Below are 55,491 nucleotides of genomic sequence, written 5' to 3' on the forward strand. Positions count from 1 at the left end.
ATCAGGCTGCACAGTCACAATGGCTACCGAACTCCGGTGGACATGGAGGCCCTGGCGGCATGAAAAAGGGTAAAACCCTATAACCGTGTCCAGTATCGTTTGACCAGATCAGGTGAGGGGCTTCTGATTCTAGAAGGACACCTCCGCCGGCTGCGACAACCGCAGTACCGACAAATCCCCGGTAATACGCTTGTAAGCCAGTCGAATCGCTTCGATGCTGGCCCCATTTTTCGCACTGTTCTCATGCAGGATCACAATCACCTTGGTGCTCAAGCGCTCAGGCTCTTTCGCGCCCTTGTCCCGCCATTGCCCATACGCGTCGAACACACTGAAACCATCAGGAAACCGCGACGTCACCTCCTGATCAAGAAACTCACGCCAGCGCGCCGTGCTGACCGCACCGTCCTTGCCATCGATCGAACCCACGGAGAAGTACAACTCGGTGCGAATCCACTGCGCCTGCGCGGGCCGCGAGGCATCGCCTTGCAGGGTCGAACCGGCGGGATCATGGGTGTGAACGGACGCAGGAGGAGGGCTGGCACAACCGGCGACGGCGAGGAATAAAGCCGCCAGGAAAAGACGTTGAGGCATGGAACATCCTTATTGATCGTTAGGAGAACCCATCGAGTATAAGGTTGCGATTTGCTGGCCAATAAAGACCTAAAAAGCAGGTTTTTAGGCGCTTCGGGAATAACCCTCGGCGCCTGAAAATTCACTCGGCCTGTTCTATCTTGAACTGGCCGTAGCCGTCGACCTGGCCAAGGTCGACCGGGACAAACATCCCATAAGTCTGCAGGTACGCGTAGAGGGCTGTAATCTTGCCTAGATGGTAGTCGTCGCCGGTGCAATTGAGCACTTTTGCCATTCCCTTCAACGATGCAAAAAGCTCGCTTGCGGTTTGTTCCGACTCGACCTGGCAGTCAAATCTCCTGTCGAACCGCTTGGGGGATTGCTGGTATCTGGCACTTTCCCGCTGCGTTGTGAAACTCAAGTGTGCGCCGACCGGCATATTGGCCCAGTCGCCCTCGAAGCGTAGATCGGTAATGGTGTCGGTTTTCAGTTGAATGCCGTCCCGGTCATTGACGTAATCCACTTTCGCCAGCTCGGTCAGCCCACGAAAACTGAGCCTGACGGATTGGCGTTTTGCGTCGCTGTAGCGTTCGGTCAGTTGTGTCCCCGGCTCGTAGGGCAGATAAGTGGTATCACGACTCTGTCGTCCCACTGCCCGCCATCTCGCTTGGTTTTCATCAATATACGAGGCGTAGGGGGTCAGCAGGATCTTCTGCTTGTTGGCCTCGTTGAAATCTTTGAACGACAAGCGCAGTTGCTGGAGGCTTAGCTGCGGAGCAGGCAACTTCAACGCTTCGATGGATTTCAGAACCGAAGCCGGTAGAGCTGGAGCAGGTAAGACAAAAGGCGTTTGCTCACGTCCCAGGTAAGGCGGGTATTGCTCCAGTGTCTGTGGCGAACCACACGCCAGTTTCAGCAATTGGCGCTCTTCGGTGCCGAGGGCTGGCGAAGCAACGGGCTGCTGCGTAGTCAAGACCTGACCACCCATCACGCGACTTTGCTGATCAAGGTAGAAAGTACTCAAGGAGGTCAACTGTTGCTGCGTACAGTCGGCGCTCCAGCGCTGCCGGGTGTGGGAGTAAAGATTTTTTGCGCGTGGCATCAGTGCTTCAGCGGCCGGAACCCGGGCCGACCAGAAAAACAGCTGACCCTCCCTGCGATTGAGGCTGGCACGATCTATCAGTTGCCAATCCTGATGATCTGGCGCCGCAATGATTCGCCACTGAGGGATCGGCGTTTGCGCGCACACCTGCTTGAGCTGAGCACTTTTCAAATAGCGTTCTTTTTCTTCTGGAGGCAGTTGTCGAGCCTCTGGCGTTTTACCTCGAGGGTCAGCCGCGTAAGGGACCATTCCTACGGTGCTGAGATACGCCATTTGCGCATCGGGTAACTGACAATCAGCATCAAACCGCGCCATGGAGTGCATTTTTTCGCCCTCCACCGAAAGGACGATGTAGGTCACGTGATTGCCTTCACGTACGATGGAATTGATCTGCGGTGGAGCCAGCAAAGCGTTGTTGAAGACGCTCAGGCCTGGCAGCTCGGCCTTTGCTTCTGTCTGTTTTGCGGGTTGTGCTTGTGGCTGTTTGACTGGCGAGCTCTGGCATCCCGAAAGCCCGAGGGCAAGACCAAGCAATGGCAAACAACTGAAACGGCGAATCAAGGCATCCATGCGGGCACACACTAATGGCAAAAGTGATGGCACTTTAACATGTTCGCCGTTCTGGCAGCATTCGCGACAGTCTGTTGCAGGCAGATATCAGTCCTTTATAGCTGTAGTTTATTTCTCCACCGAAGCGACCTGCCGTATCTCGCGCTAAGCACTCGGCGATTTCGCCAATGCGATTTCGGCCGCTCCCAACCGCTTGAGTATCTCGAACAGCAAATCACTTTTGGTCACCCCGACAATCCTCGGACTGCCCACGTAACCGGTGACCGTCAAGGTAATCCCGTCCGGCGATAACTTGCTGAAGCGTACGAACGGGGCGGGTTTATCGAGGATGGTTTCGTTCTCCCTGTACGTGTTGAGCAACAGATCCTTGACCTCTTCGGGATCGATATCCAGCGGGAACACCAGTTCCAGTGACGCCACGCCTTGCGCGCTGCCGCCCAGCGTGACGTTGCGCAGGTTCTGCGAGATCAGTTGCGAGTTGGGCACGATGACGATCGAGCGGTCGCTGAGCTGGATTTCCGTGGCGCGCACATTGATGCGGCGGATATCGCCTTCGACACCGCTGATGCTGATCAAGTCGCCGACCTTCACCGGTCGTTCAGTCAACAGAATCAGGCCCGAAACGAAGTTCTTCACGATCTCCTGCAAACCAAAACCGATGCCTACCGACAGCGCACTGACGATCCACGCGAGATTGGTCCACTGCACGCCCAGCGACGACAGCGTCAGCAGAATCACGAACGCATAACCGATGTTGGAAAACAGCGTGCTCAGCGAAGCGCACATGCCCGGGTCCATGTCGGTCTTGGGCAGGAATTCGTTATCGAGCCAGCGACGCAGGGCGCGGATCAGCCAGATGCCGATCATCAGCGCCAGCACGGCATTGAGCAGATGGCCGGGGACGATGTTCAGCTTGCGCAACCCGGCGCCGCCAAGGATCGCCATGATGTTGCTCGCCAGTTGCCCGAGCGTGGTGCCGATGCCACCGACAAACAGGGCGATGACCGCCAGCAGCAACAGCGCGGCACGGCTGAAACCGGACAGCAGAATCGAGATCTGATCGAGTCGTCGATCACCGATACCCAATAACTGTTTGAGCGCCTTGCCGCTCGCGTGCCGTGGCGAAAACACGTGCTCGCAGACGTCCCTGATCAACTGGATCAGCAGGTAGAAACCTGACAAGACAATGTACGCCCACACCAGCTCATAACTGATGAACCTCGCCAGCGACACGTAGCCAGCCAGCAGTGCGATCGTCGAGACAAACATCGAGATGCTGGCAATGGTGTAAATCACCCCGGCAAACGTACTGTTCGCCGCCGCATCATTGGCCGCGACCAGCGCCTTGTGCACCTTGCCGACGCGCAGCAGCAGGACCGTCACGATCGCCAACACGACGATCGAAATGACCCCGCGTCCGGCGATCACGATCTGGCTGCTCATGCCGGTGGCGTTGCTGACCTGCACCAGCGTTACCAGCACCAGTAACGTGCAGGACAGGATGCGCGGGTAGGGCTTGAGCGCCAGCGCGACCTGATCGGCAATCGCCGGTAGGCGCCACGATGGGTGCTCGGTCGACAGCAACGCGCGGCTCAACCCGGTGAGCAGAACGCAGGCATACACGACCTTCTCGAACTCTTCGGAGAAAGTTTCCAGCACCGGCGGCAAAGGCTGGTGGCGGGTGCAGGCGTAGAACAGCAACTGCAAGGCAATGCCGGTGGTGGCGATGGTTGCCAGCGCCGAGGCGAACGCCAGTGCACTGCGGCGCAGACGTCCCTCGGGCATGCGGTAAATGCACACCCAGGTCAGACCGCGTTCCGCCAGCCTGCGGCCAAATGTCCAGATGATCAGCGCCAACGCCATCAGCACACTGGTGTAGAAACGTTCCCCTGGTGCCCACACGGTGGCCCAGGTGTCGCGCACTTGCGCGACGAAAAAGCGCAGACGCTGACGATCATCCTCGGACGGACTCACCACTGGCGACCAGAAGCTCGGGCTCAGCACGCTGTCAGTGCCCAGCGTCAGCTCACTTTCCAGCAGTGTGCGACGGATGCCGGCGATCTGCGTAATCAGATCAGCCGCACTCTGCTTCAGCGCTGCCAAGCTCTTCAACGTGCCATCGACCTTGCTCTTCTGCTCGGCCAGCGACGCCCGTTGCGCGACGATGTCTGCCTGCTCAGCCGCCAGATCGGCATCCGGCGCAGCCCCCAGCACCCCCAACTGCACCGCCAGTTGCGCCTGTTGCGGCAGCAACGCCGCCGACAACCGGTCGACATCCAGAATAAACGCCTGCACCCGATCCTGCGGGCCTTCGAGCTGGTTGTAGTTGTTTGCTGCGGAAATCTGTTGCTTGAGGCCGTCGAGGCGTTGTTGCAGCGCCTGCAGATCGCTTTGCGAAATCACCGGCAGCGGCGCGGCAGCGGCGGTGGTGGCCGGCGCCGGCAAATCGGCTGCCCATAGCGTCGGACTACCGCCAACCAGCAGCATGAATACGACAAAAAACAACGACTTCAATGTGTTGCGCATGGGAGGGGCGGCTCGAATGGATCGCACAGTCTATGAGGTTAGGTGATCGAGCCAATCGGGGAGGAAAACTTTCCGGCGGAGCAGGGCAGGTGCGCAGCGCTTCCAGACGAAAAAAGCCCGACGGATGAGGTCGGGCCTTTCTTCGGGGACTGCGCTGGAGCGCTGCATTCAGACAGCGCGACGTTCGAGCAAACGGTCTGAACCGCCTTCGGCCACTGCATCGCTGAACAGCGGATCGGTTTCGGTGGCAGCTACTGCATCGCTGAACAGTGGGTCTGTCTGGGTCGCGGCGGCGACTGCATCGCTGAACAGCGGATCTGTCTGGGTAGCAGGTTCAGCGGCGAATGCATTCAGGGCGAACAGCGAGAAAGCGATGCTGAGAAGGGCTTGGCGTTTCATGAGTATGTGCTCCGAGGTGTAGTGGGTTTGTCTGGAGCCGATCTTACGCCGCGCTGGTTATAAGAGAACTTCATTGAATTAATGGTTGTTATTGATGCAGTTAATGATCCTGTTTTTTGAATCCATTGGGGATTGAACCGGGATTCACCTGAGCACTGATCAACTCGGCCAACATCCGCACAGGTTCGGTGAAAGTCTTGCGAGACCGGTGCACTAGCCCAATATCACGGTGAAAGGTGTGCTGCCCGAGGTCGAGCACCCGGACACCGGCAGGCCATGCAAAGTCAGGCGCCGTTTGCGGCACCAGCGCCACCCCGACACCGTTCTCGACCAGTTTGATAATCGCCTCCAGCTCATCCAGCTCGCAGACCTCACGCAGGGTGAAGTGCATCTGCCGCAGAAAGCGGTCGACCTGCCTGCCGCCAAAGGAAGATCGGTCATATCGAATGAACGGCTGGCTGGCAAGCAACTGGGTCCAGTCATCTCCCGGCATATCACGCGGCACGATCAACCGGTAAGGCTCCAGTGCCAGCGTCGTCCAGCGCAGGTCACTCTGCAGAGAAAAGGGTGGGCGGATGATCACGGCCATGTCGATCTCGCCAGCATCCACCAGGTTGACCAGTTCCATCGATAAACCCGGCACTACCCGGGATCGGCACTGCGGGCAATGTTGGTGAAACTTTGCCAGCGCATCAGGCAAATAAGAGCGCTGCACCGAAGCAATCGCGCCAATGTTGACCAGCACGCTGGGCGGCAGTCCCACGGTCGTCGAACCGAGGCTGTCGTAGAGCCTGAGCAGTTCCTGCGCTTGCAGAAGGATCTGATGGCCCATTCTGTTGAGGTGCGCCGAGCGCCCCTTTCTGTCGAACAGCTCGAAGCCGAGTTCGGCTTCCAGGCGCTGGATCTGTGCGCTGACGGCGGCCTGCGTGAGGCCGATTTTGTTGCCGGCAGCAGCGAAAGTACCTTCGCGCGCGACGGCGATGAGTGTCTTCAGTTCTTTGATCATTCATAAATATTAATTGTGATTCTAAGAAATATATATTGATTTTTATGTTGGGTATTCCGCCCTAGGATGTTTTCCATCCCCGGCAGCGGCTGAACCCAAGGCGCCGATGACGGCAGGAATGTTCGCCAACCCATAAAAACATGATCGGAGTTCTGATGAGCCTCTCGCCTTTCCACCTCGCTATCCCCGTTTACGATCTGGCAGCAGCGCGCACCTTTTACGGTGAAGTCTTTGGACTTGAAGAAGGGCGCTCCAGTACTCAATGGGTCGACTTCGACTTTTATGGCCACCAACTGGTCATTCACGAACACCCGAAAACCGCGTCCCAGGAAAGTGTTCACAGCAACCCGGTCGACGGTCACGACGTTCCGGTTCCGCACTTCGGCATCATTTTGGGCTGGCAACAGTGGGAAGCATTGGCTGAACGGCTGAAGTCCTTTGGCACCGAGTTTGTGATCGAACCGTACATTCGCTTTCAGGGGCAGGTTGGCGAGCAAGCCACCATGTTTCTCTTTGATCCTTGCGGCAACGCTCTGGAATTCAAGGCTTTCAAGGATATGAGCCAGCTCTTCGCCAAGTGACAAACGTCATGGCACAACCCGGTTGTGCCATTCGGTCTCAAGTGAGCTGGAAGCTCATGACTCTAGCAACTGCCCTTAGCGCAGACCTTTCATTCCAACAAAAAGGCTAGACATGAAACGTATTCCCTTGGTGTGGCAAATCGTTGCCGGGCTGTTGCTTGGCGTGCTCGTCGGTTGGTATTTCAATACCCATCCGCAGTATCAAACATGGGTCAGCGCGGAGATCCTGAAGCCTCTGGGCGACATCTTTATCAAGATGATGAAGATGGTGGTGGTACCGATCGTGTTCTGCTGCATGATCCTGGGCATAGCCGGCGGTGGCGATAACAAGTCGTTTGGCCGCATGGGTATCAAATCGCTGGGGTATTTCTTTGCGATTACCGCGCTGGCGATTGTGGTCGGCCTGTGTTTCGCAAATATCTTCGAGCCGGGTACCGGCACCGATATTTCCGGCCTGTCCCACGGCACGGCATCGATCAACATGGAGCCATCAAAAGGCGCGCTGGTGATCTTGCAGAACATCGTGCCGGACAATGTTCTGGTGGCGATGTCGGAAGCGAAATTGCTCTCGGTGCTGTTCTTCGCCGTGCTGTTCGGCCTCGCCCTGAATGCGCTGCCGAGAGAAAAAAGTGCACCTGCCATTGCGCTGGTCCAGAGCATTTCCGATGCGATGTTCAGAGTTGTCTCAATCGTCATGGCCTACGCGCCGATTGGTGTCTTCGGCATGATCGGCGCGACTGTCGCAACGTTTGGTTTCGCCTCGCTGTTGCCGTTGCTCAAGTTGATCGGCGTGGTTTACCTGGCGCTGGTGGTCTTCGCCTTGGTGATACTCGGTGGCATTTGCTACTTGATTGGCGAGAACATTTTCAAGTTGATCCGCTACTTTCGCAGTGAACTGATTCTGGCGTTCTCGAGTGCCGCATCGGCCGCCGTCATGCCGCAGTTGATGACTCGGTTGGAGAGCTACGGTGTGCCGCGTCGGATCGTCAGTTTTGTGGTGCCGGTGGGTTATGCATTCAATCTGGACGGCGCTTCGATCTTCCTCGGGGTTGCGACGATTTTCGTCGCGCAGCTCTATGGCATCGACCTGTCGCTGTCTCAGCAGATCTTGCTGGTGGTGACGATGGTGCTCACCTCGAAAGGCGCGGCGGGGGTGCCCGGTTTTGCCATCATCATTCTTTCCGCGACGTTGGCTTCAGCCGGTCTGCCCTTGGAAGGCGTGGCATTGATCGCGGGTATTTTCAGGATCATCGACAGCGGTACGACCACGCTGAACGTATTGGGCAATGCCATCGCACCGCTGGTGATTGCCAAGTGGGAAAGAGCAACGCTTGAACCTGCACGCGTTCGTCCAGGGGCCGAGGTGTGAGTCTTTAACCGCGAGTCGGTACGACGCATATCTGCTGTTTATACCGCACTGATAACGAGTGCTCGCCCGCTAACAAAGGGGCGTTTTTTTCGGTCTTTTTACTAGACGACCGGTCTATTGATTTGGAGTGTTTATGATTGATAACGTTGTTGATACCGACCTTTTTTCACCCATGGACATGGGTGCGCTGCAGTTGGCCAATCGCATTGTCATGGCGCCCGTCACGCGCAGCCGGATGGCTGACGACGGCGTGCCTAACGAAATGCACGCGACGTATTACGCCCAACGCGCCAGTGCCGGTTTGATCATCGCCGAAGCGACAAACATTTCCGCTCAGGGGCGCGGCTATGCGATGACCCCGGGAATCTGGTCGCAAGAGCAAGTCGCCGGGTGGAAAAAGGTCACCGATGCCGTACATGCGGCCGGCGGAAAAATCGTCAGCCAGTTGTGGCACGTCGGGCGTTTCTCCAGTGTCGAGTTGCAGCCCAATGGCCAAGCACCGGTCGCGCCTTCGGCGATCAAGGCTGAGGGCAGCACGTACACCGAGAAAGGTTTTGTCGAAGTGTCGATGCCGCGTGCGCTTGAGACCTCGGAAATTCCGGGAATCATCGAGCAGTACAAACTGGCTGCCGAGAACGCCAAGCGCGCCGGTTTCGACGGTGTGGAAGTGCATTCTGCCAACAGTTATCTGCTTGACCAGTTTCTGCGCGATTCGACCAATCAGCGCACCGATCAGTACGGCGGCTCCATCGAGAACCGTGCGCGGCTGACGCTGGAAGTGACTGAAGCGGTGGTTTCGATCTGGGGCAGCGACCGCGTTGGTATCCGACTCTCGCCCGTAACGCCCGATGCCGGCAATACGCCGCCCGACAGCAACGTCATGGCGACTTATGGCTACCTGATCCAGCAACTCAATCGATTCAATCTGGCCTATCTGCATTTCGTCGAAGGCGCCACGGCCACTTCGCGCACCGTGCCTGCGGGCGTGGATCTGGACGCGTTGAGTGCGCAGTTCGAAGGCGCGTTCATTGGCAACAACAATTACGACCTGGCGATGGCGCTTGAGCGTCGGGCGCAGGGCCGTATCGACGCGGTGGCGTTTGGTCGCTTGTTCATTGCCAACCCCGATCTGGTGGAGCGTCTGCGGCGCGGTCTCGAACTGACCATTGCCCCGCGCGAGAGTTACTACGGCGGGGGCGCGAAAGGCTACATCGATTGGCCCACCGCCAACGCCTGAATGACTGCCCGGACGCAATCGCATTCACTGTAAATAGGAATGGAACATGAACTATCTGCACAACAAAGTCGCCATCGTCACCGGCGCATCTTCCGGTATCGGGGCGGCAACCACACGGGCGCTGGCGGCTCACGGCGTTCGCGTCGTGGCCGCCGCGCTGGATGAACACGGTCTGAATACGTTCGTCGCCGAGTTGCGTGAAGCCGGTCACGACGTGGCCGCTTTTACCACTGATGTGACCCGGCCGGATCAAACCCGGGCGCTCGCCAGATTTGCGCAGGACACCTATGGCGCTGTCGACATTCTGGTGAACAACGCCGGGCTGATGCTGTTCTCCAATTGGGTCGATCTGGCCGTGGCGGATTGGGACAAGATGATCGACGTGAACATCAAGGGCTATCTCAATGCCACAGCTGCCGTGCTGCCAATGATGCTGGAGCACAAGTCCGGGCAGATCCTCAATATGGACTCGGTGGCCGGCCATCAGGTCGGGCCAGCGGCGGGTGTTTACAGCGCCACCAAATTTTTTGTGCAAGCCATGACCGAGTCCATGCGCAAGGAGCTGGGCGTGCAGCACGGCATCCGCGTCAACACGGTCAGCCCCGGCGTTATCAATACCGGCTGGGCGGACAAGGTCAGTGATCCACAAGGACGCAAGGCCGCCCAGGAACTGAACCGCATCGCCATCGCACCCGACGATATCGCGCGTGCCGTGATCTACGCGCTCAACCAGCCGGACAACGTCACCGTCAACGATCTGATCATTTCGCCGACGCGCCAGGATTGGTAACCGTCGGCTGTTCCTGCTGTCGGGTGCCAATTCTGGCTCCCGGCAGCCTTTGTCACTCACCCCCAACGATAGGAAACAACCATGTCCAAGAACATCAAAGCCGTGCCGACGGCTGAATACAACGCTGTGATCGCCACCGCCAGTCAATACGTAGAAGGTCTTCGCATTGGCAGCGCGCAAGGCGTGGCTCAAGCCTTCCATAAAGAGGCAGTGATGTACGGGTTCACCAACGGCGAACTGCTCGGCGGCCCGATCAAGAACCTGTTCGATTTTGTCGAGAAGAACGGCGCTGCCCCCGAGATCAGCACACGCCTTGACGTGCTGGCGATTACCCCGACCACCGCCGTGGTGCGTGTGGATATGGAAACGGATGCAATTGGCGCCGACTACAACGACTACCTGACTTTGATCAAAATTGACGGCGTCTGGAAAGTCATTGCCAAGGTGTATCACCAGTTCGAGGGCTGAATACCAATCGGTCCCGGCAGCCGGCTGCCGGGATCGGCAAATGACCCACTTCAAGGATTCATGTTATGCCAATGGTCGAATTTTCCGCTGTCCTGGACGGCGATGCACATCGGGTCTGGAACGTGGTGAAGCAGTTTGGCGAAATCCAGCACTGGCATCCTGCGATTGTGAGTAGCCATATCGAAGGCGGGGGCGCTGAAAGGGTGGGTTGCATTCGCACGCTCGCGCTGACCGATGGGGCAGTTGTCAGAGAGCGTCTGTTGTCGGTTGATGACTCAGCGTTAATGCTGTCCTACCGCTTTGAAGAGGCACCTTTGCCGCTGGATAATTACGTGGCCGGCGTGAAGCTGGTGGCTTTGACCGGACAAGACAAAACGCTCCTCAGTTGGTCGGCGAGTTTCGATGTTCGAGAGCCGAATGACGCTGAGCACTATCAGGCACTGATCCGCAGCCTGATCGTCGACGGTCACAATGGGCTGCAGGCGTTGCTCGCCCAGCATTAACAACACACGGTTCACACGCCCTCATTCCCGCAAGGAATGCAGGGCATAAAATTAATGAATTTTTCTTATCTGGCGTCTCGGCGTAGTTTCCTCTGAAACAACAAGGAGCCTCGTCGTGAACCCAACGTCAGCAGAAAAATTCGACACTTCCCGCGCCAGCGAATACGCCCGACAAAGTCGCATCGCCCTGGCCGGCTATGACGCCTGTCACGATCTGGCGGCCTGCATGTTGGCGGCCAGTCTCGGTTCGCGGCCGGCCAACATACTGGTGGTCGGCGCGGGCGGTACGGCGCAGGAAATCATTGCGATGGCGGCGCTGGAGCCGCAGTGGCGTTTCATTGCAGTTGATCCTTCCGCGCCGATGCTTGAGGCCGCCGTGCAGCATTTGGAGGCCAACGACTTACTGCATCGGACGCAGGTTCATCTCGGGCACGTCGAGGACTTGCCAACCGATGCGCCATTCGACGCGGCGACATTGATCGGCGTGCTCCATCATCTGAACGGTGATGAACCCAAGCGCCAGATTCTGCAAGCGATTCAAGCGCGCCTCAAACCAGGCGCGCCGCTGATTGTCGCCGGCAATCATTACGCCTATGCCAGCCAACCGTTATTGCTGGAGGCGTGGGGGCAGCGTTGGCGGCAGCAGGGTGCAAGTGCGGAAGAGGTGAAGGCCAGGCTGGGCAAGATTTTGCAAGGCGCCGACCCGCCGCATTCCGAAGCGGCGGTTCAGGCGTTGTTGCATGAGGCCGGGTTTGGCGAGTCGACGCGGTTTTTCAGCAGTCTGTTCTGGGGCGCGTGGCTGACGTGCAAAACCAACGCCACTAAAAGTAGCGACTCGGCACTTCCCCCAACACTTGCTTGAATACCGTCGCAAACGCACTGGAACTGCTGTAGCCCAAGTCCATGGCGACCTGTGTGACCGACTGACCTTTGCCCAGCATGACAATTGCCGCCAGCAGGCAGGCTTGCTGCCGCCACTCGATATAGCTGATCCCGGTGTGCAATCGAAAATGTCGGGTAAAGGTGCGTCGACTCATGCCCGCACGTTGCGCCATGTCGTCGATACCGACCTGCAAAGAAGGCTGCTGCAGAAACGCGCGGCACACCGTCGCCAATCGAGGTTCCGCCGGCAACGGCGCATTGAGCGAAAGCGCGGGCATGCTGGCGATTTCGTGCAGCAGCAAGCCCATCAAATAGCCGTCATGGCCTTGAGTTGAATAGCGCGCGGGCACATCGATGGCTTTCATCAGCAGTAGACGCAATAGCGGCGACACATCGAGCACCTCGCATTGCCCCGGTAGTCCGAGGCGCTGCGCCGCTTGTTTGCGGATATAGGTGTTGTGCAGCGTGACAGGCCCGCGCATTTGCATGGAGTGGGGCAATTGCGCTGGCACCCAGATGCCGCGTTGCGGCGGCACGACCCAGTTGCCGTCATCGGTAAAAACGGTAATGACGCCGCTGGCGGCATAGGCGAATTGACCGCGCTGATGATCGTGCAGCGGGAACAGCGTGCCGTCCGCGTAATCAATGGCGGTCACGACGGCATCGCGCGGGGTGTTCTGGTAAGGATGGCGGCTGATTTCTCTCATGGCCCGATTCTAGTGAAAGTTGGCCTGTGACTGAAAGCAGGCCAGGACAATTACCGGCATATTTCTCCGCGCCCGAGTACTTCCGCTCGGCGCCGGGAAAGATTGACCATGCAAAAGAAGCATCTTGTACTCGCCGTTCTGGTGACAGCTGTCTGGGGATTGAACTTCCCCGTGACCAAACTCGGACTGGCCGCTATCGACCCGCTGTTGCTGACCGCACTGCGATTCACGCTGGCGGCATTGCCATGGGTGTTTTTCGTCGAGCGCCCACGCGTAGCGTTCCACTGGCTGGCTGCTTACGGACTGATTTTCGGCGTGGCGATGTGGGCGTTGATCAATCTGGGCATCGCGTGGGGTGTGCCACCTGGAACCGCATCGTTGCTGATCCAGTTCAGTGCATTTTTCACTTTGGGCTGGGGCGTGGTTTTTTTCGGCGAACGTCTGGGGCGGCTGCAATGGCTTGGCACTCTGTTGGCCGCCGCCGGCCTGATGGGCATCATACTGAGTCGCCCCGGCGACGCATCGACGGCGGGTTTGGCACTGGTCATTGGCAGCGCCCTGGCGTGGAGCATTGGCAACGTCGTGATCAAGGTCTCGAAGGTGCGTGAGATTTTTGCGTTTGTGGTGTGGGCGAGCGTGTTCCCTCCCATCCCGCTCATGCTGCTGACATGGCTGTTGCATGGCACCGCACCGTTCACCGCATTGCCGTCGCAGCTCAATGCGATAACCGTGTTTTCGCTCGCGTTTCAGGTCTATGCCGCGACGCACTTCAGTTATTGGGGATGGAACTTGCTGTTGCGCGAATACCCGATGTCGCGAGTGGCACCGTTGTCGCTGTTGATCCCGGTGTTCGGGATCTTCAGCTCGATGGCGATCTTCGGCCAGTATCCAAGCCTCTTTGACTGGCTTCCGATCTCGCTGGTATTAGTGGCGATCCCCTTGGGATCAGGGCACGTGCACGCCATGCTGCTGCGCCTTCGTGTTCGCCAGCCACAGTGCCTTGGATAACCCGTAGCACTTGCACAGGGCAGGTGCCCCGGAAAGGTTCAATTCGGCGTCATACAAGTGCCCGGCGCCGATTTTCAACAGCGCTTTTTGCGAACGAAGGTTGGCGGGGCCGATGTGGAAATAGACGGTGTCGTAGACCTTGAATGCATGCTCCAGCATCAATGCTTTCAATTCACGATTGGCATCACCACCCCATTTATCCCGTACCAGAAAGGTGTAGCCGATGGCGATACTCTCGGGTTGATCGGGCGGCGTGTAGTAACTGGACATTCCCACGATCTGACCTGACTCGAGACCGATGACGGCGAGTGCTTTTGCGCTGGCCAGTCGTGCGGCGAAGTACGCTTCAAACACTTGCCGTTCATAGCGATCGCTGGCGGGGTGGCCGGCCCAGATGAGCGAATCACTGGCGGCCAGGAACAACGCTTCAAAGTCACTGGCAGCCAATGCCCGGAGCTTCAGGGTGTTTCCATATAGAGCGGGCTGGCAGTCGAAGTCGCCTAAAGGCATGGTTTGCGTTCCTGGTCGAACTGGGGAGTGTGGCCAGTTTAGGGCGAGGAACGGTTAAGCAAAGATCCAATTCGAGGGGGATTCATGGGGCCACTCGGTCTGAGAACTCAGCCTGATGAGTCGGGGTTTTTATCCGGCAAATCATCTGCCTTATATCATTCTAAGCAACGCAGCTTTGATAATGGCTTCTGAACGTGTTGACGAATTCATCTTCCGGGTGAACTGTTGACGTCAACGCTGGTGACGAAGCGAGTGATGCAGCTTCGGCCGTTGCTGTTGTGAGCTTGCGGACCCGCGCCAATGTATCCATGACAATTTATTGATTGTCTTGATTCGTCGATTCTACGATGAGCCTCCGGTTATCTGGTTTGAGGCTCATCATGCACATCGCCATCCTGACGTTTGAAGGTTTCAACGAACTCGATTCGCTGATTGCGTTCGGCATTCTCAACCGGGTTCAACAGCCGGGTTGGCGCGTGTCTATCGCCAGCCCCACGGCAAAGGTGCAGTCGATGAACGGCTTGACGATTGAGGCGCAAGTATCTCTGGAAGAAGCTTGCGACGCCGATGCTGTGCTGGTGGGTAGTGGAAGATTGACCCGGGATGTCGTCGCCAATGCCGAATTGATGTCGCGTCTGCGCTTTGATCCTGCGCGCCAGCTCCTCGGCTCGCAGTGCTCTGGCACGCTTATCCTGGCCAGGCTGGGACTGCTGAACGACGTTCCCGCCTGCACCGATCTGATCACCAAACCGTGGGTCGAGGAGGCCGGCGTAGCGGTGCTGCATCAACCGTTTGCAGCCAGCGGCAATGTCGCCACCGCAGGCGGCTGTCTGGCCTCGCAGTATCTGGCGGCCTGGTTCATCGCCCGTCTTGTCAGTGTGGAGGCCGCGCGCAATGCACTGCATTACGTGGCGCCGGTGGCGGAGAAAGACCTCTACACCGAGCGGGCGCTGGCCAATATTTTGCCGTTCTTGTAAGGCTGCGATCAGCTCTCGCTGGTACCGACGGATTGCGCAGCGGCTTCAGCTTCCAGTTTCGCGCGGTCAGCCTTGCTGATGTATTTGGGCTTTTTCGGCGCGAGTTTGGCGCTGGCCTTTTTGGCCTTTTCCTTGAACAACTGCTTGAGTTTCTTTTGGCGATTCATGTTTTCTACCCGGTCTGCACGTTTGAATATCGGTTAGCGAAGGGCGTAAACGTACACATCAATGGACGAGCCACGAGATATGCACTTTGCCCTCAAAAAGGGGCGAATCCTGACGTAAGCCTCGGGCCAAGGCAATGCCCATTCCTCACATGGCGATAAAGTCGCGCACAGCCTTGATGGTTGGCGCCGGGGCTTCTTCCATCAACCAATGGCCCGCCGCCGGGATCACCACCTCGGTCACGTTATCTGCGGCATTGCGCATGACGATCGCTTCGTTGTTGCCGAAGGACTTTTCACCGCCCACGGCCAGCACCGGCATGCTCAAGTGTTTCTGCAGGACGGGAGCGTTGTCGAGAGCATCCTGACGAATGCTGCGAAACTGGGCGAACGCAGCGTGCATCGCGCCGGGGCGGGCGTAGAGTCTGGCGTAGTGCTGGCGAGTGCCTTCATCGACTTTGGCGGGGGTGCCGGCGAATTCGTTCCAGAAGCGGTCGAGGTAGATGCGTTCGCGCCCGGCAACCAGGCGCTCCATGTCCGCACCGCCGAAGTCGAAGTGCCAGAGCATCGGCGAACGAACGATGTCGTTCCACGGGGTGATGCCAGGCACGGGTGCATCCATCACCACCAGGCGCTCGGTCAGCTCGGGATAGCGCGCGGCGTAGGCGAATGCGACCATGGTGCCGATGTCGTGACCGATGACCACCGAATGCTTGATCTTCAATGCGCTCAACACTTGGCGAATGTCGCCGGCCTGAGTCTTCTTGTCGTAGCCGCCCTGTGGAATCGAAGACAAACCCATGCCGCGCAGATCCGGTACCACCACGGTGTGATCGCGGGCCAGATCCGCCGCCAGCGGCGCCCACATGTCGCCGGTATCACCGAAACCATGCAGCAGCACTACGGCGGGGCCTTTGCCACCAACTCGCACGTGCATCGTCGCGCCTTCGACTTTGATGTCTTGAGTATGGAAGGTCGGCGGGAAGGGGACGACGTCGGCATAAGCCTGGAAACTCAAGGCAATAAGGGCGAGGGTGGTCAGTAGCGGACGAGTCATAACGAAGTCTCCAGGTGTACGGGGGATGGAGACAGCGTAGACGTATCGATCAGGGCTGGTGGAGTTTCATCTGGAAGCAAACGCCGCCTCGATAAACGCCCCCAGCGCCCGCTCTTCAAGAATCTCGATCGAGAAATGTCCGAAGCGTTTCGGCAGCCAGATGATGCGCGTCCCGGACGGCGATTGCAGGTTCTCGCGAGTCAGCGGCTGGCCGTTTTCGTCCTCCGGCTGAACCCCGCTGGCGACCAGTTCGTCGTAGGCCAATTCGATATCAGGGGTCGTGTAGCAATGACGGTAAATCATGCCTTCGCCCACCGTATCCAACAGTTCCTTGAGATTCCCCGTCAGCGGCTGGACCAGCATGAAGCGTTCCTGACCGATCAACGCGACGGCATAGCGCACGTGCAGGCCCCCGCGATTCCAGATCTGCGTTGTGGAGATCCGCGCCTTCAGTATCTGCGCGTAATAGGCGCAGGCTTCTTCAAGGTCTTTGACCAGTACGTCGATGTGGCTGAACTTCAACTCCATGAAATAGCTCCTGTCGGGCGGTGTCGATGGGCTGGGCGGAATCGACGATCGGCCAGCCTGAATAAACTAAGCTGATGTGTAACGTCAAGAGAACACAGGAACATCCCACCATGAAGGCGCGCCGCAAGTCACGCACGTTGATTGCAACGATTTCTTCCCTGGCCCTGGTATTCAGTTCAGCGATGGCATTGGCTGATCCCGGTAATGGAAAGGGCCAGGGCAATGGCAATGGCAAGGGTAATTCGCAGAATGTGCAGGGCCACGGTAATCAGAAAGGTAACGGCAACAAGGGCAACAACTCGGGTGGTGACTGGAGTCATGGCCCAAGCATCGATCGCGGCAATGTGCTCGGGATTGTTGGCGGCTACCGCGACTACTGGAACCCGGGGCCTGCGCTGCCACCAGGCATTCAAAAGAATCTTGCACGCGGCAAGCCACTGCCGCCCGGTATCGCGAAAAAGCTCGATGGACGCCTGGTCGGTCATCTGCCGCATTACGATGGCTACGAATGGCAGCAGGTGGGCACGGATCTGATCCTGGTCGCGCTGGCAACCGGGCTGATTTATGAGGTGCTCAACGGTGCATTTGATTAAGCCGTATCGCTGAGAATGGCTCGAAGCGAAGTTCGCGCCCGCGCCGCCGTGGGCTTTTTGATAACAGGCACTGGTGCGTGCTGATGGCGCGAGTGGCAGCGGATTCCCTGTCTGCACCACTGCGCGCCACCACCGCGATCAGACGATTCTCAACGCGCTCAGCACGATCAGTGATTGTTCGGCGAAGGCCTGGGCCTGTTCGGTCAGTGCGGCGATGTTGGCCTCGGCGGTGGTCAGCGGTTTGCCGTCCTTGACCAACACTTCGTTTTGATCGGCGATGACGCTCCACGCCAGTTGCGCCCATTCTGCCGGGTGCTGTTTGCCTTGGCGGATCGCAATCAGGAACAGTTGCTGGAAGCGAGTGACCGTGACGCCACCACCGGTAACCGGACTGCTCAACACCTGAATGTTGGCGTTGAACAGCGCGCGCTTGCACAGTTGCAGGTTGAACGCGGCGCAGCGTTCGTACACCAGCGCCTCGGCGGCTTCGCTCTGGCAAGGGGCTACCGCGCCCATGCTGACCAGGATGGCGATGGCTTGTTCCAGATCGTCGTAGACCATTGGCGACACCGCATCGAGCAACTGCTGCATCGTTCTGGCTTCATACGTCTGGCCCGCGAGTGCATCGAGGACCGGGCCGTAAATTTCTGCTTGCAGTGACGCTTCGCCAGCGGGGCCGGTGACGCTGGACGCTACGGTTTCTGCCGGCTGCATCAGGACAAATCGCGTATTGAGCATGCGCGACCGGCGCTCGGCAGCGCTGAGTCGGTTGGCACCACGCACGTACAGATCACGACGGAAAGACTGATTGACGAAGTAGTCGCGTGCCTGCTCGCGCATCACCGGGTGCTCGATATCGTCGAGAAAGGCCAGGGCTTCGCCACTCAGATTGAGTACATCGACCCAATCCAGCGGCACCGCTGTCGTGACGTAATCGAGCTTGGCCGGGGCCAGCGCGTCGACCATGTCGGCGAAATACATGCAGTTCCAGTCGCGATTGAAATATTCGTGGGCGACGTATTGGCGGTCCTGACCTTTGATGGTCTGCAGCCGGGCGCCCAGACTTGGCGCAGCAATGGCGTACTTGGGGTTGGCCGCCAGCAGCGCTTCGGAAAACTGCAGCGCGGCATCGATGCGCTGATCCGCCCGCGTCGAGTGACTGGCAAAGCGGTCATGCAGGCTGAACAACTGGCGCAACGGCGCTGCTGGCGACCAGCCCGGGAATGCGTTGTAACTGACGTACAGATGACCACCCGGTTTGAGATGGCGGCGGGCGAATTCGACAATCAGTTTCTGGTTGTCGCGGCTGACCCAGGTCCAGATGCCATGCAGGCTGATGCTGTCGAGTTGCGGCAGATCATGGCGCGCCAGCAGTTGCTCGAAACTGTCGTCGTACAGCTTCGCACCGTTGTTGCCAAGTGATGCGAGTTCAATGGCATGGGCCGCCTGACCGGGGTGGAAGTCCGTACCGACGAAACCGGCAGGGCTGGCTGTGGCGTGAATATTGATTGACACACCCTGACCAAAACCGAGTTCGCAGTGGTAACCGTCGGGATTGTCCAGCCCGGCAAAGCCGCGCAACAACAGGCAGTAACGCTGGAAAACCGGATTGATTTCCCGGCTATAGCTGTAGGTGTAGCCTTCGTCGGTGAAATAACCTTCGTTCCAGGCATTGCTCATTGTTGCAGCCTCTTGAATCGTCATTGAAAGTAGCTTTATACGGGACGGACTTGCATCGTTGAAACCTCTCGCTGTCCACACAGGATGTTGTCGGCAGGATGGGACCATTCGATAGGGTTCATGCGGATATTTCGCAGGGGTTATTGATGATCGGACCTGGGCGCTCCTGACAAACGCACGCCCATCTCAAGGGTACGGGTCTCGAAGCCGAACTCGGCATATATGCGCACCGCGCGCTCGTTGAAAGGCCAGACCGTCAGGCGCAAGTCCTGTGCATTCTGTTCTATGGCCCAGTCTTTAACCCGTTGAATCAGCGCGCGGCCAATGCCTTTCCCCCAAAACGGCTCGGCCACACAGACCGAGCCGATGCGAACCACGCTCTGTGGCTGCATCAGCGGGCCGGAACTGGCGGACAGATTTGCTGTGATGAAGGCGGCGGGTTGATCACCAACACTGGCGATGAAGACAATCTGCCCGGGCTTCTCGAAAACACCGGACCAGTGCGGCAAGTCGCGGGCAAAATCTTCGGTCGCGGCCGCGTAGATATCGGGGCGGGCGGCGTGGTGTACCGAGTTGAGCAATTGACCCAGTTCGCACATCGCCAGAGCATCGGCGACAGTGGCTGTGCGGTAGCTGATGACTTCTTCCATGAGAAAAATTGTTCCTTGGGTGAGTTCATAAGCTTCGCATCCTGCGGTAAACAGCGAAATAAATCATCCCGGATCCTGCGGGCATTTCAACGAAGCCGGATGCGCCTGGGTCGCTTTTTCAGGCAAATCTGTGCATTGAATGTTTTTACGTCTGGCGAATAATCGAGCGCTCGAAACCTTTGGGATTGAGCACTGTATGGAAGATTTTCGCGTTGATTTCGACGACATTTATCGTTTACGGACGGCTGCCTCAAGGAGTCGCCCATGAGCCTGCATACCCGCACCAAACGCCTGACCGTGCCGCAACTGGTTGCCATGAAAGGCCAACAGAAAATCGTCTCGCTGACGGCGTATTCCAGCAGTATCGCCAAATTGATCGACCCCATCGTCGACTTCATTCTGGTCGGTGATTCGACGGCCATGGTCGGTTATGGCCGCGCCTCGACGCTGAGCATGCAGCTCGAAGAAATCATCGGCCATACGCGGGCCGTGGTCGATAGCTCGCGTTTGGCCTGTGTGGTGGCCGACATGCCATTTGGCAGTTATCAGGAATCCCACGAGCAAGCCTTTCGCAATTGCGCGCAGGTGCTGGCGCGGACCGGTTGCGACGCGGTCAAACTGGAAGCCAACAAGGCCTTGGCGCCGACGGTCGAGTTTCTCGTGGCGCGCGGGATTCCGGTCATGGCCCATGTCGGCTTGATGCCGCAGTTCGTCAATGTCATGGGCGGTTTCAAGGCTCAGGGCCTGACCGCTGAAACCGGTGCAGTGATTGCCGAAGATGCCCGGGCCAATCTCGACGCGGGCGCCTTCAGCCTGTTGCTCGAAGGTGTGGCGGAGGGCGTGGCGCGGCAGATTACGCTGGACTCGAAAATGCCCACCATCGGCATCGGCGCTTCACCGGCCTGCGACGGGCAGGTGCTGGTCACCGAAGATGTACTCGGCCTGGGCGGTGAGCATCTGCCGCGTTTCGTCAAACGCTACGCCGATGTCGGTGCGGTGATCAGCGAGGCTTGTGCGCAGTTTGCCGAGGATGTGCGCCATGGCCGGTTTCCTGAGGCGCGGCATTGCTATGGACTGTAGACGCGGTTTTCTTCGGTGATCGCCTGCGCCAATCGTTGCACCGCGTGGGCGATGTCCTTGTCCCAGTCGAGGCTGTAGCTGAGGCGCAGGTACTGTTTCCAGGCGCCTTGCTGGCTGAAGATTTCGCCGGGGGCGATGACGATTCGTTCGGCCAACAAGCGCTCGAACACAGGCTGCATGTCGATCGGGCGCACCGCTTTGAGCCAGAAGCTCGCGCCACCGTGCGGGACGACGACCTGCCACTGGCCGCTACCGTGCTCTTCCAGCAAGGTTTGCAGCTGTTGCATGCGCTTGAGCAACATCGCTCGCAGCGTTGTCAGGTGCAGGTCAATGCGCCTGGAGTTGTAGAGTCTGGCAATCGCTTTCTGCCGCATCGACGAGAGGCGAAATCCGCGCTGCATAAACAGTCGATGAAGTTGCGCGGCCTGCTGGCGACATAACACGTAGCCGTACGGCGCTTCGCCGCCAATGATCTTGTCGAATGTCGAGAACACCAGCAGCTTGTCCGGGTCGGCGAAGTCGCGATAACGCGCGGCTGACTCGGAGAAACTCAATTCGCCCCACGTATCGTTTTCAAACAACCAGATATCCCGCTCGGCCAGCCAGCGACAGATCTGCTGTTTATCCTGCGCTGGCATCAACTGGCCCTGAGGAATATTCACCGTGGAGGAGAGCACCGCCAGGCGCACCGGTTCGCGTGTGAACAGTTCGTTCAGCGCGGGCAGGTTGAAGCGGCCGTCATCGCCGAGGGGCATTTCGATGACGCGAATATTGGCCGCCTGCAACTGGCGCAGAATCGCCCACGAGCAGGGCGATTCCACCAGTGCCACGCTGCCGCCCAGATTCAAGGCACTGAGTGATAATTCCAGCACGCTGCGCAGGTCTGCGCCGATATAGACGTGCTCGGCCTGCCAGTGGTTGTGAGCGGAGCGGGTGTAGTGTTCCGCCAGGGCCGCGCGCAATTCCGGCTCGCCGAGGGGCTGATAGAGCGGCGCGTGCGAGCGCGGGTATTGGCGGGTCAGTTCGCGCTCCATCGTCAACAACGGACCTTGCAGCGACAGCAGCATCGCCGGCGCATCGCTGCTCAGGGCCAGCATGCCGGGCTGACGGGCGCTGGCGAAGACGTGGTCCAAAAGATCGCCGGCGTTGGCGGTCACTGGCGCCGCCGCTATTGACCGGGTGAAATAACCAAACCTGGCTCTGGCGTGGATCCGGCCTTCGTCCTCGAGCAGTGCGTAGGCGTATTTGGTTGTCGACACCGAAACGCCGAGGCGCAGGGCCTGTTGTCGCAGGGACGGCAGTTTCTGTTCAGTTGTGCCTCTGGCCGCCTCGATCAGGCCAAGGAGGTAGTGGTAAACCGCCTGATAGGCGAATGAAGCGTCCTTGCGTACCGTCAATGCTGTTCTCCTGTTTTGCCTCGATTTGCCAGTGCATGGAATGACGCTGCGTTGCGTGCAGATCCTTTGCTGCAAAACGTCGGCAAGTCTAAATCAAGTCTGAAAGAATCGCCCAGGGCGGCATGGCTCAAGAGCTGCGGATGACTGGCGATCCAGCAGCTCTTCACTGGCGAGGCGCCCGACGATTGCTGCGAGCGTCACACCGGGATGCATCGCGCAAACGTAAACTCCACTGATACCGGGCAAGTAACCGACCACGGGGATGCCATCAGCGGGCATGGGCCGGAATCCGACGGCAACGGTTTGCGGCGCAATGGACACCACCCCGTGAAGTGCTTTGCGTATGGCTTCGGCGGTTTGCCGGGCGATGTCTGGCGGCGAGTTGCCCGGCGCTTCTCCCAGATAATCTTCAGCGGCCAGCAACGTACCGCCGGCACTTTGCCGAATTTCCATTTCGGGGCTGGAAATGATGCCTTTGACGAGGTCCGGTTGGGTCTTGTAGCGGATGAAAATGGCGGGGGAGGCGTCGATGGGCAGGGCCACGTTGAGCATCTGCGCTAACTGGTGGGTGCCGGTTCCCGCGGCAAGCACAACAAGGTCGGCATCAAATGTGCCCGCTTTGGTTTCAACGCCGGTGACATCTGCGTTGCAGGTTTTGAAACCGGTCACTCGGGTTTGCGTGAGCAATTGCGCCCCGAGCGCCTGGGCGCCGGCCATCAAGGCGTGGGTGGCCAGCACGGCGTCGAGTGCGCCTTCTTCCGCGCGATACAACGCGCAGGGTGGGGGATTTTTCAGGTTGGGCTCGCAGGCAAGCACCTCGGCTGCCGATAGCAGCGTCGCCGCAGCAGGATGCCCTGCAGATTCGCTGTACGACAGCGCTCCGGTCCAGTGAATCTGCAAGTCCGGGAGCTCGGTTTCGAGTCGGTGGTAGGCTTCGATGGCCGCACCACGTAATTGCGCAATCGGATCAGCGCCGGTGTGTGTGGTATTGATCCAGGCGAAAGAGCTTGCCGTCACGCCGCTGGCGATCTCTCCGGCCTCAATTAAGGTGACCTGTGCACCTTTGCCGGACAGGTGATACGCAAGAGAGGCGCCGACGATGCCCGCACCCACCACCACAATTCGCCGATGTGTTGTCTGGTTCATTTCAACATTCCCTGTTGTCGACGGTTGATCCTGCAGCAGGGTGACAATGCGAGCAACCAGAAAAAAGCCCGGCCAAAGCCGGGCTCGTCAACTTGCAACGGATCAGGCAGCCATATTTCCCGCCGCCATCTCCTTCTTGCAGCTGGCCTTCATGGCCTCCATCTGCGCGCCCAGCTCTTCGAGTTTTTCCTTGCCCAGGAGCTTTTTCGCCTGAGGGAACATTTCCGTTTCTTCCTCTTCGATATGGTGCTCCAGCAGTTCCTTGACCACTTTCACCCGGCCGGAAAACTCCGGGGTGCCCGGGTCGGTCAGTTTCAGATCGGGCAGCACCAGTGAATCGACGGTGCGGTGTTCTTCTTTGGCTTCGAAGTACATGACGTCCTGTTCCTTGCTGCCGGCGGCCTTGAACGCGGGGTAGAGGATTTCCTCTTCGAGACGGGTATGGATGGAGATTTCCATTTCCAGTTTGCCCAACAACTCGACACGTTTTTTCAGTGCGCGCTCGGTTGAGTCGCTCAGTTGGCTGAGGATGTCTTTGACTTTTGCATGATCGGCTTTGAGAAGGTCGATGGCGTTCATGGCGTTGCCTCTGCTGTCACGGAGTGAACACAGGCCGTTGTTTCACGGTGCTGTGAATGCCCTGAATCAGTGGCATTTGGCGTGCCAATCCATGGCTGGTAATCGACCGCTACAGATCAAGGGCTTACGACGTCACAGGCAAAAAGCCTTCGTGCAGCCTGCATGAAAAAGGCATTGCAAGCATTGCAGATCACCGCTTTCTCAACTGGCCAGCACCGCGCGACGGCTAAGTAATCCGCTTACGACGCTGAATGCTGACGGACATGCTTGGGCCCCGCCAACGCCCAGGCAATCAACCCGAACAACGGCACAAACACGATCAGCACGATCCACACGCCTTTATTGCTCGATTTCCCCTCGCTCTTGCGCACCCGGTTGATGGCCCAGAGTTCGATTAGCAGAAGAACTGCCGCCAGTACGATCCACACGGTTTCGATTTGCATTGGCTACCTCCTGATGGTCTGTGCGTTAGGTGGCGTGGGGTGCGGCAGGTTCATTTATTTTTTGTTCAACGCATTGATCTGGCGGGCCAGGTCCAGCGCCACTCGACCGCTGTTGAGGGTTGGCAGCAGATGGGTGAAGGGAATGTCGATCAGGCGATTTTCGCGCACGGCGCGCAGTTGCGAGAGCACCGGGTCGCGGGTCAACAGATAGCGTTTGCGACTGGCCGGCGACCATTCGGCGTCGGCCAGCAGGATCACGTCGGGGTCGCTGGCCAGCAGGGTTTCGCTGTTGACGGTCACCCGATAAAGATCAATGTCGGCGAACACATTGCGTGCCCCGGCAGCCGCCAGCAGCGGAGTGACAAAGCCGCGTCGACCTTCACTGTCGAGGCCTTTGACCTCGCTGTCGAGATAGAACACCGACAGTGGTTTACCCGCACCGGCCAAGGCTTTGGTGCTGGCAATGTCCTTTTCCATGGAGTCGATCAATGCTTGGGCTTTTTGCTGCTGGTGCAGCAGCTTGCCCAGCGTCAGCAAGTCATTGCGTACATGCGCGAAATAATCCAGCGAGTGCCCGTTGCAGGCGGATTCCAGCAGATACGATCCCACGCCATTGCGCGCCAGCCCCGAGCGCGAGGTCACCCCGTCGCCGAACGCCGTGGCAAAACCACCGATCACCAGATCCGGTTTCAGTGCGTACAACACCTCGCTGGACGGGTACTGCCGTGCGATCACCGGCACGCCGAAATACTCCGAGGGCCGCTGCCCGGCTGCGGTGTCATCCAGATAGGCCACGCCGACCAACGATGGCCCCGCACCCAAGGCCAGCACGATATCGGCCGCATGCTGGTTGAGCGCAACAATCCGCGCGGGCGATGTTGGCGCAAGGTGCCAGTCTTCGCCGCAATTGCTGAAGCTGTCAGCCAGCAGCGCTGACGAGCAGAGCAGGGCGCCGAGCCCACACCAGAGCTTCCTCATGTGCGCGCCTTGATCAGCAAATCCTCGACCACTTCACCGCCAACCAGATGCCCGTCGACCAATCGCTGCACATCTGCCTTGCTGTGCACGCCATACCAGCAGCGCTCCGGATACACCGTCAGAATCGGCCCCAGATTGCACGGAAACTGGCAGTGCGTGCGGGTCAGCAACACGCCGCCGGGGGTTTCGATGCGATCGTGCTCCAGCAGGTGCCGGCGCAAGGTTTTCCATAACTGTTGGGCACCGCGCTGAGTACAGCGCGGGCCGGTGCAGATGAACACATGGCGCGCATGCTCAGGCACGTGCGACCAGTCCGGGTGCGTGTCGACACCGTCGACGGTTTTGATCTCACTCATCAGAAGCGGTACGTGTAGCGCACTTCGGAGGTGAACGGACGGCCGAGGTTGTCGACATTGCTCGAACGGCTGGTGACGTAATCGCGGTCGAACAGGTTTTCCATCAGCAGGCTCACGCGGTGTTGGTGGGCGTTGTCGAGGTAGCGATAAGCGTCGGCGTCGACCACCGAATAGTTGCCGTATTCAACCTGTTTCGAACTGGTGATGTCGCGTATGTAGCGGATCGCGCCGCCGGCACCCCACAGGCGATTTTCCGATTCATAACCCATGCGTGAACGGGCGAAGAAGCTCGGGATGTCATTGATGGTCGCCCCCGTGCGCGATTCGGTGAGGTTGCGGGTCATGTCCGCTTGCAGGCTCCACTGATCGTTGAGCGCCAGTTTCGCGTCAGCCTCGAAACCGCGCATGCGCACCAGGCCTTCACCGTTGACCCACTGAATGCCGTCGAGGGTGATCAGGTCGTCGATCTTGCGTTTGAACAGGGTCACGCTGGCGCTGAATTCGCGATCCAGCAGAAAGCCTTTGTAGTCGACACCCAATTCCGCGTTGCGGCTTTTTTCCGGTTTCAGATTGCGATTGCCGATCTCGTCGCCCGGTTCATTGACGAACAGTTGCTCGGCGTTCGGCAGTTTGTAAGCGCTGCCGTATTGGCCGCGCACCGACCAATTGTCGTTGAGGTCATACAGCGAAGTGAGCATGCCAACGGTGGCACCGTCGCCGCCGCTCATGGCTTCGTGGCGCACACCGATGCTTGGATGCCAGTCGGGCAGAGCGTCGATCTGCGGGCGCAGTTGCGTGTAGAACGCATGGGCTTCGGCCTTGTCGTTATCGATGATCAGTACATCGTCCTGGCCCTTGAACCATTGATTGTCGGTGCCAAACACCAGCACATGGCCGCCGGGCAATTCAGCCTTGCCTTCGGCCTGCACACCCCAATCGGTGAAGCCCCAATAGTCGTTGTGATTGATGACTTTGGTGCCGCCACCGGCGACGTTGTTGACCCGCGTGTAGCGCGTGTCCCAGTCGTTGACATGGCCTTTGACGAAGTAGCTCAGGCGCTCGTTGATGTTTTGCTCGAACGTCGCGGTGGCGATCTGCTGCACGCGGTCGTTGGTGGTCGTGTGATTGTCGACCGGGCGGGCGAAATCGAGGTTGGCGTCGGCGTATTGGTAGAACAGTTCCAGCCGCGAATCATCGCCGAACGACTGAATGGCCTTGCCGCCGAAGGTGGTGACTTCGTAGGCACGGTTCTTCTCGCTGACGTTTTTCATGTCACGGTTGCGATACGGCTGGTAACCGTCGGAGACGTTGTGGCTGACGTACGCCAGCAAGCCGAGATCGCCGAAACCGTTGCTGAAGATATTCTCGACCCGAGCGTCTTCGCTGGTGCCGCCAAAGCTATCCACGCCCAGGTTCACTTCGCCGGAGGCTTTGCGGCTCTGCGGGCTGCGGGTGACGATGTTGATCACCCCCGACACCGCTTGGGTGCCGAACAACAGGCTCTGGCCACCTTTGAGCACTTCGATGCGTTCGATGGCGTTGGCCGGCAGGGTGTCCAGATACAGGCCGCCGTACAGGCGATTGTTCAGTCGCACACCGTCGAGCAGGATCAGCGTGTCGTCGTTGCGCCCGCCGAGCAGCGAATAAGTGCCGTAGTCGAACGGACCGTTTTTCGGCGCGACGTACAGGCCGGGAATGAACATCTGCATGACACGGCTGACATCGGCGCTCGGACCGGCGCGCTCGATCTGCTCGCGGCTGACGATCTCGACCTTGCTGCCGAACCTGGCCATGTCGGCGACAGTGGTCGATTCCACTGACGGTGCAGAAACGATTTGCTGATTGAGTTCCAGCGGCGTGTCGTCGGCCAGTAGCAGCGGGCTGAACAGGCAGCCAAGGAACAGGGTTGGAGCACAAGTGTTGAAAGGTCGAATCATTGTCTTCTCGAAAAGGATCTTCGCAGAAGAGCATGCAGGAGAAGGCATCGCGCACAGCCAATACCGGCCCATGCCCGCCCACCGCAGGATTTTGCCAAACAGCATTTCAGGCCGGTCTCCGGGCTCGCGCGTATCGAGGCTTTCACCTTCCCATGGCCGAGTGGCCACAGTGGTCTGTCGAAAGCATCACGCGCATACCGTTGCGGGGGCAGCACCGGACTTGTTCGAAAAGAACGTACCGGTTTCCCGTTTCACCCCATGCACGGCGGCATGGGACACCTGAAACAGGGCGGCATCTGAACATCCGACGGGCGGTTCGTCAATGTGGCAAGCAACGGGGGGGCTATTGGATGCGTTCCAGAGCGGCAAACTGGCCACTCAACCACGTATAAAGCTGAGACACCGCCGGGCTGATCTGCTTGCGATGCGGGCACACCAGACTCAACGGTGAGGCATTGCCGGGGAAATCCTTCAGCAGCACGATCAGTCGCCCTGCGATCACGTCTGCACTGACGTCCAGCCAGGATTTGTTGGCGATGCCTTCGCCGCTCAACGCCCAGCGGCGCACGACGTCGGCGTCGTCGCTGAACATCGGTCCCGAGACCTGGATCGTTTCACTGCCCAGGCTCCACTTGTCGTAGACCCGGCCACCTTGCTGGTAGAGCAGGCAAGGGTGGTTGTGCAGATCGTCCGGTGTTTGCGGGTATCCGTGGCGCTCCACGTATTCCGGTGCGGCGACCAGCACCCGCCGGTTCCACGGTGCCAACGGCAGCGCCACGTAGTTGGCATCCTCATTCGAGCCGTATCGAATCGCCACGTCTACCGGGTCGCGAAACAAGTCTGCGATCTGGTCCGACAGAGAAAATCGCAAGGTCAGCTCCGGGTGCTGGCGGCGAAACAGCGTAAGCCACGGCAGCAAAATGTTGCGCCCCAGATCTGACGGCGCCGTCACTTGCAGCACACCGCGCAACGTGGCGTTTTCACCGCGCAGGTTTTCCTGGCCTTGCTTGAGCGCCTCCAGCACCGAGTGGGCGGTGGGCAAGTATTGCTCGCCCTCGGCGGTTAATCGCAGGCTGCGGGTGGTGCGCGCAAACAGGCGCACGTCGAGTTCACGCTCCAGACGCTTGATCGCCGCGGCAACCTGACCGGGCAATAAATCGGCCTCGAGGGCGGCAGCGGTGAAGCTGCCCAGCGCGGCGCTGCGGGTGAACAAACCAAGATCATCAATGCGGATCATTTTCACTCCTGCAGTGAAAGTGTTGGCCCATTCTGCTGGTTTTTCTTTGTGTCTGGGAAGTCGAAGATGGCGGCAAGTGAGCACATCAGCTCTTCAGACAGCGAGTTTCCATGAAAGCCATCACCTTCACCCAACACGCTTTGCCCATTGAAGATCCGCAATCGTTGCAGGACATCGACCTGCCGGTGCCGACTCCCGGCCCACGGGATTTGCTCGTAGAAGTTCGTGCGGTGTCGGTCAATCCGGTCGATACCAAAGTGCGCGCCGGCACTTTCACCAAAGAACCGAAAATCCTCGGCTGGGATGCCGCCGGCATCGTCCGCGAGATCGGGGCTGAAGTGACGCTGTTTCAGCCTGGCGACGAAGTGTTCTACGCAGGCTCCCTTGCCCGCACCGGCAGTTATAGCGAATTTCACTTGGTGGACGAGCGAATCGTCGGGCACAAACCGCGTTCGTTAAGTGCGGCGGATGCGGCGGCATTGCCGTTGACGTCGATCACCGCCTGGGAGTTGTTGTTCGACCGTCTCGGTGTCAGCGAAGGTTCAGGGCAGGGCAAGTGCCTGTTGATCACGGGTGCAGCGGGCGGCGTCGGTTCGATGCTGGTGCAACTGGCCCGACAATTGACGCAGCTGACCGTCATCGGTACCGCCTCGCGGCAGGAAACGGCTGACTGGGTCCGGCAGTTGGGCGCGCATCACGTCATCGATCACAGCAAGCCGCTGCTCGCACAGTTGCAGGCACTGGGCATCGACGAGGTCAGCCATGTCGCCAGCCTGACCCATACCGAGCAGCATTTTGCGCAGTTGATCGAAGTGCTTCGACCACAAGGGCGTCTGGGCGTGATCGACGATCCTGAATGCCTCGACGTGATGCCGCTCAAGCGCAAGTCGCTGTCGCTGCACTGGGAGCTGATGTTCACCCGTTCGCTGTACGAAACCCCGGACATGATCGAGCAGCATCACCTGCTCAATCGCGTCAGCGATCTGATTGACCAAGGCATTTTGAAAACGACTGTCGGTGAACATTTTGGCGCGATCAACGCGGCCAACATGCGCCGTGCCCATGCCTTGGTCGAGAGCGGCAAGGCCCGAGGCAAACTGGTGCTCGAAGGTTTCTGATTTCATTCATTCAGACGGGCCTGTACGCGGGCCGGTCAGGAGCAGCTCATGCGTATGAAAAAGCTTTCTGCTGCATTGGCCATGGTCATGGCAGCGCCGTTCGCCCATGCAATCAGCGCCGTCGCGTTGCCGGCCAATGCCCCCGCCGACCGATCGTTCGGCAAGCTCGAACAGGTCCATGCGTTCTATGACGCGATGCCCACCGGCGTGACCGTCACCGAAACCGGGCGAATCTTCGTCAACTTCCCGCGTTGGGGCGACAACGTGCCGTTCACCGTGGGCGAGATCCGCGACGGCAAAGTCGTGGCTTACCCGAACGCGGCGATCAACCAGGAAAACCTCAACGATCCCAGTGATGGTCTGATCAGCGTACAGAGCGTGGTGGCCGACGGGCGGGGCCGTGTCTGGTTGCTCGATACCGCCGCGCCGGGCTTCGCCGACCCAAAACCCAAAGGCGCGAAGCTGATCGCGGTGGACCTGGTCACCAACCAGATCGTCAAGCGTCTGGTGTTCCCGGACAACGTCATGTTGCCGAGCACCTACGTCAACGACATGCGTTTCGACTTTCGCACAGGCCCCGAGGGGACGGTCTATCTCACTGACTCGTCCCTGCGCGGGCCGGGCGCGATCATCGTCATGGACATCGCCAGCGGCAGTGCCATGCGCCGTTTGAGCGGTGTGCCGGCAACCTCGGTCGACCCGACGTTTGTCCCGGTGGTTGAAGGCCTGCCACTCACCGTTGAAAGTCCGGACGGCAAGCGCAAACCGCTGGGCGTGGCCTCGGACGGCATCGCGCTGTCGGCGGACGGCAAGACGCTGTATTTCACACCGCTGTCGAGTCGGCACCTGTATTCGGTGGCCACCGCGTTGCTGCGTGATGCCAACTTCAGTGAACAGCAACTGACGGCTGCCGTGCAGGATCTGGGGGAGAAGGGCGCGTCCGATGGTCTGGAGGCTGACGCCGCCGGCGCCATCTATGCCGGCGATTACGAGCACAACGCGATCCGCAAACGCCTGCCGGACGGCCAATGGCAAACGCTGGTCCACGACCCGCGTCTGCTCTGGCCAGACACATTGTCCATTGGCCCCGATGGCTATCTGTATTTCATCGCCAACCAGTTGCATCGCCAGGCGGCATTCCGTTCCGGGCAGGATCAGCGGCAAAAACCTTACAGCCTGATGCGCCTGAAGATCGACGCAGCGCCGGCGCCAACGCGCTGATTTTCACGCTGCATTGAGTTCTGCGTTTTCACTTTTCAGATCAGGAGTTCAATCATGGATCTCGTTTCTCTGGCCAAGCGCCGATTCACCACAAAAGTTTTCGATGCCGACCGCAAGATTCCCAGGCACACACTGGAGTTGCTGCTGGAACAACTGCGCAACAGCCCGTCGTCGGTCAACTCCCAGCCTTGGCATTTCGTGGTTGCCGAGAGTGATCAGAGCCGGGCGCGAATCGCCCACAGTACCCAGGGACCGTTCAGCTTCAATCAGCCAAAAATACTCAACGCGTCGCACGTCATCGTCTTTTGCACTCGCACGCATCTGCCGGAGGAATACCTGCAAGCGTTGCTGGCTCAGGAAGCCATGGACGGGCGTTTTCACAATGCCGAGGCGCGAGCAGGGCAGGAGCGTGGACGGCGCGGTTTTGTCGATCTGCATCGCTTCGATCAGAAAGACCTGCAGCACTGGATGGAAAAACAGACCTATCTCGCGCTGGGCACATTGCTGCTGGGTGCCGCCTCGCTGGGTATCGACGCGACGCCGATGGAAGGTTTCGACAGCAAAGTCCTCGACAGTGAACTGGGCCTGCGCGAACAGGGCTTCACCAGTCTGGTCGTGGTGAGCCTGGGCTATCACAGCAGCGAAGACTTCAACGCAGGCCTGCCCAAGTCCCGCTTGCCGTCACAGTCGCTGTTTACCTTTCTCTGAATGCACCCGGTCCCAGGAGTATTGAAGATGAGCCAGTCCACAGAAACATTGATCTCGATTGCCGTGCTCAAGGCCAGGTCAGGCCAGGAACAGGCCTTGAAACAAGGCTTGCTGGCGCTGGTTGAACCGACACGCGCAGAGCCGGGCAATCTCGACTATGTGTTGTTTGAACTGCGCGACCAGCGCGGCACGTTCTACATGCGTGAGGCCTTCAGGGATCAGGCGGCACTGGATGCACATTTCGCCATGCCTTACTTCAAGCGCTTTGCCGCCGCGGCGGATGAGCTGCTGGAGGAGCCGCTGCAACTGATATTTCTTGAGCACGTCTCGAACTGATCCAGTCGTCCATTCAACCTGTCAGGGTGTTCTGCCATGAAAGATACCGCGCAACGGCCAACCCACGGAACGCCGGTTCACGAAGACATCGATGCCATTGAAACCAACGAGTGGCTGGAAGCCCTGGCAGGTGTCGCGAAAGTCGGCGGCAGACCGCGCGTGCGGTTCTTGCTGCTGCGCCTGGCCGAGCAGGCCAGCCGTCTCGGCGTGCAAACGACGGCGAGAGCGTATTCGCTGTACCAGAACACCATCGCGCTCGAACAGCAGCCGGTTTATCCCGGGGATCTGGTGATGGAGGAGCGCATCACCTCGATCATTCGCTGGAACGCCTTGGCCATGGTGGCGAAGGCGAACAAGGCCTATGGCGAATTGGGCGGTCACATCGCCAGTTACGCCTCGGCGGCGGAAATTTTCGAGGTCGGCTTCAATCACTTTTTCCGTGCGGACAGCGAAGCCGGGCGGGGTGATCTGGTTTACTTCCAGGCGCACTCTGCTCCCGGGGTGTACGCGCGGGCCTTTCTTGAAGGGCGTTTGCAGACGTCACAACTGGAGCGTTACCGGCAAGAAGTGAAGGGCGGCGGATTGTGTTCCTATCCGCATCCCTGGCTGATGCCCGACTTCTGGCAATTTCCCACGGGATCAATGGGGATTGGTCCGATCAATGCGATTTACCAGGCACGGTTCCTGCGGTATTTGCAGCATCGTGGGATCGCCTCGACGGAGGGGCGGCATGTCTGGGGCGTTTTTGGTGATGGCGAGATGGACGAGCCTGAGTCCATCGCGGCGCTTTCGCTGGCAGCGCGGGAGAGTCTCGACAACGTCACCTTCGTGATCAACTGCAATCTGCAGCGCCTCGACGGACCCGTACGCGGCAACGGGCAAATCGTTCAGGAACTGGAGTCACTGTTCAGCGGCGCCGGTTGGAATGTGATCAAGGTGTTGTGGGGTTCGGACTGGGACCCATTGTTTGCCCGCGATAACGGCCATGCACTGTTACGCCACTTCGCCGGGATGGTGGATGGCGAGTACCAGAATCTGGGGGCCAATGACGGCGCGTATAACCGCAGCCATTTCTTCGACCAGGACCCACAGTTGCAGGCGTTGGTTGCAGACATGAGTCCGGAGCAGATCGATGCGTTGCGCCGCGGCGGTCACGACTTTCGCAAGCTGCATGCCGCGTTCGAGGCCGCGCGCAAGCACAAGGGCAGACCGACCGTGGTGCTCGCCAAAACCAAGAAAGGTTTCGGCATGGGCCAGATCGGCGAATCGCGCAACACCTCGCACCAGCAGAAAAAACTCGATATCGAGATGCTCAAGGCCTTCCGTGATCGTTTCGCCTTGCCGCTGGATGATGAGGCCGTGGCAGAAATGCGCTTCTACAAACCGGCCGACGACAGTCCCGAGCTGCGATATCTGCATCAGCAGCGACGGGCACTCGGCGGTTACCTGCCCAAGCGCAACGGTGTGGCTGCACCAATAGCAGTGCCACCGCTCGACAGCTATGGCGGTTTTGCGCTGAAGGCCGATGAGCGTGAAAACTCGACGACCATGGCGGTGGTGCGACTGTTCACCCATCTGATCAAGGACAAACAATTGGGGCCGCGCATTGTGCCGATTGTCGCCGATGAAGCGCGCACATTCGGCATGGCGAATCTGTTCCGGCAGATCGGGATTTATTCATCCGTCGGCCAGTTGTACGAGCCAGAAGATGCCGGCGCGCTGCTCTATTACAAGGAGTCAACCGACGGGCAACTGCTCGAAGAAGGCATCACCGAAGCCGGTGCGATTTCTTCTTGGATCGCTGCGGCCACGTCCTACAGCGTCAATGGCGAGCCGATGCTGCCGTTCTACATCTACTACTCGATGTTCGGCTTTCAGCGCATTGGCGATCTGATCTGGGCAGCGGCCGACCAGCGCGCCAGAGGCTTTTTGATCGGCGCCACATCGGGGCGCACAACGCTGGCCGGTGAAGGACTGCAGCATCAGGACGGTTCCAGTCAGTTGATGGCAGCCACTGTGCCTAACTGCCGCGCCTACGACCCGGCATTTGCCAGCGAGGCGGCGGTGATCATCGACCATGGCGCCCGGCGCATGCTTGAGCAGCAAGAGGATGAGTTCTATTACCTGACGGTAACCAACGAGAACTACGTTCAGGCCTCACTCGAGCCAGAGCAATACGCGGACGTGATTCGCGGCATGCGCCTCTATGCCCGCTATGGCGAGGAGGTACCGGCGGTTCGTTTACTGGGTTCGGGAGCGATTCTGCGCGAGGTGATTGCTGCTGCGCACATGCTGGATCAAGAGTGGCAAGTCAGCAACGAAGTGTGGAGCGTGACCAGCTTCTCCGAACTCGCCCGGGATGCCCGCGAGGTGCAGCGTCAGCAAGTGTTCGGCGGCGATGTCGAGTGCCAGAGTCACCTGCTGCATTGTCTGCCCGGTCACGCGCCAGTCGTGGCGGCCAGTGATTACGTGCGCGCCTATGCACAATTGGTGGTGCCGTATTTACAGGCGCCGTGCATCTGCCTGGGCACCGACGGATTTGGACGCAGCGACACACGCGCGGAGTTGCGCAGCTTCTTTGAGGTGGATCGCTATCACATCGTTTTGGCGGCGCTTGCTTCGGTCGATCCGCAGGCACATGCCCAGGCTCGGGTGAAATACGCCATCGACGCCGATGCCGAAGCTCCTTGGAACTGCTGAGCCTACACGTCGTGTGTCGCTTCTTTCATCAACCCACATCAGAGGCAGATCCATGTCGTTCGGTACATTGGTCGAATTCGGCGTCACGCCTGTAAAAGTCGCACGCGCCCCGTTATATGGGCTGATGCTTGCAGTCGTGCTGGCCGGGTGCGCAAGCTTGCATTGGGTCGATGCGCCGTTTCTTGATCGCGACGGCACACTCTGGCTGCCCGCTGCGCAAATGGATCGCGTCGGTCTGTTCAATGACGGCACGCCGCGGGTGCAATGGCCGATGACGGTGTTTCGTTTGTCCAAACGGTAGGGTGGCAGGGAACCGTACACCTACTGGAGCACGGGCTCCTGCGCATCATGATCGATCACAACGCTCGCCTGCTCTTGATAGAACCGTTGAAACTCTTCGGCCGGCATCGGTTTGGCAAACAACCAGCCCTGACCGAAATGCACACCGTGATCGCGCAGGTAATCCAGCTGCGCCGGGGTTTCGATGCCTTCGGCGACAATCTGCAGGCGCATGCTCTTGGCCATTTCGATGATGTGGTTGATCACCGAACCGGCGTCAGGGGCCTTGTCGATGGTGTCGACGAACGACTTGTCGATCTTCAGTACATCCAGCGGTAATTGCTGCAAGTGTTGAAGGCTGGAGAAACCGGTGCCGAAATCGTCGATGGCGGCCAGATAACCCAGTGCGCGGGCCTGATCGACGGTGTTGCGGGCAGAGTCGATTTCGACAAAACCGCGTTCGGTGGCTTCCAGCCAGATTTGATGCGCACGCACGCCGGTCTGGCTCAACGCAGCTTCCAGCTTGGGCAGAAAACGGCCACTGCAAACGTCCTCGGCGGCGAGATTGATCGCCACGTGCAAATCGCGCTGTTCGACCAGCAGCGGGCCGAGATCGCGCATCACACACTCGATCACTTGATCGGTGATTGGCAGGATCAGGCCGCTGTGTTCGGCCATCGGAATGAACGCGTCGGGTCGCACCAGCCTGCCGTCCGGACGTTGCCAGCGCACCAGTGCCTCGGCGCCGATGCATGTCCCTTCGCTCAAATCCATGATCGGCTGGTAATGAACGACGAACTCACGATTGCGCACGGCTTGCTGCAGTTCGGCCAGCGGCGACAGGCATTGACGGGTGCGCCTGATGATCAGCAGCGCCAGGATGCCGGCCAGCAACCCGCCGATCGGCAGCAGCAACATCTCCATGCGGATCAGGCCTTGCAGCAGATCCCGGCGCGACAGAGCTGCGATGGCGACCCAATCGCCGCTGTGCACTAGGGTGTAGAGATAACCGTCCTGCAGACCCGAGGCGGGCCCGGAATGCACGCGTGTCAAAAAATGTTCGGCGCCCGGGCGTGAGACGCCGACCAGATCCCCGGCAGCGGTGCCGACTGCCAGGTGCAAGTCTTCGTCCAGCATCACATGGAGAAATTGCGCGGGGTCGACCAGCACATTGAAGGCCGCGTATTGCAGCGCCATCATCGGTTTGGCAGGGACGATGCGCGACTGCACATCGAGAGATATGCGCACACCGTCGGCGGTGGTGAAGTCTTCGCGCCATGGCGTCACGTGATGGCCGACTAAGCCCCATGAACCGCATGCGTAGATTTCTTGCTCGACATAGCCGACGGACTTCACTGTTAACGTGTTGATGGTCAGCAGGCGCATCTCATCGATGCTCTCAGGCGTGCACGGTGCCAGCTCGGAACCGGCGATGGCTTTCAGTGCCCCGGCGGCTTCATTGAACGTGCCGTTGGCGCGGCTGGAGGCCACGGCAGCAAGGGTTTCCAGACGCTGCTGAGCAGACGCCAGATTGAGCATCCAGGCGAGGTAGCCCATCAGAATCACTGGCAGCAAGACACACGGAAGCCCCAGGAGAATGCTCCCCCAGACGATGCGTTTTTTATTCATTTGTCGCCACCTTGGCCACAGGCCTGTGACGTGCGCACAGCACGGCTGATTTCAGCAAAGACAGATTACGACGGCAGCGGCTTACCGATATTGCTGCAGATCAATGTGTGTGATGGATGGATCAAGCCCCAAAACCGGAACCGCGCGTTTCACCGCTGCGTACCCGGTAGTAGCGCAAATGGGTGGCGAGCAACGGATCTGAATGGCTTGCTGACGTTCGGCCCTATATCCTGCACGCCTGTGTGATGGAATGACTTAGGGAAGAATTGCATGCCGTTCAGGGTGATGGTGGTCGGTGGTTACGGAAATTTCGGCAGCATCGTCTGCCGGCATCTGGCGTTGATGGCGGATGTGGAACTGGTGCTGTCGGGCCGCAATTCGCGCAAGTTGCAAAGCAAACTTGATGAGCTCAACCGTCATTCGGCCAACGTCTGCGCAGGCTGGTGCGGCGATGCCATGGGTAGCGAGTTCAAATCCGCACTGAATGCGCTGAACATTCAGTTGGTCGTCCACACCGGCGGGCCGTTTCAGGGGCAATCCTATGCCGTCGCCGAGAGCTGCATCGACGCGGGCGTGAACTACTGCGATCTGGCTGACTGCCGAACTTTCGTCAACGGCATCGACGTGCTCGATGCGCGGGCGAAACAGGCTGGCGTGGCGATCCTCAGCGGTTGCAGTTCGGTGCCAACGCTGTCGTCGGCAATCATCGATGAACAGCGCCAGCGCTTTTCGCGCATCGACTCGATCGAACACGGCATTTCCTCATCGGCGAAAATGCCGGGGCTGTCGACCATCGAAGGCGTACTCGCCTATGCCGGCAAGCCGATCAAACAGCTGAAGAACGGCAAGGTGCATGAAGTGTCCGGCTGGCTGGACCTGACCTTGCGCAAAATGCCGCAGATGGGTACCAGGCTGCTGGCTAACGTTGATGTCCCGGACATGGACATTTTCGCCAGCCGTTATGGCGCGCAGACCCTGAAGTTCAAGGCCGGCGCAGGGCTGAAACTCGGCGGCATCGCCAACGGCTTGCTGGCGCAGGCACTGAAAGTCGGACTTGTTCGCGACCATGCCCTGTGGGCCGGCAGACTGCATCGCCTGGGCCTGCGCTTCGAGCGTTTCGGCGATGGCAAAAGCGCGATGTACATCGACGTTCGGGGCCTTGGGGTTGACGGCAAACCGCTGTCGATGACCGCGCAACTCACCGCCCTGAACGATAAAGGCCCGGAAATCCCCAGCTGCGCCGCCGTGGCACTGGTGACAAAAATGGCTTCGGGCTTCGTACCGGCCGCCGGCGCCCGACCGTGCGTGGGCGAAATCAGCGTCGCCGAATACATGGCCGCCATCAACGACCCGGCCAACCTGAGCTTGGTCGTGAACTTCTCGGACGGGCAGCGCTGACATGCTCTACCTGTGCCTGAAGTACCTGCACATCATCGCCGCGATCTTCCTGTTCGGTTTCGGCATGGGCTCCTACCTCTACCTGATCGCCGCCAGCCGCACGCGCAACCCGCAAGTGATTGCCCACGTGGCGCGCATGGTAGTCGGCTTCGACACGTGGATCACCACGCCGGCCGGTTTCGTGCAGATCATCACCGGTTATCTGCTGATGCGCCTGTCGGGGCTGAGCATGAGTACCGAGTGGGTGCTGACCTCGTTGCTCATCTTCTTCTGCGTCGGCTCGCTGTGGTTGCCGGTCCTGCTGTTGCAGAAGCGGCTGTGCGTGATGGCGGCGAATGCGAGCGAAGTGGGGGCGGCGCTTGATGAGCAGTATCAAGCCGTGTACCGGAAATGGTTCTGGATGGGCGTGATGGGTTTTGCCGGAATGTTTGTCATCGTGCTGATGATGGTCACGAAGATGACGCCGGTGCAGTTGTTCAGCTTTCTGGTGTAGCTGCGGTGGCTTTCAGGAAGCGCTGTTCGTGATCTGGGGTGGGGAGCAGGCAGGTGTCGTATTTACCGAACAGGCGATAGCGGTTTAGCGCGATACGGTCGTAGGCCCAGTCGCGCAGGCTGCGGGGGAAAACGCGCAGCAACTGCAACGGTTGCCAGCGGGTCGGGAGTTGGCTGATGACTTCGAAGAAGGCGTCTGAGCGTTCCCAGTAATGGTGGTCGCGGATGACGGCCATGGTGTCGAATTGATCGATGGGGAGGCCGGCCCATGCCAGAAGTGCTTGGCCTTCGGGCGATTGCACGGAGGCGAGGCGTACGCGGTGTTGGTGGTCGTGGCGGATCAGAAAGCGCGCCCAGCCGTTGCAGAGTTTGCAGACGCCATCGAACAGGACCACGGATTCGCCGGGATTGAGGAGCGGGGCGGCGGTAGGGCGGGTTTTTGAGGTGGGCATGGGGTTGGGTTCGGGAAAGGCTGGAATGTTGCGATCATAGCCTTAGAAGTTGCTGTCTGCGAATGGCCGTACCTGGCAAGAACCGGCGAGAGTGTGAACTCACCGCTCCGTGACAAATATCAAGTCGGGCCAAGTCTCACGCCACGCTGAGGCTCGAATGCGGTCCAGAAACATGGCTTGTTTTTCGATTCTGAATCGCTCTGTTGGCCGCACCACCCGCGAGAACAGATCTTCCAGCCCGAACGGCGCCAAAACCTCTATCTCATCGTGATGATCAAGTCTGACAGCGACGGCGGTTGCGGTTTCGGGCCAATAGGTCATTGCATCGGCAGCGGAGCGATAGGGAGCATCGGCGTTGCGCAAGTGCATTCGAGCCTGATTTTTTACAGACCAGTTCAATTCGCTACAGAGGCTAGAGAGTATGCTTTCCAGTGCCGAATCTACTTGCGCACTGGCACGTGCCGGGTCGAACCAGATGATATCGATATCTGCGCGCAGCGCTGAAGACTGGCGCTGATGCAGATGATCCCACACCAGGCTGCGCACGAAGCCGGCGCCAATCCAGCAGTCCGGCAAGTTCAGATCGCGAGCTATGCGCAGGATTTTCATCCTTACAGGATCCTGAGTGAGCAGGGTTTTTAGCTGTGCTTCGTGCTGCATTGGGTTTTTCTCATTGCGCTTGGTCATTTGATCTTGTCAAAGGTAGCCACAATCGTGACATTCGATGAATGCTTTCGACTGTTTTTGGCCAGAAGCGGATCGTCGTGAATGTCCGCTTTCGGCCAAGAGCTGCCATTCACAGGTGCAGCTGTTGCACCTGACAAATCCAATAGACACACACCTTACAACTTAGTAATCTCGGTAACTTGACTATCTGCCGTTTCCCTTGCCTAAGTTCAAGATATTGCCCGCATCACACTATTTTCTTACAAGGAGCCTGCATGGGTAAAGTGACTAATATGGAACAAGTAGAATAATATTGTCATTTGTATTTTACTTAATTATAGTTATCATCCGGGAGTGACTGTGACCATTACAAATTCTGAAATTAAAAAGCTATACGGACTTGCAGCAGGCAGATGCAGTATTTGCAAACTTAATGTGTTTCTCAACGATGTTCATATTGGAGAGATGGCACACATCATAGCTAAAAGCACAAATGGCACGCGAGGTGGTGAGGAGTTATCGCATGGCAGGAACTCATATGAGAATTTAATTTTGCTTTGTGCAAATCATCACACAGAAGTAGATCAAAATCCTCAGCGTTATCCAGTTAATGAGCTTAACAGAATTAAGTCGGAGCATGAGAGGGTCGCGGCATCTGTTTTCGAGTCACCAAGAGAAAGGCAGAATGACGTGGATTTTCTTAGTTTATTCATGCGTTTTGTCCCATTTACCCGTCTTCGTTATTTTACCGATGGGCTGCCTATATCGGTAAGTTTGAATTTATGCGCAGTTGGGGACACTTTTGATGCTTTACTTATCGACAATCCTCACCTGTACCCATTGAATGACTCTGGCCTTCAGACCCGCTTTGACAGCTTCATTAAAAGCTACTATGCACTTTGGAGTCTAATTGCTGGATTTACCAAAGTTGACGGCCGTCACCAAGCTCATTTCAGCCAGGCGAATGATAGAGGGGACTTGCATATGGAAAAGAGGCATCTGCCGTATGCTGAAGTGGTCAAGTTATCAAAAAAAATAAATACCAGAAATCACGAGTTTATAGCGGAGCATGCAGGGCTAATCGACTTTATTAGAAAAAATTTTAAAGAGGTAGATCTAGATTCATACGAGCCATATAAGATTTAAGAATAACTCAAAATGGCCAGCTTCGCAGAGCTCCCACGAAAGGTCGATAAGTGTCCGTTTACCAATTCGACCTTTCGCTTTAGTGCGTACTTTTTAGGGCTTGACTTCTCTACTTGTCACGCAGGATTTCGCTTAAACGTTCGGCAAATCTTTTAGAACGCGACGCTGATTATTGAGTGATTGCTCATGGCCGACTGTTACCAGTTCGCGACTGGTGACTGGCGACTCTCGGCCAGAAGCGGCCTTTCTTCCCAGCCCCCCAATAAAATCTCATATTTCAGACAACTGTATCCTTCAGAGCAAGATCAAGAGCTTCGAACGAAGATTTAATCTTAACTCTATTTTCCCTGTTCCAGTCGGCTCCCGGGTGTCGAAGTATTAGTTCTTCCTCAAGGTAATTTCTAAGCGACTCAGGGTGTACCTCTATCCAAGCAATCTCTACCGCTCCTCCGCCGCAGGCATGTGCCATGATGCTAGCCAACTTCGATCCAGTCTTCTCGTGCTTTCGGAAGAGATGGTTCGTCACGCGTTGTCGTGCCAGTTTCTTAGTTGTTTTTCCGAGATATCTGAGTGCGCTTTCTGATGTATCGTCTTTACTAGTAAAAATGGCGTACAGATTTGCGGATCCTGAAACGCTTTCCAATAGCGACCTATTCGCGCGGGCAAGCGCATCGCCGTCCCAAGGGGTCGTTGCAGCCGGTGGGAACAACACGCGTACTCTCTGCTCAGGCTCCAAAAGGTGAACTTCAACTTGAGAAAGGAACTCCTCCAATGACGTAATCTGTTCGTACTGCATGGCAGAAAATAAGTCTCCTTAGGGCCAATGATCAAGCGAGGAAAAATTCAAAGCAGTCTGCGACCAAATTACACGTGGTCACCTGGAAGCTTGGTGATTTTTAACCAAATGCGGTTCAGATTTACGACTCAACCAATTACTTCCAGTAATTATGTATTCTTTAGAAAGATACTCATCCTCTTGGCTCAGGAGCAAAATTTGGTCAGTCCTGAGCTGAACCATTTGAAGTTGATTTAAAGGATCGATAGGGTTGAGTATTCGCTCAAAATGAGGGTTAAGAGTTTCACTGGATCCGTCGCTGAAAGTCAACTTAAGTCGCCGTTCGTCCTGATCTAAAAATATTTTAAACTTTCTTGTGGTTATTGAGTAGCCGTCATATATCTCTCCAAAGCCACCTGCAAATTCAGATAGAAACTTTGGCGCAGACCTCATCTCGACATTCAGCGTGAGATTTACTTCTCCGTCAAGACCGCGTGTTTTTTTGAGCGAGGCATAAAGCTTATAAATATTATTCACTGTTTCTTCCCTGATTTGAAGCATCTATGCAGTTCAAGATGCACTCACTATTGTCATGGTTTGATTTTACACGGCTTTTATCAGCTTGGGCTGCAAGTCGGCAGTCGGCAGTCGGCAGTCGGCAATGGATGGTGCCAGCCCGTAGTCGTCGCTGGCAATAGGAGGGTTTGGGTTGAAAGCGGTCAGTCGCGACCGTCCGCTCCTGGCCGAAAGCAGACACAAAATACAACCTTGATCCCTTTGTGACAGCAACCTGATCACCGCCACAAAAGGATTACCCCTCAATCCACCGGCACAACATTATCCAGCGCTCGATTCACCGCCAATTCCCCCAGCATCACCACTTGCGCAATCCCCAGCGCAGTTTTGCGGTGGCCTGGGTCCAGGAGGGCGGCGAAGTTGCAGAGCATTTCGGTGGCTGAACTAAGGGACTCGCTGGCGTTGACGAGTAGGGATTCGCTGTCGTAGTCGGCGTTGGCCAGAAACATGGGCGCGTGTTTCTGGTCGCTGCCCATGATGCGTTGGGTTGGCCTGAGGTAATAATCGAGGGCGTGCTCGGCGGCTTCGTGGAATTTCTTGGAGTTGGGGGATTCATACGGGGAGGCCGGATCTGTTTCCGGCGGGTTCGGCGTGATCTTGAACATGTTCTTCTTTTTCCTGTTATGTGGCCGCCGCACCGAGCTACTAAACAGGGGGTGGCAGCTGTACGCAGGTTAGTAGACCGGGGAAAAGAAGAAAGCCGGCGCGCCCGAGGGCGCCCTACGCACAGCCGCCATCGAGTGCAGGTACGTGAATACCTTTTGATGGACGCTTGTGCACTTTCATTTACCACGGGCTACTAAACCCGATCACTGGGAATCAGTGATGCGAACCAAGTTACCGGTGGCCCTTGAAGCGCACAAGCCGGCGGATTCTGGCGTAGTCGTAGGCAACGGCGCAAGACGTTGTAGCCTTAAGCAGGTAACGCGACGTGTCTTTTAAACAACCACGAAAAACGCCTAAACACGCCTCATCAACACGCCGTTCAAACTGATATTCGTCGGTCCATCCTCCAGCTCAGCCAATGGCTTGGAACCCTCACGCCAAGGCACGCACCAACACTAAGTTGCAACCCAAAAAGACGAGGAGGGATACCTATGTCAGTTCATCCAATTCTGTTCCTGGGCGGCTCCGGCGCCATCGGCCACCGTTCTGCCAAAGCCTTGCGCGCCGCCCATCCCGACGTACCTTTACTGATCGGCGGCCGTGACCTGGCCAAGGCTCAGCAAGCCGCAGAAGAAATGGGCGGGGCGCAGGGCGTGGTCATTGATCCTGCTGCCGATCAGTAAAAAAGGGACAGATTTATTTTCAGAGAATAAATCTGTCCCATTTCTTCTTTTTGTTCTACGTAGTCGTATTCGACCGGTAAATCGTTGAGATGCCATGAGAGTGCAGCTCTGATGTCGGTCAGCTATGGCATATTCAGAAAATGTCCCAAACCAAACCACCTTTAGTTCGTCACTCAGGGGATGAGAACAAGGGACGGGGATATTTCTTGAAAGATAGTACTGGGCTTTTATTGGCAGAAAAGCAATGGCGGGAATTTCAGGATTTCGGAGAATGCGGGATTTATGCGAGCCATTCAAAGCGGGCGAGAGCGCTCGGCACGGAACCAAGCGCTCAGGGTAGGGCGGGGCACTTACTGCTCCGCCCTGACGTTTCAGCCTTTGTTTGCGTTTAGCTTGCGCAGTTCTTCGTAGGTCGCCGACTGGACGAACCAGAAGCCGGAAATGATGCACCAGCACAGGGTGCCGGCCACGAAGATACCCAGCGCCGGGAGGAACCCGCTGGTGAAAATCGCGACGATAGCGACCAGCCAGATGAACGCCAGGGAGAGATAGAGGACGGTGTTGTTTACGCTGATGACGAAGTCTTTCACGGGGCATATTCCTTGCGGGATGTAGAAAAATTCCCCCTCTCCGGGGGCGAGCGCATGCTATCACATTGCCTTCATGGTTCAAGGAAGGGGAACTCATCGCCGGGTGGAATGGGGACAGATTTATTTATCAGGCAGTCCGATCGCTTCTGGCCGAAAGCAGACGCCCAATGCAATCTTGATCCCTTTGTGACAACAGCCACACCACCGCCACAAAGGGAACACGCCTCAATCAACCGGCGCAACATTATCCAGCGCTCGATTCACCGCCAACTCCCCCAGCATCACCACTTGCGCAATCCCCAGTGCGGTTTGCGGTGGCCTGGGTCCAGGAGGGCGGCGAAGTTGCAGAGCATTTCGGTGGCTGAGCTGAGGGACTCGCTGGCGTTAACGAGCAGGGACTCGCTGTCGTAGTCGGCGTTGGCCAGAAACATGGGCGCGTGTTTCTGGTCGCTGCCCATGATGCGTTGGGTTGGCGTGAGGTAGTAATCGAGGGCGCTCTCGGCTGCGTCGTTGAGTGTTCGGGAGTCTGGGAATTTGTAGGGTGAGACTGGATCGGTTTCGGGTGGATTCGGCGTTGGTTTGAACATAGATGAAGCTCCATATGGGACTTAAGGAGCCATCACCTTCGCTACCAAACGAAAGGTGGTGGCCATACGAAGGTTGGTAGACCGGCCCATATGGAAAATCCGGCGCGCCCGAGGACGCCCTGCGCATGGCCACCATAAGACAAATGCTGAAAAAGCATCTGCGCACGGTGACGTTATGCGTCATATGGAAACGGGCTACCAAACCCCATCACTGTTTTTCAGTGACCCGGAAACGATAAAACCCGCGCCCCAGACGCACAAGCCGGCGGATTCTGGCGTAGTCGTAGGCAACGGCGCAAGACGTTGTAGCCTTAAGCAGGTAACGCGGCGTGTCTTTTAAACAACCACAAAAAACTACTAAACACGCCTCATCAACACGCCGTTCAAAATGACATTCGTCGGCCGGCCCTCCAGCTCAGGCAATGGCCTGGAACCCTCGCGCCTAGGCACGCACCAACACTAAGTTGCAACCCAAAAAAGACGAGGAAGGATACCCATGTCAGTTCATCCGATTTTGTTTCTGGGCGGCTCCGGCGCCATCGGCCACCGTTCTGCCGAAGCGTTGCGTGCTGCCTATCCCGACGTCCCATTGTTGATCGGCGGCCGCGACCTGGCCAAGGCGCAACAAGCTGCCGAGGAAATGGGCGGGGCGCAGGGCGTGGTCATTGATCCTGCTGCCGACGACTTGGGGTTGGGCGATCGGCCGGTCAGCGCCGTGGCGGTTTTCTACATGGATCATTCCCTGGCCGGGCTGCGTTTCGCGCAGCAGCGCAAGGTGCCGCATCTGAGTATTTCGTCCGGCATTTTCGAGATTGCGCCGCAAATTGCCAGTTTCATCCATCGCCCTGACGCGGCGCCAATCGTGCTGGGTTACGAATGGATGGTGGGTGCAACGACGGTGGCGGCGCTGCACCTTGCCGAGTCGTTTTCGCGGGTGCGCGATATCCGCATTGATGCGTTGGTCGACGAGGAGGACGGTGGCGGGCCGACCGTGGCCAAGGATTTCGAGCACCTGAACAAAATGCTGCCTGCCGCCCTGACTCGGCGCGAGGGCGATTACGTCTGGCGCGAAGGGGAGGACAAGAATGTCAGCTTCCGTGCGCTGGACGGTACGCCGATGCAAGCCAGCGGTTTCTCGTCCATCGACGTCACTGGTCTGGCGGCCGCCACCGATGCACCGAATGTTCAGTTCAATCTCGCCAGCGGGGTGAGTTCATCGCGGCGCGCGGGCGGGCCGATGTCGACCGAGATCCTCATCGAAATGATCGGCGAGGATCATCAAGGGCGACCGTTGCACACCCGGCATGCCCTCGTTCACCCGGCAGGCGCCGCTGCACTTACGGGGCTGAGCGTCGCCATGCTGCTGGAGCGATTGCTTGGGCTCGACGGTCGAGCGCCGACGCCAGCAGGCCTGTACTTTCCTTATCAGTTGCTGGAGGCCGGTGCTTATCTGGAGCGTCTGAGCAAGGAGGGCGGTGAGTTGCTTGAGCTTAAGGTGCAATAAGGCAGGTCGCTTTCGGCAATGCTGATCTTGCTCATTGAACCGCTGGCGAGCCTTGATGCGCTCGCCAGCTAAGGCGACTGCCAAGCCGCACCATCCGCCACCGGCACCTCACCCAAATCATAAGGATTAACCCCTTCAAGACACCCGACATTGAAACCAAACTCCTGCGGGTTGGTGCTGCGTCGGTGATGGGTGTAGATGCCGCAGTTACCGCAGAAAAAATGCTCGGCCACCTGCTGGCCAAAACTGTACTTCAACAATGCGGATTTTCCTCGAATCACTTTCAGGTCAGCCGCCGGCACTGCCGCGACGATCGCGCCTCGGCGTTTGCAGAACGAGCAGTCGCAGCGATGGGGCGTGGGCAGGCCGTCGGGCAGGTGGATTTCGAGGATCACGGCGCCGCAATGACAACTCGCGCGATGGTCGCGGCGGATGGGTGTGGTGCCGATCTGTTTGAGCATGATCAAGCCTCCATCCAGTCCACCGTTGCCGTTTCGCGCCATTTCACCTCGGTGATGCCGAACCGCTCGGCCTGGGGTTTGGAGATGACTTTCAACGGTGGCTTGCCGGGTTTGGGAATGGGTGCAATGCCGGCGTCGCAACTCGCCCAATGCCATGCGTCAGCGTTGCGCATGGTCTTGGCGCGGATGACGAATGATTTTGGCTGGCCGTGCAGTTTGTATTCGATGACGAAGATGTCGACGTTGCTCATGAGTTCCTCCTTACGCTCATACGCAAATGAGTTTTGCCAACCCAAAAAATTCAAAGGATTTTCGCGGTTTGTTTCAGGCTGCTGACAAACGCTTTGCTTTGAACGGTTGGAACCGGCGGCGGCCTAAAGATCAAGCGTCTGCCAAGCACACACGCGGACGAAAATACCCCACGATTTCAGCCCCGGAGATAACCGGTGAACAAGACGATCAGCGCCGAGGATTTGAACATTCATTTCAAGCACAACGATGACGCTGCGCTGTTTAAGTGGCTGCTTGCCAGTTTCTTGATGGGCAAGCGGATACAGGCCGAAATCGCTGCCGAAGCCTATCGGGTGATCGCTGATAAACACGGGCGCGATACACCGAGCAAACTGGCTGCGTGCAGCCATCGTGAACTGGTCGCGATGCTCGGGGAGGCGCATTACGTGCGTTATGACGAGACCACCGCCGTACGCCTTCACGCCTTGGCCCGCAGGGTAAACGACGAGTATGCGGGCAAGGTCAGCCATATGGTCGAGGCCAGCGCTGATCGCCAGGCATTCGAGAAACGGCTGGCAGAGTTCGACGGCATTGGCCCGAAAACCGTGGAAATCTTCATGCGCGAGGCAAGCGCTGTGATCAGCCTTTGATCGTGGGCCGTGGCGAAAAGCGGCCACCGCCCAGATCGTGCAGAGCCTATTTGACTCGACGGCCAGAACGATTGATCGCCAACAGGCACAGCCCGACCAGCAGTGCGGCGCCTGCAACCAGGAGCGCCGAAGGTTGTATCGGTTGGCGCAAGCCTGCTGCTGTATGCCGCTGCGATATCGCCCGTGGTCGGGTTTCAAGTGTCACTTCGTCAAGCGTCTGGAATGGCGTAACGGCTTCTGCCTGAAAGGGCACTTCCTCGATGCTCAGACGCAGGCCGTCTGACAACTCCAGTGTTCGCGCAGTGATTGCGCCGACGAGTCTGTCTGGATAAACCGGTTCGCCATTGGGATCGAGTTGGTCATACAAGAAATTCTGCCCTTCGAGCCAGCCTACGGCCGTCTGCAACTCGGGACCCAGGTAATACTTGCCGTCGAGGAAAAATCCAGGAAATTGCGGCGCACGCTCGACGCTTTCTATGCGATATCGCTCACCCGCTCTCATACCGGTTTCAGGGGCAATCATGGTCAATCCCTCCGCTGTAGGTTCAGCGGTAGAGAACAAGGATCGACTGTCGTTCCATGTAAAGGAGGAAAGGTAGGCGTTGTCCCGAAATGAACCGGTAACGGTGAAAACAACTTGGCCCGATGAAGACCGGACGAAGCAGCAGCGCCACAGGTTCATCGGGTGCCAGGGGCTTTTCTATGTACGTCAGGCCCGAGGTGGCGTTTGAGGAACGGCACCAAACGCTATCACTGGTCTATGACCGGCGGATCATCTTGAGTCCTGTCTGTTGAGGCTGCGGGGTCATGAAAAGCGAGCACCCGAGCGGATCAGCCCCTTTGCCGTCAACTCCCGAAGCTTTTCCCGCATTGCTTCGCGCTCGGCCTTGGGCGTTACCGGATCGACAGCCAGATACTGCCTGTCGCACCACCCTTCGATTTGACCTATCCAGTAGGTTTGCCTCGCATGCCCTGTATCGAGGCGACCTAAAAAGTAGCCGATTTGTTGCCAGGTCGGGAGCAGTTGGAAAATGGCGTTGCGACGCGTCAGCGGGAGTTCATGCCAGTCTTGGTCAAGTTTGGCTGTCAATCCGCGGATCAACAAAGACCAGGCAACTTTGTCCAGTTGCGCAATCACCACCGAAAAAACTTTATCCGACGGATCATCAAGCGCCGCGAACAGTTCAGGCAATTGATCAGCGCGAAGCAGGCGCGCTGCGGCCTGTCGCACAGTGACAAAGGCCGAGCGCAGTGCGGCTGTATGCCAGTGTTCTGGCAACGTGTCATTGAGTTCAGTGGTCAGGCCGATCACGCCCAGCCAGTGTTGTTTTGCCGTGGGCAAAGGCTGGCTCAAGCGCTCGGTGAGGACGGCATGCGCATCAACGTCATTACGCGGTGCGGCCCACAGCGCCAGATTGCGGACGGCTGGTGACACATCCAGCAAGGCTTCGCGCAGAACCGGTTTCGGATCGGCAAGTAGTGGCAGCAGCGCATACAGCACGCGCACACGGATTTTGCCGCCCGGGCGCGACATCGCATCGAGGAGCAACGGCAGACTTTGTGCCGCCGGCAACATCGCACTCGCCGGCACCGCCATCAAGCGTACGGTCAATTCACGATGAGCCAAAGCGCTGCGGAGCAGGGCTTCGCGATCTTCAGGGTTTTCCAGCAAAAGCGTAAACAGGTAGCGCGCGGCTTTGCCCTGGCGATTCAAGAAGTCGGCGTACACCTCATCCCGGCATTCCGCCGATTGCAGCATTTTGCGTACCGTCGACAGCGTCTGACTGTGGTCGACCCGGCGTTGCGCTGCCAATGCCATCACCGGTTCAAGAGCGGACAACCAGGCCTGTGTATGAGCAGGCGAGAAGTAGCGTTGCAGGCCCGCCGCCGCCAAATCGCGCACCTGCGTGACCCAATCGTTCAGGCGTTCGATCAACACCGCTAATGCTTCGGGGGACGGCTGTCTGCACAGTTCTCGCACCGCAACCTCTCGAACAAAACCGTTGGAGTGATTGCTCACGTCGGCCCATGTGCCGGTATTGCCGAGGCGAGTGAGGATCTCCAGCGCCTCGTTGCGCCGATAATCTTCATAGGTGGAAGACTGTCCTTGCTTTTGTGCCAACCGAGCCAGCCAGTCTTGAGTGGTGTTCATGGGGCAGTCCTGTGCGTCCTTGCGGGGGTGATTTTTTGCGCAAAAGCGCCAGCCTACGCGACTTGCGCCGGAGGGCAAAAAAATCCTTGTTTTTCTGAAGACCTCAACTCGGTCAGGAGCGACTTGATTTTTTTAAAGCTCTTCAAACGTTGCCTTATGAGTGATGACTATTGTTGCCCATGGTGGGCGGAGCCGAACGCGCCGCGTCGGGCGCGGATGATGTTTACATTGCCGGGGGATCGGGATCTGCGCAGGCATCGTGACGAGTCCTTTGTTACTCTTTGGCCTCAATTGCTTCAGGACCTCCGGCACATGGAAATTGCCCCGAATTTCATCATTCATGAAACCGAACACTGGATCATCAATCACCATCTGGCGAACACGCTTCCCGGCTATCTGATGCTGGGGACGAAGGTCGAAACCACATCGCTGGCCGAGTTGTCATCCGATGCCTTGAGCGAGTTGGGCGGTCTGCTTGCCAAAACCCAGCAAGTCATCGAGCGACAACTCACGCCAAAACACCTCTACATCGGTCGCTACGGGCATCAGCCGGGTTTACCGATCCACTTCCATTTCATTCCGGTTTATCACTGGGTCGAAGCGCTGTTCTGGCAGGACACGCGATATCGGCTCCTCGATACGTTTGCCCACGTTGAATGCGCTGCGTCAGCGACTGACGGTGCAGAGCTGACGTTGTTCGTCTGGCGGGAGTTTGGGGAAAACCCGATACCACCGAAGGCGCAAGGCCCTTCCATTGAAGAAGTGATCAAACATCTGCGTATTGCGTTTGGCTGATTGTTGGAACAAGGCACAACGAACCCGCGAACTATCCTGCGATTTTTCGCTGACTGATTGGTGCCGATCTCGACTGTTCGGTCTTTGCATGTCGATATCAGACACAATCATGGCGCAATCAGGCTATTGAGTCGTCCGGCAGGCCGGGTAAGGTGACGTGTCTTCACATCAAAATAACCCCATTCAGATCATGGGGTTGATAAGAACTGCGGCGGTTGAACGGGCTTCTTTCGGGAGGTTCAGCAGGCAACGAGCGTACTCGTTTGCCCGGTCAACTTGCTTAAATGTCGATCAGCAGAGAATAAAAAAACCAATGATCAGCCCGAACTCAACGGATTCGAGTAGCCAATTGGCGCAGGGCTTCAAGCCTCGTCACGTGACCATGCTGTCCATCGCCGGAATTATCGGCGCCGGTTTGTTTGTGGGCTCGGGGCATGCCATTGCAGCGGCGGGGCCGGCGGTTCTGCTGGCTTATCTGTTCTCCGGTTTGCTGGTGGTGCTGGTCATGCGCATGCTAGGTGAGATGGCGGTGGCCAATCCCGACACCGGCTCATTCTCCACCTATGCCGACCAGGCCATCGGGCGCTGGGCAGGTTTTACCATCGGTTGGCTGTACTGGTGGTTCTGGGTTTTGGTGATTCCTATCGAAGCGCTGGCCGCCGGGCATGTGTTGAACCAATGGTTTCCGCAGGTTGATGCATGGCTGTTCGCGTTGGGCTCGATCATTGCGCTGGTGGTGACCAACCTGTTCAGCGTGTCCAAGTACGGCGAATTCGAGTTCTGGTTCGCCATGGCCAAGGTCGTGGCGATCATTGGTTTTATCGGCGTTGGTTTTGCCGTGTTGATGGGCTGGATTCCCGACAGAGAAGTCAGCGGTTTGAGTGGGCTGATGGTCGAGCACGGTGGGTTTGCACCCAACGGCTTGTCAGCGGTGGTCGGCGCTTTCATCACCATCATGTTCAGCTTTATCGGTACCGAAGCGGTGACCATTGCCGCTGCCGAATCGAATGACCCGTCGCGAAACATTGCCAAGGCCACGCGCTCGGTGATCTGGCGCATCGGTGTGTTTTACCTGCTGTCGATCTTCGTGGTGATCTCCGTGGTGCCGTGGAATGATCCGTTGCTGGCCTCGGTCGGCTCTTATCAGCGCGCCCTGGAAATCATGAACATTCCCCACGCCAAGTTCATGGTCGACATCGTCGTGCTGATTGCCGTGGCCAGTTGCATGAACTCCTCGATCTACATTGCCTCGCGCATGTTGTTTTCGTTGGGTCGTCGTGGCGACGCGCCGAAGATGCTGAAGGCGACGTCCTCGGAAGGTGTTCCGCGCGCAGCGGTCATCGCCAGCACCGTGATCGGTGCGTCAATCACCGTGTGGAGCTATTTCATGCCCGCCGGACTGTTTCAATTCCTGCTGGCCAGCTCCGGGGCGATTGCCTTGCTGGTCTACCTCGCCATTGCCGTGTCGCAGTTGCGCATGCGGCGGATTTTGCAACAGCGCAACGTCGAACTGACCTTTCGCATGTGGCTGTTTCCCTGGCTGACGTGGCTGGTGATTGTGTTCATCTGCGCAGCGTTGGCGGTGATGATGATTACCCCGGAACACCGCACCGAAGTCACCACAACCATCGGCTTGGCGCTGGCGATTTCCTTTATCGGCCTGGTGACGTCGCGTCATCCTGCGCCGGCGGCGAGGGTCACGTCGGTGGGGTAAGGCTTTGGCGCCGAACCTGATACTCCCTTGGCGAAGGCCGAGGGATATGACCGACGCCTGCATCTCAGGCCGATCTTTATGAGGACATGATGTCATCGACCCCCACCGCGGCCGACGGTAAGACACAAACCGTTGGTTTTCTGCTGCTGGACAAATTCACCCTGATGTCGCTGGCGTCCGCCGTCGAGCCATTGCGCATGGCCAATCAACTGACGGGGCGAACGCTGTATCGCTGGCATACCTTCAGCCCCAATGGCGCGGCGGTCTGGGCCAGCGATGGCGTGCCGATCACGCCGGATGGAGCGTGGAGCAATCCCGCTGTGGCGGACACGGTCATCGTCTGCGGTGGCGTCGGCATCCAGAGTTCGATTACCCGCGAGCACACGACTTGGTTGCAAGCCTTGGCGCGTCAATCGAAGCGCTTGGGCGGGGTGTGCACCGGTAGCTGGGCGCTGGCCAAAGCCGGGTTGCTCGACGGCTACGAGTGCAGCGTGCATTGGGAATTTCTGGCAGCCATGCAGGAAGCTTTCCCGCGCGTCAGTGTCAGCACCAGCCTGTTTACCCTCGATCGCAACCGTTTCACCAGCTCCGGCGGAACCGCGCCGCTGGACATGATGCTGCACCTGATTGCGCGCGATCATGGTCGTGAGCTATCCAACGCCATCTCCGAGATGTTCGTCTACGAACGCATCCGCACCGAGCAGGACCATCAGCGAGTGCCGCTCAAACATGTGGTCGGCACGCATCAGCCCAAGCTGCAAGAAGTTGTTGCTTTGATGGAGGCCAATCTCGAAGAGCCGATCGACCTGGATAACCTGGCTGAATACGTCGATTTGTCACGTCGGCAACTGGAGCGGCTATTTCAGAAATACCTGCAATGCACGCCGTCGCGCTACTACTTGAAGTTGCGGCTTATTCGCGCGCGACAGCTGCTCAAGCAAACCTCCTTGTCGATCGTTGAGCTGGCGTATGTTTGCGGTTTCGTCTCCACCCCGCATTTCTCCAAATGCTATCGCGAGCACTTTGGCGTGCCGCCGAGCGACGAGCGATCCGGTTCTGAGATGAGCCGTAAACCGGTAACGCAGCCGTCAATGATCAAGCCGCTGACGACGTTTGATCAGGCACGCAACGAATCGACGTTTGCCAGCGTTCGGATGGTGGAGGGTGGCGATCTGGTGTCTACGGGCTGATCGTTCTGGTTCCCGCGATCACGACAAAGCCTGAATGACATCCGCAGCCATTTTTTCAGTACTTCTCATGCCGTCAACTCGCAACACCGGGGCTGTTTGCGCTGATAACCACGACTCGTGCCACGCTCGATTGCGTCCTGAAAAGTCTGGATTGTCGTATTGCGAGGCCCATTCTCGAAAGGCCACATGTATTTCATGCATATCACCACCGGGCGCAATCCGATCTCCAAAGCGGCGCCTTTCCCGTACTGCCAGCCGCTCAAGGCGAACAGGCGTAGGTGTGACAACGAACACAATCAGATCGGCATGGGCAATCAGCGCATCTCCCCAATTGATACACGAGCCGGTCAACACCCAATCGTCGTCGCCGAGTTCTCGCTGCATCAATGAAACGCGTTCATCGGGTAGTCGTTTAGTCGTGAACGGAGGATTGGTGGGCAGCCAGTAATAATCATCGACATCGACGTGTTGCAGGTCGAGCAAAAGGGCGAGGTTCTGCCCCAATGTCGTCACGCCCGCACACGAAGCGCCTGTAATGTAGATCCGCAATTTTCCTCCTTGAACAAGAGCCTGTTTCGGTTCGGCAAGGTATCAAGACAGCTCCCCGGGTGTAAGTACCGCCCATTCAGGGCGCACGGTTTATCAGTGCAGATTCCGCATCCGTATAGTTCTTCCCCCGTTACATCATTCCCCATAAACCTTCCAACTGAATCGAAGTATTCAGCTCAATGACGCCGGTGAGTCGCCGGCACACGGAGGGACCATGGACGCCACCGCAATTCCCGAGGGATTCACCCCATTCAGCCGCAGCAGCCCGTTGCTGGATTTGCTGGGCCCGATCTACGCGCGCGGCAGCGGGCTGCAATTGGAGCTGGGTTTATTGACTGACTCACGCCATGCCAACGGCCGTGGCACCTTGCATGGCGGGGTATTGGCGACATTGGCCGATGTCGGGATGGGTTACGCCATGGCCTTTTCCAGCGACCCTCCACAGCCATTGATCACCGCGAGCATGACCCTGGATTATCTCGGCGCGGTAAAAATGAATGAGTGGCTGGAGGTACGTCTGGAGTACTCGAAAAAGGGACGTCAATTGGCGTTTGCTGCAGTTAGTTTGAATGTTGGTGAGCGAACGGTTGCGCGGGCCAGTGCGGTGTTTGCGGTGCCGATGGGGTGAGGCGTGTTCACCGCACAGTTTGAATGACTGGAGGTTTTTTAATATCCGATTTGGCATTCGCAAACGGGGGCTACGCCTTGCCGGAGTTGTCGCTCGAGTGTAGGGTACACAGCCGCTGCGATCTGTAGCGAAGCCAACTACCTGTGATGCTCTTTATTGGTAATGCCAAAACGTTAGGTATTGACCTTGAAGTTTTACTGTTTGATCGTTCCTTGCTGCCTGTAACTGCAACGGCCCCGGCCACTACAAAAGCGGTAAGGGTCGAAGTTCGCCAGAATAGTATGGCTACTTCAGACCGTCCCTGGCGCGTGATACACCAAAAACGTCAGTGGCATAGACCAATGAGCAGTTCTAAACTCACCCCCTCAGTACCCGCTACTGCACCAACTCTAGAAGGTTTGTGAATGATAAAAACTATCCCTATATGGAAAATGATGATGGCCACCAGGGGTAAGATATTGGGACTTGCACTCCTGGCATCCTTACCTGTTTTCGTCGTTGGCGGTGCGTGGGTATTCCTTGAAGGTTTGAAAAATGGGCAAAAGAGCCAAGCTATAATGGGGTTTATCTGTCTGTTTTTCTTTGGTGTGGGCAGCGTGCTATTTGCACCTTCAAGAAAATATAT

60 protein-coding genes, 1 pseudogene and 1 riboswitch (1 of these 62 only partly in view) are annotated in these 55,491 nt (G+C 57.9%); of the genes and pseudogenes, 28 read left to right on the forward strand and 33 right to left on the reverse strand.

Annotated elements, in window-relative coordinates; genetic code table 11:
* Positions 1–129 precede the first annotated feature (129 nt).
* From GTU76_RS27390 to GTU76_RS27410, 5 genes are all read right to left on the reverse strand, one after another.
* Positions 130–591, reverse strand: a complete 462-nt coding sequence (locus GTU76_RS27390) for a DUF3574 domain-containing protein (protein ID WP_175554092.1) — start codon at positions 589–591, stop codon at positions 130–132.
* Positions 592–712: 121 nt separating this feature from the next.
* Positions 713–2,242 (reverse strand): hypothetical protein, encoded by a 1,530-nt coding sequence (locus GTU76_RS27395; protein ID WP_180700025.1) that lies wholly within the window; start codon positions 2,240–2,242, stop codon positions 713–715.
* Positions 2,243–2,386: 144 nt separating this feature from the next.
* Positions 2,387–4,768, reverse strand: a complete 2,382-nt coding sequence (locus GTU76_RS27400; RefSeq protein WP_180700026.1) for a DUF3772 domain-containing protein — start codon at positions 4,766–4,768, stop codon at positions 2,387–2,389.
* Positions 4,769–4,936: 168 nt separating this feature from the next.
* A complete protein-coding gene (locus GTU76_RS27405; RefSeq protein ID WP_175554095.1) occupies positions 4,937–5,167 on the reverse strand; it encodes a hypothetical protein in 231 nt (76 codons plus the stop codon).
* Between the two features lie 100 nt (positions 5,168–5,267).
* Positions 5,268–6,173, reverse strand: a complete 906-nt coding sequence (locus tag GTU76_RS27410) for a LysR family transcriptional regulator (RefSeq protein ID WP_016986816.1) — start codon at positions 6,171–6,173, stop codon at positions 5,268–5,270.
* A gap of 155 nt (positions 6,174–6,328) precedes the next feature.
* On the opposite strand from GTU76_RS27410, the gene GTU76_RS27415 reads away from it, so the two are divergent.
* The 7 genes from GTU76_RS27415 (at position 6,329) to GTU76_RS27445 (ending at position 11,983) form a co-directional block, all read left to right on the forward strand.
* Positions 6,329–6,754 (forward strand): VOC family protein, encoded by a 426-nt coding sequence (locus GTU76_RS27415; RefSeq protein ID WP_026000724.1) that lies wholly within the window; start codon positions 6,329–6,331, stop codon positions 6,752–6,754.
* A gap of 112 nt (positions 6,755–6,866) precedes the next feature.
* A complete protein-coding gene (locus GTU76_RS27420) occupies positions 6,867–8,123 on the forward strand; it encodes a cation:dicarboxylate symporter family transporter (RefSeq protein ID WP_180700027.1) in 1,257 nt (418 codons plus the stop codon).
* Between the two features lie 133 nt (positions 8,124–8,256).
* A complete protein-coding gene (locus tag GTU76_RS27425) occupies positions 8,257–9,360 on the forward strand; it encodes an alkene reductase (protein WP_180700028.1) in 1,104 nt (367 codons plus the stop codon).
* A gap of 46 nt (positions 9,361–9,406) precedes the next feature.
* A complete protein-coding gene (locus GTU76_RS27430; RefSeq protein WP_180700029.1) occupies positions 9,407–10,150 on the forward strand; it encodes an SDR family oxidoreductase in 744 nt (247 codons plus the stop codon).
* 81 nt (positions 10,151–10,231) lie between these two features.
* Entirely contained in the window at positions 10,232–10,618 is a 387-nt protein-coding gene (locus GTU76_RS27435) for a nuclear transport factor 2 family protein (protein WP_180700030.1), read from the forward strand.
* 65 nt (positions 10,619–10,683) lie between these two features.
* Positions 10,684–11,121 carry an SRPBCC family protein gene (locus tag GTU76_RS27440; RefSeq protein ID WP_180700031.1) on the forward strand — a complete coding sequence of 146 codons (438 nt, stop codon included), beginning with the start codon at positions 10,684–10,686 and terminating at the stop codon, positions 11,119–11,121.
* Positions 11,122–11,236: 115 nt separating this feature from the next.
* A complete protein-coding gene (locus GTU76_RS27445) occupies positions 11,237–11,983 on the forward strand; it encodes a methyltransferase (protein WP_180700032.1) in 747 nt (248 codons plus the stop codon).
* Here the strand turns inward: GTU76_RS27445 and GTU76_RS27450 are convergent.
* A complete protein-coding gene (locus GTU76_RS27450; protein WP_180700033.1) occupies positions 11,943–12,710 on the reverse strand; it encodes an AraC family transcriptional regulator in 768 nt (255 codons plus the stop codon). The genes GTU76_RS27445 and GTU76_RS27450 overlap by 41 nt on opposite strands.
* Positions 12,711–12,818: 108 nt before the next feature.
* Between GTU76_RS27450 and GTU76_RS27455 the strand changes: the two genes are divergently transcribed.
* Positions 12,819–13,718, forward strand: coding sequence for an EamA family transporter (locus GTU76_RS27455; protein ID WP_180700034.1), 900 nt, complete (start codon positions 12,819–12,821; stop codon positions 13,716–13,718).
* On the opposite strand, the gene GTU76_RS27460 is transcribed toward GTU76_RS27455, so the two are convergent.
* Complete coding sequence (locus tag GTU76_RS27460; RefSeq protein ID WP_246376156.1) at positions 13,656–14,228, reverse strand: GNAT family N-acetyltransferase; 573 nt, start codon at positions 14,226–14,228, stop codon at positions 13,656–13,658. The two genes, GTU76_RS27455 and GTU76_RS27460, sit on opposite strands and share 63 nt — an antisense overlap.
* Positions 14,229–14,608: 380 nt before the next feature.
* Here GTU76_RS27460 and GTU76_RS27465 point away from each other — a divergent pair, with 380 nt between their 5' ends.
* Positions 14,609–15,205, forward strand: a complete 597-nt coding sequence (locus GTU76_RS27465; protein WP_180700035.1) for a DJ-1/PfpI family protein — start codon at positions 14,609–14,611, stop codon at positions 15,203–15,205.
* Positions 15,206–15,213: 8 nt separating this feature from the next.
* On the opposite strand, the gene GTU76_RS27470 is transcribed toward GTU76_RS27465, so the two are convergent.
* From GTU76_RS27470 to GTU76_RS27480, 3 genes are all read right to left on the reverse strand, one after another.
* Positions 15,214–15,372 (reverse strand): DUF2986 domain-containing protein, encoded by a 159-nt coding sequence (locus GTU76_RS27470; protein ID WP_016984831.1) that lies wholly within the window; start codon positions 15,370–15,372, stop codon positions 15,214–15,216.
* Between the two features lie 145 nt (positions 15,373–15,517).
* Positions 15,518–16,426, reverse strand: a complete 909-nt coding sequence (locus GTU76_RS27475; RefSeq protein WP_175554102.1) for an alpha/beta fold hydrolase — start codon at positions 16,424–16,426, stop codon at positions 15,518–15,520.
* A 66-nt stretch (positions 16,427–16,492) separates the two neighbouring features.
* Positions 16,493–16,954, reverse strand: a complete 462-nt coding sequence (locus GTU76_RS27480; protein WP_016984833.1) for a VOC family protein — start codon at positions 16,952–16,954, stop codon at positions 16,493–16,495.
* Positions 16,955–17,064: 110 nt separating this feature from the next.
* Between GTU76_RS27480 and GTU76_RS27485 the strand changes: the two genes are divergently transcribed.
* Positions 17,065–17,547 carry an anti-virulence regulator CigR family protein gene (locus tag GTU76_RS27485; RefSeq protein WP_180700036.1) on the forward strand — a complete coding sequence of 161 codons (483 nt, stop codon included), beginning with the start codon at positions 17,065–17,067 and terminating at the stop codon, positions 17,545–17,547.
* Positions 17,548–17,685: 138 nt separating this feature from the next.
* Here the strand turns inward: GTU76_RS27485 and GTU76_RS27490 are convergent, their stop codons facing one another.
* Together GTU76_RS27490 and GTU76_RS27495 are read right to left on the reverse strand one after the other, a co-directional pair.
* The gene (locus tag GTU76_RS27490) at positions 17,686–19,227 is read right to left on the reverse strand and encodes a methyltransferase regulatory domain-containing protein (RefSeq protein WP_180700037.1); all 1,542 of its coding nucleotides are present in this window, start codon (positions 19,225–19,227) and stop codon (positions 17,686–17,688) included.
* A 140-nt stretch (positions 19,228–19,367) separates the two neighbouring features.
* A complete protein-coding gene (locus GTU76_RS27495; protein WP_180700038.1) occupies positions 19,368–19,877 on the reverse strand; it encodes a GNAT family N-acetyltransferase in 510 nt (169 codons plus the stop codon).
* 264 nt (positions 19,878–20,141) lie between these two features.
* Between GTU76_RS27495 and panB the strand changes: the two genes are divergently transcribed.
* The gene (gene panB / locus GTU76_RS27500; protein WP_016984837.1) at positions 20,142–20,957 is read left to right on the forward strand and encodes a 3-methyl-2-oxobutanoate hydroxymethyltransferase; all 816 of its coding nucleotides are present in this window, start codon (positions 20,142–20,144) and stop codon (positions 20,955–20,957) included.
* On the opposite strand, the gene GTU76_RS27505 is transcribed toward panB, so the two are convergent.
* The 8 genes from GTU76_RS27505 to GTU76_RS27540 form a co-directional block, all read right to left on the reverse strand.
* A complete protein-coding gene (locus tag GTU76_RS27505) occupies positions 20,945–22,354 on the reverse strand; it encodes an aminotransferase-like domain-containing protein (protein ID WP_016984838.1) in 1,410 nt (469 codons plus the stop codon). The two genes, panB and GTU76_RS27505, sit on opposite strands and share 13 nt — an antisense overlap.
* Before the next feature lie 93 nt (positions 22,355–22,447).
* Positions 22,448–23,500, reverse strand: coding sequence for an NAD(P)/FAD-dependent oxidoreductase (locus GTU76_RS27510; protein ID WP_180700039.1), 1,053 nt, complete (start codon positions 23,498–23,500; stop codon positions 22,448–22,450).
* 102 nt (positions 23,501–23,602) lie between these two features.
* Positions 23,603–24,079: a PA2171 family ribosome-binding persister protein gene (locus tag GTU76_RS27515; RefSeq protein ID WP_034155440.1), complete on the reverse strand. Its 477-nt coding sequence runs from the start codon at positions 24,077–24,079 to the stop codon at positions 23,603–23,605.
* A 239-nt stretch (positions 24,080–24,318) separates the two neighbouring features.
* Positions 24,319–24,522 (reverse strand): PLD nuclease N-terminal domain-containing protein, encoded by a 204-nt coding sequence (locus GTU76_RS27520; protein ID WP_016984840.1) that lies wholly within the window; start codon positions 24,520–24,522, stop codon positions 24,319–24,321.
* Positions 24,523–24,576: 54 nt separating this feature from the next.
* Positions 24,577–25,500: an ABC transporter substrate-binding protein gene (locus GTU76_RS27525; protein ID WP_180700040.1), complete on the reverse strand. Its 924-nt coding sequence runs from the start codon at positions 25,498–25,500 to the stop codon at positions 24,577–24,579.
* Positions 25,497–25,856 (reverse strand): (2Fe-2S) ferredoxin domain-containing protein, encoded by a 360-nt coding sequence (locus tag GTU76_RS27530; RefSeq protein WP_175554110.1) that lies wholly within the window; start codon positions 25,854–25,856, stop codon positions 25,497–25,499. Before GTU76_RS27530 ends, GTU76_RS27525 begins: the two co-directional genes overlap by 4 nt.
* Positions 25,856–27,793, reverse strand: coding sequence for a TonB-dependent receptor plug domain-containing protein (locus GTU76_RS27535; RefSeq protein WP_180700041.1), 1,938 nt, complete (start codon positions 27,791–27,793; stop codon positions 25,856–25,858). Before GTU76_RS27535 ends, GTU76_RS27530 begins: the two co-directional genes overlap by 1 nt.
* A 92-nt stretch (positions 27,794–27,885) precedes the next feature.
* Positions 27,886–28,091: riboswitch (cobalamin riboswitch) on the reverse strand.
* A 45-nt stretch (positions 28,092–28,136) separates the two neighbouring features.
* Complete coding sequence (locus GTU76_RS27540; protein ID WP_180700042.1) at positions 28,137–29,030, reverse strand: LysR family transcriptional regulator; 894 nt, start codon at positions 29,028–29,030, stop codon at positions 28,137–28,139.
* Between the two features lie 110 nt (positions 29,031–29,140).
* Between GTU76_RS27540 and GTU76_RS27545 the strand changes: the two genes are divergently transcribed.
* Genes GTU76_RS27545 through GTU76_RS27570 form a run of 6 tightly spaced genes read left to right on the forward strand, consistent with a single transcriptional unit; the run spans position 29,141 to position 35,414 of the window.
* Positions 29,141–30,148, forward strand: a complete 1,008-nt coding sequence (locus GTU76_RS27545) for a zinc-binding alcohol dehydrogenase family protein (RefSeq protein ID WP_180700043.1) — start codon at positions 29,141–29,143, stop codon at positions 30,146–30,148.
* A 48-nt stretch (positions 30,149–30,196) separates the two neighbouring features.
* On the forward strand, positions 30,197–31,369 hold the full coding sequence (locus tag GTU76_RS27550) for an L-dopachrome tautomerase-related protein (RefSeq protein ID WP_180700044.1): 1,173 nt from the start codon (positions 30,197–30,199) through the stop codon (positions 31,367–31,369).
* 54 nt (positions 31,370–31,423) lie between these two features.
* Positions 31,424–32,077, forward strand: a complete 654-nt coding sequence (nfsB, locus tag GTU76_RS27555; RefSeq protein ID WP_095049900.1) for an oxygen-insensitive NAD(P)H nitroreductase — start codon at positions 31,424–31,426, stop codon at positions 32,075–32,077.
* 27 nt (positions 32,078–32,104) lie between these two features.
* A complete protein-coding gene (locus GTU76_RS27560; protein ID WP_180700045.1) occupies positions 32,105–32,413 on the forward strand; it encodes a putative quinol monooxygenase in 309 nt (102 codons plus the stop codon).
* A gap of 36 nt (positions 32,414–32,449) precedes the next feature.
* Positions 32,450–35,113 (forward strand): alpha-ketoglutarate dehydrogenase, encoded by a 2,664-nt coding sequence (mdeB, locus tag GTU76_RS27565; protein ID WP_180700046.1) that lies wholly within the window; start codon positions 32,450–32,452, stop codon positions 35,111–35,113.
* A 52-nt stretch (positions 35,114–35,165) separates the two neighbouring features.
* Positions 35,166–35,414, forward strand: coding sequence for a hypothetical protein (locus GTU76_RS27570; protein ID WP_095118545.1), 249 nt, complete (start codon positions 35,166–35,168; stop codon positions 35,412–35,414).
* Between the two features lie 20 nt (positions 35,415–35,434).
* Here GTU76_RS27570 and GTU76_RS27575 read toward each other — a convergent pair whose 3' ends face one another.
* Positions 35,435–37,021, reverse strand: coding sequence for an EAL domain-containing protein (locus GTU76_RS27575; RefSeq protein ID WP_180700047.1), 1,587 nt, complete (start codon positions 37,019–37,021; stop codon positions 35,435–35,437).
* A 270-nt stretch (positions 37,022–37,291) separates the two neighbouring features.
* On the opposite strand from GTU76_RS27575, the gene GTU76_RS27580 reads away from it, so the two are divergent.
* Positions 37,292–38,419 (forward strand): saccharopine dehydrogenase family protein, encoded by a 1,128-nt coding sequence (locus GTU76_RS27580; protein ID WP_150729058.1) that lies wholly within the window; start codon positions 37,292–37,294, stop codon positions 38,417–38,419.
* Between the two features lies 1 nt (position 38,420).
* Positions 38,421–38,912, forward strand: coding sequence for a DUF2269 family protein (locus GTU76_RS27585; RefSeq protein WP_150707913.1), 492 nt, complete (start codon positions 38,421–38,423; stop codon positions 38,910–38,912).
* On the opposite strand, the gene GTU76_RS27590 is transcribed toward GTU76_RS27585, so the two are convergent.
* On the reverse strand, positions 38,896–39,363 hold the full coding sequence (locus GTU76_RS27590) for a thiol-disulfide oxidoreductase DCC family protein (protein WP_150729056.1): 468 nt from the start codon (positions 39,361–39,363) through the stop codon (positions 38,896–38,898). The two genes, GTU76_RS27585 and GTU76_RS27590, sit on opposite strands and share 17 nt — an antisense overlap.
* Before the next feature lie 99 nt (positions 39,364–39,462).
* Entirely contained in the window at positions 39,463–40,023 is a 561-nt protein-coding gene (locus GTU76_RS27595) for a nucleotidyltransferase family protein (RefSeq protein ID WP_180700068.1), read from the reverse strand.
* 366 nt (positions 40,024–40,389) lie between these two features.
* Here GTU76_RS27595 and GTU76_RS27600 point away from each other — a divergent pair, with 366 nt between their 5' ends.
* Entirely contained in the window at positions 40,390–41,175 is a 786-nt protein-coding gene (locus GTU76_RS27600; RefSeq protein WP_150729055.1) for an HNH endonuclease signature motif containing protein, read from the forward strand.
* A gap of 277 nt (positions 41,176–41,452) precedes the next feature.
* Here GTU76_RS27600 and GTU76_RS27605 read toward each other — a convergent pair whose 3' ends face one another.
* The 3 genes from GTU76_RS27605 to GTU76_RS27615 form a co-directional block, all read right to left on the reverse strand.
* The gene (locus GTU76_RS27605; RefSeq protein ID WP_150729054.1) at positions 41,453–41,971 is read right to left on the reverse strand and encodes a hypothetical protein; all 519 of its coding nucleotides are present in this window, start codon (positions 41,969–41,971) and stop codon (positions 41,453–41,455) included.
* Positions 41,972–42,049: 78 nt separating this feature from the next.
* Entirely contained in the window at positions 42,050–42,487 is a 438-nt protein-coding gene (locus GTU76_RS27610) for a hypothetical protein (RefSeq protein ID WP_180700049.1), read from the reverse strand.
* A gap of 281 nt (positions 42,488–42,768) precedes the next feature.
* Complete coding sequence (locus GTU76_RS27615) at positions 42,769–43,131, reverse strand: DUF6124 family protein (RefSeq protein WP_180700050.1); 363 nt, start codon at positions 43,129–43,131, stop codon at positions 42,769–42,771.
* A 492-nt stretch (positions 43,132–43,623) separates the two neighbouring features.
* Between GTU76_RS27615 and GTU76_RS27620 the strand changes: the two genes are divergently transcribed.
* Positions 43,624–43,815, forward strand: a complete 192-nt coding sequence (locus GTU76_RS27620) for a Rossmann-fold NAD(P)-binding domain-containing protein (protein ID WP_246376159.1) — start codon at positions 43,624–43,626, stop codon at positions 43,813–43,815.
* A 371-nt stretch (positions 43,816–44,186) separates the two neighbouring features.
* On the opposite strand, the gene GTU76_RS27625 is transcribed toward GTU76_RS27620, so the two are convergent.
* Together GTU76_RS27625 and GTU76_RS27630 are read right to left on the reverse strand one after the other, a co-directional pair.
* Positions 44,187–44,405, reverse strand: a complete 219-nt coding sequence (locus GTU76_RS27625; RefSeq protein ID WP_007916145.1) for a hypothetical protein — start codon at positions 44,403–44,405, stop codon at positions 44,187–44,189.
* Positions 44,406–44,630: 225 nt separating this feature from the next.
* A pseudogene (locus tag GTU76_RS27630) lies at positions 44,631–44,992 on the reverse strand (DUF6124 family protein).
* Between the two features lie 496 nt (positions 44,993–45,488).
* Between GTU76_RS27630 and GTU76_RS27635 the strand changes: the two are divergent.
* On the forward strand, positions 45,489–46,496 hold the full coding sequence (locus GTU76_RS27635; RefSeq protein WP_016984865.1) for a Rossmann-fold NAD(P)-binding domain-containing protein: 1,008 nt from the start codon (positions 45,489–45,491) through the stop codon (positions 46,494–46,496).
* A gap of 68 nt (positions 46,497–46,564) precedes the next feature.
* Here the strand turns inward: GTU76_RS27635 and GTU76_RS27640 are convergent, their stop codons facing one another.
* Together GTU76_RS27640 and GTU76_RS27645 are read right to left on the reverse strand one after the other, a co-directional pair.
* On the reverse strand, positions 46,565–46,957 hold the full coding sequence (locus GTU76_RS27640) for a GFA family protein (protein WP_016984866.1): 393 nt from the start codon (positions 46,955–46,957) through the stop codon (positions 46,565–46,567).
* A 2-nt stretch (positions 46,958–46,959) separates the two neighbouring features.
* The gene (locus GTU76_RS27645; protein ID WP_016984867.1) at positions 46,960–47,208 is read right to left on the reverse strand and encodes a DUF6555 family protein; all 249 of its coding nucleotides are present in this window, start codon (positions 47,206–47,208) and stop codon (positions 46,960–46,962) included.
* A gap of 195 nt (positions 47,209–47,403) precedes the next feature.
* Between GTU76_RS27645 and GTU76_RS27650 the strand changes: the two genes are divergently transcribed.
* The gene (locus GTU76_RS27650) at positions 47,404–47,838 is read left to right on the forward strand and encodes an HhH-GDP family DNA glycosylase (protein WP_016984868.1); all 435 of its coding nucleotides are present in this window, start codon (positions 47,404–47,406) and stop codon (positions 47,836–47,838) included.
* A 46-nt stretch (positions 47,839–47,884) separates the two neighbouring features.
* Here the strand turns inward: GTU76_RS27650 and GTU76_RS27655 are convergent, their stop codons facing one another.
* A complete protein-coding gene (locus GTU76_RS27655; protein WP_016984869.1) occupies positions 47,885–48,361 on the reverse strand; it encodes a hypothetical protein in 477 nt (158 codons plus the stop codon).
* A gap of 282 nt (positions 48,362–48,643) precedes the next feature.
* Positions 48,644–49,990: a HEAT repeat domain-containing protein gene (locus GTU76_RS27660; protein WP_180700051.1), complete on the reverse strand. Its 1,347-nt coding sequence runs from the start codon at positions 49,988–49,990 to the stop codon at positions 48,644–48,646.
* Positions 49,991–50,302: 312 nt separating this feature from the next.
* Between GTU76_RS27660 and GTU76_RS27665 the strand changes: the two genes are divergently transcribed.
* The 3 genes from GTU76_RS27665 to gbdR all read left to right on the forward strand — a co-directional run bounded on the left by GTU76_RS27665 (position 50,303) and on the right by gbdR (position 53,689).
* Positions 50,303–50,785 carry an HIT family protein gene (locus tag GTU76_RS27665; protein ID WP_180700052.1) on the forward strand — a complete coding sequence of 161 codons (483 nt, stop codon included), beginning with the start codon at positions 50,303–50,305 and terminating at the stop codon, positions 50,783–50,785.
* 313 nt (positions 50,786–51,098) lie between these two features.
* Positions 51,099–52,499: a GABA permease gene (gene gabP / locus GTU76_RS27670; RefSeq protein ID WP_016984872.1), complete on the forward strand. Its 1,401-nt coding sequence runs from the start codon at positions 51,099–51,101 to the stop codon at positions 52,497–52,499.
* 89 nt (positions 52,500–52,588) lie between these two features.
* Positions 52,589–53,689: a choline metabolism transcriptional regulator GbdR gene (gene gbdR / locus GTU76_RS27675; RefSeq protein WP_150707923.1), complete on the forward strand. Its 1,101-nt coding sequence runs from the start codon at positions 52,589–52,591 to the stop codon at positions 53,687–53,689.
* 18 nt (positions 53,690–53,707) lie between these two features.
* Here the strand turns inward: gbdR and GTU76_RS27680 are convergent, their stop codons facing one another.
* Positions 53,708–54,238, reverse strand: coding sequence for an ATP-binding protein (locus GTU76_RS27680; RefSeq protein ID WP_016984874.1), 531 nt, complete (start codon positions 54,236–54,238; stop codon positions 53,708–53,710).
* Between the two features lie 214 nt (positions 54,239–54,452).
* On the opposite strand from GTU76_RS27680, the gene GTU76_RS27685 reads away from it, so the two are divergent.
* Positions 54,453–54,866: a PaaI family thioesterase gene (locus tag GTU76_RS27685; RefSeq protein ID WP_016984875.1), complete on the forward strand. Its 414-nt coding sequence runs from the start codon at positions 54,453–54,455 to the stop codon at positions 54,864–54,866.
* Positions 54,867–55,270: 404 nt separating this feature from the next.
* Positions 55,271–55,491: the start of a hypothetical protein gene (locus GTU76_RS27690; protein WP_016984876.1), read on the forward strand. The gene runs 772 nt beyond the window's last position; the window shows 221 of its 993 coding nt (coding positions 1–221); its start codon is at positions 55,271–55,273; its stop codon lies beyond the right edge, outside the window.

The organism is Pseudomonas crudilactis (assembly GCF_013433315.1).
In the GTDB taxonomy this organism is placed as follows: domain Bacteria; phylum Pseudomonadota; class Gammaproteobacteria; order Pseudomonadales; family Pseudomonadaceae; genus Aquipseudomonas; species Aquipseudomonas crudilactis.

Coding starts and splice junctions, on each gene's coding strand:
- GTU76_RS27390 (WP_175554092.1), bottom strand. CDS start 591: ATGCCTCAACGTCTTTTCCTGGCGGCTTTATTCCTCGCCGTCGCCGGT.
- GTU76_RS27395 (WP_180700025.1), bottom strand. CDS start 2,242: ATGGATGCCTTGATTCGCCGTTTCAGTTGTTTGCCATTGCTTGGTCTT.
- GTU76_RS27400 (WP_180700026.1), bottom strand. CDS start 4,768: ATGCGCAACACATTGAAGTCGTTGTTTTTTGTCGTATTCATGCTGCTG.
- GTU76_RS27405 (WP_175554095.1), bottom strand. CDS start 5,167: ATGAAACGCCAAGCCCTTCTCAGCATCGCTTTCTCGCTGTTCGCCCTG.
- GTU76_RS27410 (WP_016986816.1), bottom strand. CDS start 6,173: ATGATCAAAGAACTGAAGACACTCATCGCCGTCGCGCGCGAAGGTACT.
- GTU76_RS27415 (WP_026000724.1), top strand. CDS start 6,329: ATGAGCCTCTCGCCTTTCCACCTCGCTATCCCCGTTTACGATCTGGCA.
- GTU76_RS27420 (WP_180700027.1), top strand. CDS start 6,867: ATGAAACGTATTCCCTTGGTGTGGCAAATCGTTGCCGGGCTGTTGCTT.
- GTU76_RS27425 (WP_180700028.1), top strand. CDS start 8,257: ATGATTGATAACGTTGTTGATACCGACCTTTTTTCACCCATGGACATG.
- GTU76_RS27430 (WP_180700029.1), top strand. CDS start 9,407: ATGAACTATCTGCACAACAAAGTCGCCATCGTCACCGGCGCATCTTCC.
- GTU76_RS27435 (WP_180700030.1), top strand. CDS start 10,232: ATGTCCAAGAACATCAAAGCCGTGCCGACGGCTGAATACAACGCTGTG.
- GTU76_RS27440 (WP_180700031.1), top strand. CDS start 10,684: ATGCCAATGGTCGAATTTTCCGCTGTCCTGGACGGCGATGCACATCGG.
- GTU76_RS27450 (WP_180700033.1), bottom strand. CDS start 12,710: ATGAGAGAAATCAGCCGCCATCCTTACCAGAACACCCCGCGCGATGCC.
- GTU76_RS27455 (WP_180700034.1), top strand. CDS start 12,819: ATGCAAAAGAAGCATCTTGTACTCGCCGTTCTGGTGACAGCTGTCTGG.
- GTU76_RS27460 (WP_246376156.1), bottom strand. CDS start 14,228: ATGCCTTTAGGCGACTTCGACTGCCAGCCCGCTCTATATGGAAACACC.
- GTU76_RS27465 (WP_180700035.1), top strand. CDS start 14,609: ATGCACATCGCCATCCTGACGTTTGAAGGTTTCAACGAACTCGATTCG.
- GTU76_RS27470 (WP_016984831.1), bottom strand. CDS start 15,372: ATGAATCGCCAAAAGAAACTCAAGCAGTTGTTCAAGGAAAAGGCCAAA.
- GTU76_RS27475 (WP_175554102.1), bottom strand. CDS start 16,426: ATGACTCGTCCGCTACTGACCACCCTCGCCCTTATTGCCTTGAGTTTC.
- GTU76_RS27480 (WP_016984833.1), bottom strand. CDS start 16,954: ATGGAGTTGAAGTTCAGCCACATCGACGTACTGGTCAAAGACCTTGAA.
- GTU76_RS27485 (WP_180700036.1), top strand. CDS start 17,065: ATGAAGGCGCGCCGCAAGTCACGCACGTTGATTGCAACGATTTCTTCC.
- GTU76_RS27490 (WP_180700037.1), bottom strand. CDS start 19,227: ATGAGCAATGCCTGGAACGAAGGTTATTTCACCGACGAAGGCTACACC.
- GTU76_RS27495 (WP_180700038.1), bottom strand. CDS start 19,877: ATGGAAGAAGTCATCAGCTACCGCACAGCCACTGTCGCCGATGCTCTG.
- panB (WP_016984837.1), top strand. CDS start 20,142: ATGAGCCTGCATACCCGCACCAAACGCCTGACCGTGCCGCAACTGGTT.
- GTU76_RS27510 (WP_180700039.1), bottom strand. CDS start 23,500: ATGAACCAGACAACACATCGGCGAATTGTGGTGGTGGGTGCGGGCATC.
- GTU76_RS27515 (WP_034155440.1), bottom strand. CDS start 24,079: ATGAACGCCATCGACCTTCTCAAAGCCGATCATGCAAAAGTCAAAGAC.
- GTU76_RS27520 (WP_016984840.1), bottom strand. CDS start 24,522: ATGCAAATCGAAACCGTGTGGATCGTACTGGCGGCAGTTCTTCTGCTA.
- GTU76_RS27525 (WP_180700040.1), bottom strand. CDS start 25,500: ATGAGGAAGCTCTGGTGTGGGCTCGGCGCCCTGCTCTGCTCGTCAGCG.
- GTU76_RS27530 (WP_175554110.1), bottom strand. CDS start 25,856: ATGAGTGAGATCAAAACCGTCGACGGTGTCGACACGCACCCGGACTGG.
- GTU76_RS27535 (WP_180700041.1), bottom strand. CDS start 27,793: ATGATTCGACCTTTCAACACTTGTGCTCCAACCCTGTTCCTTGGCTGC.
- GTU76_RS27540 (WP_180700042.1), bottom strand. CDS start 29,030: ATGATCCGCATTGATGATCTTGGTTTGTTCACCCGCAGCGCCGCGCTG.
- GTU76_RS27545 (WP_180700043.1), top strand. CDS start 29,141: ATGAAAGCCATCACCTTCACCCAACACGCTTTGCCCATTGAAGATCCG.
- GTU76_RS27550 (WP_180700044.1), top strand. CDS start 30,197: ATGCGTATGAAAAAGCTTTCTGCTGCATTGGCCATGGTCATGGCAGCG.
- nfsB (WP_095049900.1), top strand. CDS start 31,424: ATGGATCTCGTTTCTCTGGCCAAGCGCCGATTCACCACAAAAGTTTTC.
- GTU76_RS27560 (WP_180700045.1), top strand. CDS start 32,105: ATGAGCCAGTCCACAGAAACATTGATCTCGATTGCCGTGCTCAAGGCC.
- mdeB (WP_180700046.1), top strand. CDS start 32,450: ATGAAAGATACCGCGCAACGGCCAACCCACGGAACGCCGGTTCACGAA.
- GTU76_RS27570 (WP_095118545.1), top strand. CDS start 35,166: ATGTCGTTCGGTACATTGGTCGAATTCGGCGTCACGCCTGTAAAAGTC.
- GTU76_RS27575 (WP_180700047.1), bottom strand. CDS start 37,021: ATGAATAAAAAACGCATCGTCTGGGGGAGCATTCTCCTGGGGCTTCCG.
- GTU76_RS27580 (WP_150729058.1), top strand. CDS start 37,292: ATGCCGTTCAGGGTGATGGTGGTCGGTGGTTACGGAAATTTCGGCAGC.
- GTU76_RS27585 (WP_150707913.1), top strand. CDS start 38,421: ATGCTCTACCTGTGCCTGAAGTACCTGCACATCATCGCCGCGATCTTC.
- GTU76_RS27590 (WP_150729056.1), bottom strand. CDS start 39,363: ATGCCCACCTCAAAAACCCGCCCTACCGCCGCCCCGCTCCTCAATCCC.
- GTU76_RS27595 (WP_180700068.1), bottom strand. CDS start 40,023: ATGCAGCACGAAGCACAGCTAAAAACCCTGCTCACTCAGGATCCTGTA.
- GTU76_RS27605 (WP_150729054.1), bottom strand. CDS start 41,971: ATGCAGTACGAACAGATTACGTCATTGGAGGAGTTCCTTTCTCAAGTT.
- GTU76_RS27615 (WP_180700050.1), bottom strand. CDS start 43,131: ATGTTCAAGATCACGCCGAACCCGCCGGAAACAGATCCGGCCTCCCCG.
- GTU76_RS27620 (WP_246376159.1), top strand. CDS start 43,624: ATGTCAGTTCATCCAATTCTGTTCCTGGGCGGCTCCGGCGCCATCGGC.
- GTU76_RS27635 (WP_016984865.1), top strand. CDS start 45,489: ATGTCAGTTCATCCGATTTTGTTTCTGGGCGGCTCCGGCGCCATCGGC.
- GTU76_RS27640 (WP_016984866.1), bottom strand. CDS start 46,957: ATGCTCAAACAGATCGGCACCACACCCATCCGCCGCGACCATCGCGCG.
- GTU76_RS27645 (WP_016984867.1), bottom strand. CDS start 47,208: ATGAGCAACGTCGACATCTTCGTCATCGAATACAAACTGCACGGCCAG.
- GTU76_RS27655 (WP_016984869.1), bottom strand. CDS start 48,361: ATGATTGCCCCTGAAACCGGTATGAGAGCGGGTGAGCGATATCGCATA.
- GTU76_RS27660 (WP_180700051.1), bottom strand. CDS start 49,990: ATGAACACCACTCAAGACTGGCTGGCTCGGTTGGCACAAAAGCAAGGA.
- GTU76_RS27665 (WP_180700052.1), top strand. CDS start 50,303: ATGGAAATTGCCCCGAATTTCATCATTCATGAAACCGAACACTGGATC.
- gabP (WP_016984872.1), top strand. CDS start 51,099: ATGATCAGCCCGAACTCAACGGATTCGAGTAGCCAATTGGCGCAGGGC.
- gbdR (WP_150707923.1), top strand. CDS start 52,589: ATGTCATCGACCCCCACCGCGGCCGACGGTAAGACACAAACCGTTGGT.
- GTU76_RS27685 (WP_016984875.1), top strand. CDS start 54,453: ATGGACGCCACCGCAATTCCCGAGGGATTCACCCCATTCAGCCGCAGC.